The organism is Kitasatospora sp. NPDC051914 (genome assembly GCF_040680995.1).
GTDB lineage: Bacteria > Actinomycetota > Actinomycetes > Streptomycetales > Streptomycetaceae > Kitasatospora.
Genome location: NZ_JBFAXX010000052.1, coordinates 1 through 56,717 on the forward strand (window position 1 = coordinate 1; position 56,717 = coordinate 56,717).

At 72.8% G+C, this 56,717-nt stretch carries 50 protein-coding genes; 19 read left to right on the forward strand and 31 right to left on the reverse strand.

Features of this window, described 5'->3' with window-relative positions; all coding sequences use genetic code 11:
• The 10 genes from AB0M03_RS28870 to AB0M03_RS28915 form a co-directional block, all read right to left on the reverse strand.
• Positions 1-657 (reverse strand): ABC transporter ATP-binding protein (locus tag AB0M03_RS28870; RefSeq protein WP_363496281.1); only part of this gene is annotated, 657 nt, incomplete at its 3' end.
• 19 nt (positions 658-676) lie between these two features.
• Entirely contained in the window at positions 677-1,621 is a 945-nt protein-coding gene (locus tag AB0M03_RS28875) for an ABC transporter permease (RefSeq protein ID WP_363496284.1), read from the reverse strand.
• Positions 1,614-2,558 carry an ABC transporter permease gene (locus AB0M03_RS28880; protein WP_363496287.1) on the reverse strand — a complete coding sequence of 315 codons (945 nt, stop codon included), beginning with the start codon at positions 2,556-2,558 and terminating at the stop codon, positions 1,614-1,616. Before AB0M03_RS28880 ends, AB0M03_RS28875 begins: the two co-directional genes overlap by 8 nt.
• Positions 2,559-2,644: 86 nt before the next feature.
• The gene (locus AB0M03_RS28885) at positions 2,645-4,282 is read right to left on the reverse strand and encodes an ABC transporter substrate-binding protein (RefSeq protein ID WP_363496290.1); all 1,638 of its coding nucleotides are present in this window, start codon (positions 4,280-4,282) and stop codon (positions 2,645-2,647) included.
• A gap of 450 nt (positions 4,283-4,732) precedes the next feature.
• Complete coding sequence (typA, locus tag AB0M03_RS28890; RefSeq protein WP_363496293.1) at positions 4,733-6,637, reverse strand: translational GTPase TypA; 1,905 nt, start codon at positions 6,635-6,637, stop codon at positions 4,733-4,735.
• Between the two features lie 243 nt (positions 6,638-6,880).
• Positions 6,881-8,629, reverse strand: a complete 1,749-nt coding sequence (locus AB0M03_RS28895) for an ABC transporter family substrate-binding protein (RefSeq protein WP_363496296.1) — start codon at positions 8,627-8,629, stop codon at positions 6,881-6,883.
• A gap of 196 nt (positions 8,630-8,825) precedes the next feature.
• Positions 8,826-11,204, reverse strand: a complete 2,379-nt coding sequence (locus AB0M03_RS28900) for a SpoIIE family protein phosphatase (RefSeq protein WP_363496445.1) — start codon at positions 11,202-11,204, stop codon at positions 8,826-8,828.
• 651 nt (positions 11,205-11,855) lie between these two features.
• Complete coding sequence (locus AB0M03_RS28905; protein ID WP_363496299.1) at positions 11,856-14,525, reverse strand: SpoIIE family protein phosphatase; 2,670 nt, start codon at positions 14,523-14,525, stop codon at positions 11,856-11,858.
• A 356-nt stretch (positions 14,526-14,881) separates the two neighbouring features.
• On the reverse strand, positions 14,882-15,448 hold the full coding sequence (locus AB0M03_RS28910; RefSeq protein ID WP_363496302.1) for a (deoxy)nucleoside triphosphate pyrophosphohydrolase: 567 nt from the start codon (positions 15,446-15,448) through the stop codon (positions 14,882-14,884).
• Between the two features lie 143 nt (positions 15,449-15,591).
• Positions 15,592-16,404 carry a methyltransferase domain-containing protein gene (locus AB0M03_RS28915; RefSeq protein WP_363496305.1) on the reverse strand — a complete coding sequence of 271 codons (813 nt, stop codon included), beginning with the start codon at positions 16,402-16,404 and terminating at the stop codon, positions 15,592-15,594.
• A 126-nt stretch (positions 16,405-16,530) separates the two neighbouring features.
• On the opposite strand from AB0M03_RS28915, the gene AB0M03_RS28920 reads away from it, so the two are divergent.
• The 4 genes from AB0M03_RS28920 (at position 16,531) to AB0M03_RS28935 (ending at position 19,153) form a co-directional block, all read left to right on the forward strand.
• Entirely contained in the window at positions 16,531-17,115 is a 585-nt protein-coding gene (locus AB0M03_RS28920; RefSeq protein ID WP_363496308.1) for a pyridoxamine 5'-phosphate oxidase family protein, read from the forward strand.
• A 102-nt stretch (positions 17,116-17,217) separates the two neighbouring features.
• Positions 17,218-17,901 (forward strand): dihydrofolate reductase family protein, encoded by a 684-nt coding sequence (locus AB0M03_RS28925; RefSeq protein ID WP_363496311.1) that lies wholly within the window; start codon positions 17,218-17,220, stop codon positions 17,899-17,901.
• Positions 17,898-18,386: a deaminase gene (locus tag AB0M03_RS28930; protein WP_363496314.1), complete on the forward strand. Its 489-nt coding sequence runs from the start codon at positions 17,898-17,900 to the stop codon at positions 18,384-18,386. Before AB0M03_RS28925 ends, AB0M03_RS28930 begins: the two co-directional genes overlap by 4 nt.
• A 110-nt stretch (positions 18,387-18,496) precedes the next feature.
• Entirely contained in the window at positions 18,497-19,153 is a 657-nt protein-coding gene (locus tag AB0M03_RS28935; protein WP_363496317.1) for an HAD-IA family hydrolase, read from the forward strand.
• A 43-nt stretch (positions 19,154-19,196) separates the two neighbouring features.
• Here the strand turns inward: AB0M03_RS28935 and AB0M03_RS28940 are convergent, their stop codons facing one another.
• The gene (locus tag AB0M03_RS28940) at positions 19,197-19,556 is read right to left on the reverse strand and encodes a VOC family protein (protein ID WP_363496320.1); all 360 of its coding nucleotides are present in this window, start codon (positions 19,554-19,556) and stop codon (positions 19,197-19,199) included.
• Positions 19,557-19,745: 189 nt separating this feature from the next.
• On the opposite strand from AB0M03_RS28940, the gene AB0M03_RS28945 reads away from it, so the two are divergent.
• A complete protein-coding gene (locus tag AB0M03_RS28945; protein WP_363496323.1) occupies positions 19,746-21,116 on the forward strand; it encodes an FAD-binding oxidoreductase in 1,371 nt (456 codons plus the stop codon).
• Positions 21,117-21,125: 9 nt separating this feature from the next.
• Here AB0M03_RS28945 and AB0M03_RS28950 read toward each other — a convergent pair whose 3' ends face one another.
• The 3 genes from AB0M03_RS28950 to AB0M03_RS28960 form a co-directional block, all read right to left on the reverse strand.
• Positions 21,126-22,355 (reverse strand): serine hydrolase domain-containing protein, encoded by a 1,230-nt coding sequence (locus AB0M03_RS28950; RefSeq protein ID WP_363496326.1) that lies wholly within the window; start codon positions 22,353-22,355, stop codon positions 21,126-21,128.
• 276 nt (positions 22,356-22,631) lie between these two features.
• On the reverse strand, positions 22,632-23,705 hold the full coding sequence (gene ychF, locus AB0M03_RS28955) for a redox-regulated ATPase YchF (protein ID WP_363496329.1): 1,074 nt from the start codon (positions 23,703-23,705) through the stop codon (positions 22,632-22,634).
• A 73-nt stretch (positions 23,706-23,778) separates the two neighbouring features.
• Positions 23,779-24,159 carry a glyoxalase gene (locus AB0M03_RS28960; protein WP_363496332.1) on the reverse strand — a complete coding sequence of 127 codons (381 nt, stop codon included), beginning with the start codon at positions 24,157-24,159 and terminating at the stop codon, positions 23,779-23,781.
• Positions 24,160-24,318: 159 nt separating this feature from the next.
• Between AB0M03_RS28960 and AB0M03_RS28965 the strand changes: the two genes are divergently transcribed.
• Complete coding sequence (locus AB0M03_RS28965; RefSeq protein ID WP_363496335.1) at positions 24,319-24,909, forward strand: DUF6542 domain-containing protein; 591 nt, start codon at positions 24,319-24,321, stop codon at positions 24,907-24,909.
• A 36-nt stretch (positions 24,910-24,945) separates the two neighbouring features.
• Here the strand turns inward: AB0M03_RS28965 and ppgK are convergent, their stop codons facing one another.
• Entirely contained in the window at positions 24,946-25,689 is a 744-nt protein-coding gene (gene ppgK / locus AB0M03_RS28970; RefSeq protein ID WP_363496338.1) for a polyphosphate--glucose phosphotransferase, read from the reverse strand.
• Between the two features lie 175 nt (positions 25,690-25,864).
• A complete protein-coding gene (locus AB0M03_RS28975; RefSeq protein WP_363496341.1) occupies positions 25,865-26,839 on the reverse strand; it encodes a 4-hydroxy-3-methylbut-2-enyl diphosphate reductase in 975 nt (324 codons plus the stop codon).
• A gap of 94 nt (positions 26,840-26,933) precedes the next feature.
• Here AB0M03_RS28975 and xseA point away from each other — a divergent pair, with 94 nt between their 5' ends.
• Positions 26,934-28,145 carry an exodeoxyribonuclease VII large subunit gene (xseA, locus tag AB0M03_RS28980; protein WP_363496344.1) on the forward strand — a complete coding sequence of 404 codons (1,212 nt, stop codon included), beginning with the start codon at positions 26,934-26,936 and terminating at the stop codon, positions 28,143-28,145.
• A 28-nt stretch (positions 28,146-28,173) separates the two neighbouring features.
• Here the strand turns inward: xseA and AB0M03_RS28985 are convergent, their stop codons facing one another.
• Together AB0M03_RS28985 and AB0M03_RS28990 are read right to left on the reverse strand one after the other, a co-directional pair.
• Positions 28,174-28,752 carry a hypothetical protein gene (locus tag AB0M03_RS28985; protein ID WP_363496347.1) on the reverse strand — a complete coding sequence of 193 codons (579 nt, stop codon included), beginning with the start codon at positions 28,750-28,752 and terminating at the stop codon, positions 28,174-28,176.
• A gap of 8 nt (positions 28,753-28,760) precedes the next feature.
• Entirely contained in the window at positions 28,761-29,240 is a 480-nt protein-coding gene (locus tag AB0M03_RS28990; RefSeq protein ID WP_363496350.1) for a helix-turn-helix domain-containing protein, read from the reverse strand.
• Positions 29,241-29,426: 186 nt separating this feature from the next.
• On the opposite strand from AB0M03_RS28990, the gene AB0M03_RS28995 reads away from it, so the two are divergent.
• Positions 29,427-29,990, forward strand: coding sequence for a sigma-70 family RNA polymerase sigma factor (locus AB0M03_RS28995; protein WP_363496353.1), 564 nt, complete (start codon positions 29,427-29,429; stop codon positions 29,988-29,990).
• A 23-nt stretch (positions 29,991-30,013) separates the two neighbouring features.
• Here the strand turns inward: AB0M03_RS28995 and AB0M03_RS29000 are convergent, their stop codons facing one another.
• Positions 30,014-30,520, reverse strand: coding sequence for a GNAT family N-acetyltransferase (locus tag AB0M03_RS29000; protein ID WP_363496356.1), 507 nt, complete (start codon positions 30,518-30,520; stop codon positions 30,014-30,016).
• 70 nt (positions 30,521-30,590) lie between these two features.
• Here AB0M03_RS29000 and AB0M03_RS29005 point away from each other — a divergent pair, with 70 nt between their 5' ends.
• Entirely contained in the window at positions 30,591-30,869 is a 279-nt protein-coding gene (locus tag AB0M03_RS29005; RefSeq protein WP_363496359.1) for an exodeoxyribonuclease VII small subunit, read from the forward strand.
• 139 nt (positions 30,870-31,008) lie between these two features.
• Entirely contained in the window at positions 31,009-31,602 is a 594-nt protein-coding gene (locus tag AB0M03_RS29010; protein ID WP_363496362.1) for a malonic semialdehyde reductase, read from the forward strand.
• A 98-nt stretch (positions 31,603-31,700) separates the two neighbouring features.
• On the opposite strand, the gene AB0M03_RS29015 is transcribed toward AB0M03_RS29010, so the two are convergent.
• On the reverse strand, positions 31,701-32,222 hold the full coding sequence (locus AB0M03_RS29015) for a DUF4245 domain-containing protein (protein ID WP_363496365.1): 522 nt from the start codon (positions 32,220-32,222) through the stop codon (positions 31,701-31,703).
• Between the two features lie 214 nt (positions 32,223-32,436).
• On the opposite strand from AB0M03_RS29015, the gene glpX reads away from it, so the two are divergent.
• Positions 32,437-33,477 carry a class II fructose-bisphosphatase gene (gene glpX / locus AB0M03_RS29020; protein ID WP_363496368.1) on the forward strand — a complete coding sequence of 347 codons (1,041 nt, stop codon included), beginning with the start codon at positions 32,437-32,439 and terminating at the stop codon, positions 33,475-33,477.
• 51 nt (positions 33,478-33,528) lie between these two features.
• On the opposite strand, the gene AB0M03_RS29025 is transcribed toward glpX, so the two are convergent.
• Both AB0M03_RS29025 and AB0M03_RS29030 read right to left on the reverse strand, forming a co-directional pair.
• Positions 33,529-33,858 carry a WhiB family transcriptional regulator gene (locus AB0M03_RS29025; RefSeq protein WP_363496448.1) on the reverse strand — a complete coding sequence of 110 codons (330 nt, stop codon included), beginning with the start codon at positions 33,856-33,858 and terminating at the stop codon, positions 33,529-33,531.
• 315 nt (positions 33,859-34,173) lie between these two features.
• Complete coding sequence (locus AB0M03_RS29030) at positions 34,174-34,860, reverse strand: DUF1707 domain-containing protein (protein WP_363496451.1); 687 nt, start codon at positions 34,858-34,860, stop codon at positions 34,174-34,176.
• A gap of 220 nt (positions 34,861-35,080) precedes the next feature.
• On the opposite strand from AB0M03_RS29030, the gene AB0M03_RS29035 reads away from it, so the two are divergent.
• Positions 35,081-36,745 (forward strand): fumarate hydratase, encoded by a 1,665-nt coding sequence (locus tag AB0M03_RS29035; protein ID WP_363496371.1) that lies wholly within the window; start codon positions 35,081-35,083, stop codon positions 36,743-36,745.
• Positions 36,746-36,803: 58 nt separating this feature from the next.
• Here AB0M03_RS29035 and AB0M03_RS29040 read toward each other — a convergent pair whose 3' ends face one another.
• Complete coding sequence (locus AB0M03_RS29040; protein WP_363496374.1) at positions 36,804-37,004, reverse strand: hypothetical protein; 201 nt, start codon at positions 37,002-37,004, stop codon at positions 36,804-36,806.
• Between the two features lie 213 nt (positions 37,005-37,217).
• Between AB0M03_RS29040 and AB0M03_RS29045 the strand changes: the two genes are divergently transcribed.
• The 3 genes from AB0M03_RS29045 to AB0M03_RS29055 all read left to right on the forward strand — a co-directional run bounded on the left by AB0M03_RS29045 (position 37,218) and on the right by AB0M03_RS29055 (position 43,168).
• Positions 37,218-40,199 carry a BTAD domain-containing putative transcriptional regulator gene (locus AB0M03_RS29045; RefSeq protein WP_363496377.1) on the forward strand — a complete coding sequence of 994 codons (2,982 nt, stop codon included), beginning with the start codon at positions 37,218-37,220 and terminating at the stop codon, positions 40,197-40,199.
• A gap of 416 nt (positions 40,200-40,615) precedes the next feature.
• Positions 40,616-41,338, forward strand: a complete 723-nt coding sequence (locus tag AB0M03_RS29050) for a methyltransferase domain-containing protein (RefSeq protein WP_363496380.1) — start codon at positions 40,616-40,618, stop codon at positions 41,336-41,338.
• A 45-nt stretch (positions 41,339-41,383) separates the two neighbouring features.
• Positions 41,384-43,168 (forward strand): ATP-binding SpoIIE family protein phosphatase, encoded by a 1,785-nt coding sequence (locus AB0M03_RS29055; protein WP_363496383.1) that lies wholly within the window; start codon positions 41,384-41,386, stop codon positions 43,166-43,168.
• Between the two features lie 22 nt (positions 43,169-43,190).
• Here the strand turns inward: AB0M03_RS29055 and AB0M03_RS29060 are convergent, their stop codons facing one another.
• From AB0M03_RS29060 to AB0M03_RS29070, 3 genes are all read right to left on the reverse strand, one after another.
• Positions 43,191-43,931, reverse strand: coding sequence for an HNH endonuclease (locus AB0M03_RS29060; protein ID WP_363496386.1), 741 nt, complete (start codon positions 43,929-43,931; stop codon positions 43,191-43,193).
• Positions 43,928-44,926: an AAA family ATPase gene (locus AB0M03_RS29065; RefSeq protein ID WP_363496389.1), complete on the reverse strand. Its 999-nt coding sequence runs from the start codon at positions 44,924-44,926 to the stop codon at positions 43,928-43,930. The genes AB0M03_RS29060 and AB0M03_RS29065 overlap by 4 nt, the downstream gene beginning before the upstream one ends.
• A gap of 84 nt (positions 44,927-45,010) precedes the next feature.
• On the reverse strand, positions 45,011-45,964 hold the full coding sequence (locus AB0M03_RS29070) for a LysR substrate-binding domain-containing protein (RefSeq protein WP_363496453.1): 954 nt from the start codon (positions 45,962-45,964) through the stop codon (positions 45,011-45,013).
• Positions 45,965-46,104: 140 nt separating this feature from the next.
• Between AB0M03_RS29070 and AB0M03_RS29075 the strand changes: the two genes are divergently transcribed.
• Together AB0M03_RS29075 and AB0M03_RS29080 are read left to right on the forward strand one after the other, a co-directional pair.
• Positions 46,105-46,656, forward strand: a complete 552-nt coding sequence (locus tag AB0M03_RS29075; RefSeq protein WP_263103847.1) for a peroxiredoxin — start codon at positions 46,105-46,107, stop codon at positions 46,654-46,656.
• A gap of 3 nt (positions 46,657-46,659) precedes the next feature.
• Positions 46,660-47,196: an alkyl hydroperoxide reductase gene (locus AB0M03_RS29080; protein WP_363496392.1), complete on the forward strand. Its 537-nt coding sequence runs from the start codon at positions 46,660-46,662 to the stop codon at positions 47,194-47,196.
• Positions 47,197-47,297: 101 nt separating this feature from the next.
• Here the strand turns inward: AB0M03_RS29080 and AB0M03_RS29085 are convergent, their stop codons facing one another.
• From AB0M03_RS29085 to AB0M03_RS29100, 4 genes are all read right to left on the reverse strand, one after another.
• Positions 47,298-48,638, reverse strand: coding sequence for an AI-2E family transporter (locus tag AB0M03_RS29085; protein WP_363496395.1), 1,341 nt, complete (start codon positions 48,636-48,638; stop codon positions 47,298-47,300).
• Positions 48,639-49,035: 397 nt separating this feature from the next.
• The gene (locus AB0M03_RS29090) at positions 49,036-49,719 is read right to left on the reverse strand and encodes a transglycosylase SLT domain-containing protein (RefSeq protein WP_363496398.1); all 684 of its coding nucleotides are present in this window, start codon (positions 49,717-49,719) and stop codon (positions 49,036-49,038) included.
• A gap of 426 nt (positions 49,720-50,145) precedes the next feature.
• Positions 50,146-51,480: a PhoH family protein gene (locus AB0M03_RS29095; RefSeq protein ID WP_363496401.1), complete on the reverse strand. Its 1,335-nt coding sequence runs from the start codon at positions 51,478-51,480 to the stop codon at positions 50,146-50,148.
• Positions 51,481-51,694: 214 nt separating this feature from the next.
• Positions 51,695-52,489 (reverse strand): isoprenyl transferase, encoded by a 795-nt coding sequence (locus AB0M03_RS29100; RefSeq protein WP_363496403.1) that lies wholly within the window; start codon positions 52,487-52,489, stop codon positions 51,695-51,697.
• Positions 52,490-52,861: 372 nt separating this feature from the next.
• Here AB0M03_RS29100 and AB0M03_RS29105 point away from each other — a divergent pair, with 372 nt between their 5' ends.
• Entirely contained in the window at positions 52,862-54,451 is a 1,590-nt protein-coding gene (locus AB0M03_RS29105; RefSeq protein ID WP_363496406.1) for a glycosyl hydrolase family 18 protein, read from the forward strand.
• A 132-nt stretch (positions 54,452-54,583) separates the two neighbouring features.
• Here AB0M03_RS29105 and AB0M03_RS29110 read toward each other — a convergent pair whose 3' ends face one another.
• A complete protein-coding gene (locus tag AB0M03_RS29110; RefSeq protein ID WP_363496456.1) occupies positions 54,584-55,270 on the reverse strand; it encodes a prepilin peptidase in 687 nt (228 codons plus the stop codon).
• A 107-nt stretch (positions 55,271-55,377) separates the two neighbouring features.
• Here AB0M03_RS29110 and AB0M03_RS29115 point away from each other — a divergent pair, with 107 nt between their 5' ends.
• Complete coding sequence (locus AB0M03_RS29115) at positions 55,378-56,592, forward strand: pyridoxal phosphate-dependent aminotransferase (RefSeq protein ID WP_363496409.1); 1,215 nt, start codon at positions 55,378-55,380, stop codon at positions 56,590-56,592.
• Positions 56,593-56,717 lie beyond the last annotated feature (125 nt).

Below are 56,717 nucleotides of genomic sequence, written 5' to 3' on the forward strand. Positions count from 1 at the left end.
CTCGGCCTGCAGTTCCGCGAGGAGGTCCATCACCTGGGCCTGGACGGTGACGTCCAGGGCGGTGGTGGGCTCGTCCGCGATGATCAGGTCGGGCTGCAGGGCGAGCGCCATGGCGATCATGATGCGCTGGCGCATGCCGCCGGAGAACTGGTGCGGGTAGTCGTCGACGCGCTGGGCGGCGGCCGGGATGCGGACGCGGTCCATCAGCTCGATCGCCTTGGCCCGGGCCTCCTTGCGGGAGGCGCCCTCGTGCACCCGGAACATCTCGCCGAGCTGGTAGCCGACGGACAGCACCGGGTTCAGCGAGGAGAGCGCGTCCTGGAAGATCATCGCGATCTTCCGCCCGCGGATCCTCCGGCGCTGCTCCTCCTTCATGGCGAGCATGTCCTCGCCGCGGAAGAGGATCTGGCCCTGGGTGATCCGGCCGGGCGGCATGTCGAGGATGCCCATGATGGTCTGGGCGGTCACCGACTTGCCGGAGCCCGACTCGCCGAGCACGGCGAGGGTCTCGCCGGCGGCCACGGAGTAGTTCACGCCGTTGACGGCCTTGGCGACGCCGTCGCGGGTGCGGAACTCCACGTGGAGGTCGCGGACCTCCAGCAGCGGCGTGCCCACGGCGAGCCGCTCGGTCTTCTTGGTCTCGATGGCGGTGGTCATCCGATCGTCACCTCTTCTCTCAGCGCAGCTTCGGGTCGAGGGCGTCGCGGACCGCGTCGCCGACCATGATGAAGGCCAGCACGGTGACGCTCAGGGCCGCGGCCGGGAAGAGCAGCACGTGCGGCGCCTCCAGGAAGCGGTTGGACGCGTCGCTGATCATCAGGCCCCAGGAGATCTGCGGGGGCTGGACACCGATGCCGAGGTAGGAGAGCGCGGCCTCGGCGCCGATGTAGACGCCCAGGCTGATCGCGGAGACCACGATCACCGGCGCGATGGCGTTCGGCATGATGTGCCGGAAGGTGATCCGCAGGTTGCCCGCGCCGAGCGCCCGGGCGGCCACCACGTAGTCGTTGTGCTTGTTGGCGATCACCGAGGCGCGCATGATCCGGAAGATCTGCGGCCAGCCGAGCGCGGCCAGCACCAGCGACACCGACATGACGTTGCCGGAGCCCCAGAACGACATGATCAGCATGCCGCCGAGCAGCGACGGGACGGCGAAGAAGATCTCGGTGAAGCGGGACAGCACGCTGTCCAGCACACCGCCGACCCAGCCGGCCAGCAGGCCGAGCAGGCAGCCGACCACGGTCACCAGGGTGGTGGTCAGCACGCCGACGACGATGGAGTTGCGGGCCGACCACACCGTGCGGGTGTAGACGTCGCAGCCCTGGATGTCGAAGCCGAACCAGTGGTCGGCGCCGGGCCGCTTCAGCGAGTCGGCGAGGTCGCAGGCGTCGTTGGCGAACGGGCTGCCGCTGGTGAACAGCTGCGGCACCGCGGAGACGACCAGCAGCAGGAGCACCAGGGTCGCACCGATCACGAAGACCGGGTTGCGGCGCAGGTCGCGCAGGGCGTCGCTCCACAGGCTCGCGACGCGCTCGGGCTTCTGCTTCTTCTCCGGCTCGCCCTCGGGGCCGGTGCCCCCGGCGGCCGGGACCGCGGGGTCGACGACGATCGTGTCACTCATAGCGGATCCTCGGGTCGAGCACGGCGTACAGCATGTCCACGAGCAGGTTGGCGATCAGGTAGACCAGCACCAGCAGGGTCACCACGCCGACGATGACCACGCCCTGCTTGTTGTAGATGGACTGCGCGAGCAGACCGCCCACACCGTGGATGTTGAAGAGCTTCTCGGTGATGACCGCACCGCCCATGAGCGCGCCGAGGTCGGCGCCGAGGAAGGTGACGATCGGGATCAGGGCGTTGCGCAGCGCGTGGCGGCCGATCACCCGGCGGCGGCTGAGGCCCTTGGCGACGGCGGTGCGCACGTAGTCGGCGCGCATGGTCTCCATCAGGCTGGTGCGGGTCAGCCGGGCGACGTACGCCAGCGAGGTGGAGGCCAGCACGAACGCCGGCAGCAGGTAGGCCCGCAGGCCGTCCTCGTCCTTGAAGGAGACCGGGAAGAAGTCGATGCCGTAGTCGTTGCGCAGCTTCACGCCGAGCACCAGCTGGAGGGCGGAGCCGAGCACGAACACCGGGATGGAGATGACCAGCAGCGTGGTGATGAGCACCAGCTGGTCGAGGAACTTGCCCCGGCGCAGGGCCGCCAGCACACCCGCCGACACGCCGATCAGGGCCTCGATCGCGAAAGCGACCAGGGCCAGGTTGACGGTGTACGGGAGCGCCTCGCTGATCATGTCGATGACCGCGCGACCCCTCATGTCCTCACCGAGGTCGCCGGTGAAGACCCCGCTGATGTAGTGCCAGTACTGCACCAGGAACGGGTCGTTGAGGTGGTACTTCTCGCGGATCAGCGCGGCGACCAGCGGGTCGGGGCGCTTCTCGCCGGAGAGCGCCTGCACCGGGTCGCCGGGCAGTGCGTTCACCAGGTAGTAGATCAGAAGCGTCGCGCCGAGCAGTACAGGGATCGCCTGTATCAGTCGGCGGATGACATAGCGGCCCATCAGACCTCCACACTTTCGGGCAAGGAAGGAGGCGGGCGGCCGGGTCCAGGAGCCCGGCCGACCGCCCCCGATCGTCTGCTACCGGGTCAGCCGGCGAGCTCGACGTTGGCCAGGTCCATGCGGCCGAAGGCGTCGGTGTCGACGTTCTTCACGGACTTGGTGTAAGCGGCGGAGGACATGTTGGTGTACACCGGGATGTACGGCAGGTCCTGGACGAGGATGTCGTCGGCCTGCTGGTACAGCTTCAGGCCCTCCTCCTGGGTCTTCGCCTGGTCGGCCTGCGAGAGCAGCGCCTCGAACTTGTCGTTGACGTAACCGCCGTAGTTCGAGCCCTGGTCGATGGCGACCTTGGAGAAGATCGGGCGCAGGTAGTTCTCGGCCGACGGGTAGTCCATCGACCAGCCCATGCGGAAGGCGCCCGAGTACTGCTTCTCGCCGAGCGCGTCCAGCATCTTGCCGAACTTCTCGAACGGCTTGGCGGTGACCTCGACGCCCAGGTTCTTCTTGAGCTGGTTGGCGACGGCCTCGATCCACTCCTTGTGGCCGCCGTCGGCGTTGTAGCCGAGCTCGATGGTGTTGCCCGGGACGCCGCCGGCCTGGGTGAAGAGCTCCTTGGCCTTGGCCGGGTCGTACTTGGCGGCCTCGCCGAGGGCGCCCTTGCGGTAGCCGGCCACCAGCGGGCTGATGAAGTCGTCGGCCGGGACGCGGCTGCCGTTGAAGATGGTCTTGCTGATGGCCTCGCGGTCGATGGCCATCGAGATCGCCTTGCGGATCTCGGGCTTGCCGTAGGTGGCCGGGTTGGTGGCGATCGGGAAGCCGATGTAGCCGACGCCGGACTCCGGCTTGTAGATGTAGCGGTCGCCGAACTCCGCCTTCACCGAGGACATCGCCGAGGTGGGCAGCTTGTCGGTGATCTGGATCGCGTCGGTGCGCAGGTCGTTGTAGGCGGTGTCCAGGCTGTCGTAGATCTTGAAGGTGACGTCCTGGAGCTTGGCCTTGCCGTCCGCAGCGGGGAAGGCGTCGTAACGCTTCACCTTGATCTGCTTGTTGTGCTCCCAGGCGCCGTCCATCTGGAACGGGCCGTTGCCGATCGGCTTGTCGCCGAAGGTCTTCGGGTCGGTGAAGAACGCCTTGGGCAGCGGGTAGAAGGCCGTGTAGCCCAGCATGGTCTTGAACTGGGAGAACGGGGCGGTGAGGGAGACGGTGAAGGTCTTCTCGTCGACGACCTTCAGGCCCTTGAGCTCCTTGGCGGTGGGCTTCTTGTCCTTGCCCGGAGCGAGCTCCTCGGAGCCCTCGATCTTGGCGAAGAAGGGCAGGGCCTCCTGCGCGTTGTCCTGGTTGGCGCCGTAGTTCCAGGCGTCGACGAAGGACTGGGCGGTGACCTTCTCGCCGTTGTGGAAGGTGTAGCCGTCCTTCAGCTTGATCGTCCAGACCTTGCTGTCGGCGGACTCGATCGACTCGGCGACGCGGAGCTTGGGCTCGCTGGTCTTGACGTCGTAGTCGACCAGACCGGCGAAGAGGGCGTTGAGGACCTCGGCGCCCTCGGACTCGGCCGTGTTGGTCGGGACCAGACCGTGCTGCGGCTCGCCGAGCTGAACGGCGATGGAGCCGCCGCCCGTGGCGGCCGCCTTGTCGCTGCTCTTGCTGCCCGTGCTGCAGGCCGTCGCAGCGAGAGCGACAGCAGTGGCGGCCACGATCCACTTGGCCGGGGTTGCACCGCGCATGGGGGATGCCTCCTGATGTGGTTTCAACGTGAAGGCACCACATGGGGGATGGCCGGCGGGGTCGCCTTGGCCTGTGGTGCCTCCTCGCCCGAGGTTCGGCGCGCACCCCTGCGCGTGACCCGTGACCCGAGCTCGACTGTCCCACTATCGGACACTCCGAGATGCGGAACCGACCATTACGGATCTCAATTTGGTCACATGCGCGACCAATTGGTTTCGCAAAATGGACATTGGGGGCATACCCAACCGGCACCAAACGGACAGTCGTGGCTGACAACCGTCAGTCATGTCCGGTTACCGACTCTCCGGCATCCCGAGGAAGGTGGCGCACCTCACCCCCGGCGGGCGGGCCTTCCTCCGGATATCGAACACCAGGCCCGCGGGCACGCAAAAGCCGGCCGGCCCGCACCCCGAGGGGTGCGGGCCGGCCGGCGTGCGGTACTGCCCGTGTCAGGACTTCTTGGCGCGCGAGGCGGTGCGGCCGCGCTCCTTCTGGTCCAGGACGACCTTGCGGATGCGCACGGTCTCCGGGGTCACCTCGATGCACTCGTCCTCGCGGCAGAACTCCAGCGACTGCTCCAGCGAGAGCTTGCGGGGCGGGACGATCGACTCGGTCACATCGGCGGTCGAGGACCGCATGTTGGTGAGCTTCTTCTCCTTGGTGATGTTCACGTCCATGTCGTCGGAGCGGGAGTTCTCGCCGACGATCATGCCCTCGTACACCTCGGTGCCGGGGTCGGTGAAGAGCACGCCGCGCTCCTGCAGGTTGGTCATCGCGAAGGCGGTGACCACACCGGCCCGGTCGGCGACCAGGGAGCCGTTGTTGCGGGTCGTCAGAGCGCCGAACCACGGCTCGTAGCCCTCGTGGATCGAGTGCGCGATGCCGGTGCCGCGGGTGTTGGTGAGGAACTCCGTCCGGAAGCCGATCAGGCCGCGGGACGGGACGACGAACTCCATGCGGACCCAGCCGGAGCCGTGGTTGGACATGTTGTCCATCCGGCCCTTGCGGATACCCATGAGCTGGGTGACGGCACCCATGTGCTCCTCGGGGACGTCCACGGTGAGGCGCTCGACCGGCTCGTGGGTCTTGCCGTTGACCTCGCGGGTGACCACCTGCGGCTTGCCGACGGTCAGCTCGAAGCCCTCGCGGCGCATGGTCTCGATGAGGATGGCCAGCGCCAGCTCACCGCGGCCCTGCACCTCCCAGGCGTCCGGACGCTCGGTGTCCAGCACGCGCAGCGAGACGTTGCCGATCAGCTCGCGGTCCAGGCGGTCCTTCACCTGGCGGGCGGTGACCTTGCGGTCGACCTTGGCGCCGGACTTGGCGTCCGCGCCCTTGCCGGAGCCGCCCTTGCCGACCAGCGGCGAGGTGTTGGTGCCGATGGTCATCGAGATGGCCGGCTCGTCCACCGTGATCAGCGGCAGGGCGATCGGGTTCTCGGTGTCGGCCAGGGTCTCGCCGATCATGATGTCGGAGATGCCGGCGACCGCGCAGATGTCGCCCGGGCCCGCCACCTCGGCCGGCTTGCGGGTGAGCGCCTCGGTCATCAGCAGCTCGGAGATGCGGACGTTCTGGATCGAGCCGTCGCGCTTGATCCAGGCCACCGTCTGGCCCTTGCGCAGCTCGCCCTGCTCGACGCGGAGCAGCGCGATGCGGCCGAGGAAGTTGTCGGCGTCCAGGTTGGTGACGTGCGCCTGCAGCGGGGCGGCGTCGTCGTAGGTCGGGGCCGGGACGTGCTCCAGGATGGTGGAGAAGAACGGCTCCAGGCTGGTGGAGTCCGCCGGGACGGTGCCGTTCTCCGGCTTGGTCAGCGAGGCGACGCCGTCACGGGCGCAGGCGTAGACGATCGGGAACTCGATCTGGTCCTCGTCCGCGTCCAGGTCCAGGAACAGGTCGTAGGTCTCGTTGATGACCTCGTCGATCCGGGCGTCCGGACGGTCGGTCTTGTTGATGCAGAGGATGACGGGCAGCCGCGCGGTGAGCGCCTTGCGGAGCACGAAGCGGGTCTGCGGCAGCGGGCCCTCGGAGGCGTCGACCAGCAGGACGACCGCGTCCACCATCGACAGACCGCGCTCGACCTCGCCGCCGAAGTCGGCGTGGCCCGGGGTGTCGATGATGTTGATGGTGATCGGCGCGCCGCCGTCCTTGGGGTGGTACTTGACCGCGGTGTTCTTGGCGAGAATGGTGATGCCCTTCTCGCGCTCCAGGTCGTTGGAGTCCATCATGCGGTCGTCGAGCTGCTGGTGGGCGGCGAAGGCGCCGGCCTGCTTCAGCATGGCGTCGACCAGGGTGGTCTTGCCGTGGTCGACGTGGGCGACGATGGCGACGTTACGGATGTCGTTGCGCGTGGGCATGCGGAGCGGAATCTCCCGGTTTCGTGGGTTTCGGCGCCCGGCTGCGTGACGCCGACTTGCGATCCCTGTCGATCGCGGCCGCCCGTTCCGCCTGCTACTACCGGTCCACCCGCCGGGCACACCATGCCACGGCTCCTCCTATGGTACGGGGATTCGTGTCAAGGGCCGAAACGGCCGGTGGCACCGGGTGCAAGATCACATCGCCCGCCGGACGGGCCGTACCCGTCCGAATCACGGCTCCGGTCAGTCCTGCCGGAAGCCGACGTCCTGGTAGCGCGGGGTGGTGAAGCCGTACGCGCCGGCGGCGGCGACCCCGTTGCGGACGGCGACCAGGTCGGGCCGGCGGTAGAGCGGGACGACGTCGGCGAGCTGCCAGAGCCGGGCGTCGGCCTGCTGCAGCAGGCGCTGCCGGGCCGCGGGGTCGAGCTCGGCGTCGGCACGGTCGAGCAGCCCGTCGATCTCCGCGGTGCCGGCCCGGGCGTAGTTGCGGCCGACGACCGGGACGCCGTCCGGGCCGGGCTGCGGCTTGGCGTACAGCGGCCGGGCGTCGGAGGGGAAGGCGCTGGCCGGCCAGGAGAACAGGGCGAGCTCGAAGTCGCCCTTGTCCAGGTGTTCGGCGACGAAGGTGTCCGGGGCGGCGGCCTTCACGGTGAGCGCGATGCCGGCGGCGGCCAGGTCGGCGAGGAGCGCGTCGGCGGTGCGGCGCGCGGTGGTGGAGCCGTCCGGGACGAGCAGGGTGAGCGCGAGCTTCTTGCCGTCCTTGCTGCGGGTGCCGTCGGAGGACGTCCAGCCGGCCTTGTCGAGCAGGGCGCCGGCCGCGGCGGAACCCAGGGCGCCGCTGTTGTCGCGGTAACCGTCCTGGCCGGCCACCAGCAGGTGGTTGCCGAGCGGGACGGCGCCCAGGCCGAGCGGACCGAGGGCGGCCGCCGCGGTCTTCTGCCGGTCGACGGCCCGGGCGACGGCCTGGCGGACGGCCGGGTCGGTGAGCGGGCCCTTCTCCGCGTTCAGGGTGAGCTGGGTGTAGGCGGCGGCGGGCGCCCGGTGCAGGGTGAGCCCGGGCAGCGTCTCGGCCCGGCGCAGCGCCTGCGCGGACGCCTCGACCATGGCTGCCGCGTCCGGCGGTGCGGCGGCGGTCGACCCGTCGGGCACGGCCCGGTCGACGGAGGCGGTCACGGCGGCGATGTCGAGTTCGCCCTTGGCCAGGGCGTCCAGCCGGTCGGGCGCCGGGACGGCCAGGAAGTCGATCTCCTGGGCCTTGGACGGATCGCCCCACCAGCGCGGGTTGCGGGTCAGCGCGGCACGGCCGGCGTCCTTGTCCCAGGCGCTCAGCACGAACGGCCCGGCCGAGGTGCGGAAGCCGCCGTCGAGCGGCTGGTTGAAGGCCTCCGCGGTGGTGGTGCGGGCGGCCGGGTAGAGCGGCGAGAACAGCGAGCGCCAGTCCGCGTACGGGTGCTTGAAGACGACCTTGACCTCGTGCGGGTCGTTGCCCTGGGCGACCGAGGCGATGTCGTCGTAGCCGGCCGGGCGGTCGCTGCGGAAGGCCGGGTCCGCGCCGGACAGGGCCTTCCACTGGGCGGTGAAGTCGGCGGCGGAGAGCGGTGAGCCGTCGCTCCACACCGCGGCGGGGTTGAGCCGGTAGGTGACGGTCTGCGGGGTGCGGCCTGCCGGGGTGGAGTCGGCACCGGCGAGGTAGTCCGGGTCGGCGGCGGCGCGGCCGCGGTCGTCCAGCCGGAACAGGCTCGGCAGCAGGGCGCGGGCGATCAGCTCGGAGTCGGCGGTGGCCTCGGGCTGGTAGACGTTCAGGGTCGCCGGGACGGCGTCGACCGCCCAGCGCACGGTGCCGCCGTCGCGGGTGCGGGCGCGGTCGGCGGCGGTGACGTCGGAGCCGGACGGCCCCTCGGAGGAACCCCCGGTGCAGCCGGCGAGGCCGGCGGCCAGGCAGAGGGCGGTGGCCGCGGCGGCGGCCCGGGCGGCGGCTCGGCTGGCGCGCATGCGCTCCTCCGTCGGGGTGTGGGCCGGCCCGAGGAATCCGGGACTCTCCCCCACTGAAGGGCATCGGCGCGCCACCCCGCCCGCTGACACGGCGCCCGGGCGGACAGATCCACCCGGGCGGCGTAGGGCGTGCCTTCCCGGGCGCTCGCGCCCCCGAGCGGCTCCGGCACCGGACGGCTCCGGCACCGGGCCGGTGTCAGAGTGCCAGTTCGAACCAGACGATCTTGCCGTTGGGGGTGCGGCGGCTGCCCCAGCGCTCCGCGAGGAGGCTGACCAGCTGCAGGCCGCGGCCGCCCTCGTCGGTCTCCTGGGCGCGCCGCTGCCGCGGCTGGGCGTAGCCGTCGTCCCAGACCTCGCAGACCACCGTGCGGTCGCGCATCAGCCGCAGCCGGATCTCGCCGCGGCCGTGCCGCAGCGCATTGGTCACCAGCTCGCTGACCAGGAGCTCGGTGGTGTCGACCAGCTCGTCGAGACCGCGGTTGATCAGCCAGTCGCAGGACCGCTCGCGGGCCCGGCCGACCGACGTGGGCTCCGAGGGCAGCTTCCAGTCGCCCACCGAGTCGGCGGGCAGCGCCTGGACCTTGGCCATCAGCAAGGCGATGTCGTCCTCGCCGTGGTGCGGGATGAGCTCGTCCAGCACCTCGTCGCAGAGCTGCTCCAGTTGCTTGGAGCCGTGCGTGAGGGCGGCGCGGAAGGCGCGCAGGCCCTCGTCCAGCTGGTGCTTGCGGGATTCCACCAGGCCGTCGGTGTAGAGGCCGAGCACCGCGCCGTCGGGCAGGGTGAGGGTGACCTCCTCGAAGGGCTCGCCGCCGACGCCGAGCGGCAGGCCGGGCGGTACGTCGAGCATCCGGGCCGGCTCGCCGGGGCTGAGCAGCGCGGGCGGCAGGTGGCCGGCGCTGGCGAAGGTGCAGCGCTGGGTGACGGCGTCGTACACGGCGTAGACGCAGGTCGCCAGGTACACCTCGGCGGCGCCCCCGCCGGACGGGTCGCCGTCGCCGAGGCCGCGGGCGATCTCGTCCAGGGCGCCGAGCACCTCGGCCGGGTCGAGGTCGAGCATGGCGAGGGTGCGGACGGCGGTGCGCAGCTGTCCCATGGCGACGGCGGCGCGCAGGCCGCGGCCCATGACGTCGCCGATGACCAGGGCGGTGCGGCTGCCGGGCAGCGGGATCACGTCGAACCAGTCGCCGCCGACCTCGGTGTTGTTGTTGCTCGGCAGGTAGCGGCGGGCGATCTCCAGGCCGGTGGCGGCCGGGTTGCCGGGGGGCAGCAGGCTGCGCTGCAGGATCAGGGCGCGCTCGTGCTCGCGGCGGTAGAGGCGGGCGTTGTCGACGCAGACGGCGGCGCGGGCCACCAGTTCCTCGGCGATGGCGACGTCCCTGGCGTCGAAGGGCTCGGAGCCGATCGCGCGGGAGAGCTGGACGAGGCCGAGCACCTGGTCGCGGGCGACCAGCGGGACGACCAGGGTGGAGCGCAGCAGCGGGTCGGGGCCCGGCTGCGGGACGACGCTGCGGCCGGTGCGCAGGGCGCGGGCGTGCGGGGAGCGCGGCGGGTAACAGAGGATGCCGCCGGCCTCGGCGACCGGGACGGCGGCCAGGCCCTCGCCGCCGAGCACGGAGGCCGCGCCGCCGACGACGCTGGAGACGGCGACCCGGCGGAGTTCGCCGGAGCCGTCGAGCAGGCCGGGACCGCCGGAGATCGGGCCGGAGTCGCCGGAGAGCAGGGCGGTGTACAGGTCGACGGTGGCGACGTCGCAGAACTGCGGGACGATCACGTCCAGCAGCTCCTTGGCGGTGGTCTCCAGGTCGAGGGTGGAGCCGATGTGGGTGCTGGCCTCGTTGAGCAGGGCGAGGCTGCGGCGGACGCCGGCGGCCTCGCGCTCGGCGACGTGCCGACTGGTGACGTCCTGCACCTGGCCGGCCACGCCCATGGGGGCGCCGCCGGGGCCGTTCAGCCGGAAGAGCGCGATGGACCACCGGCGGCGGCCGTCGCGGGCGCCGGCGGCGGGGGTGCCGCTGCTGAACCGCAGGTCGAGGATCGGGTCGCCGCCGGTCAGCACCTTGCGCAGGGCGACGAGCAGCCGGTCCGCCTCGCCGGGCGGGAAGAGCTCGGCGGGCTGCAGGCCGGGGAGCTCCTCGGCGGGCCGGTCGACGCAGGCGGCGAAGGCCTCGTTGACGCGTTGCAGGCGCAGGTCGAGGTCGAAGAGGAAGAAGCCGGTGGGCGTCTGCCCGAAGACCGCCTCGGAGGCGGCCAGCTCGGTCTCCAGGGTGCGCAGCCGGCCGACGTCCACGGCGAGACAGGTGGCGCCGGTGGCGGGCGGGGCGTCGGCGGGCATCAGGTAGAGCTCGGCGAGGCCCTCGCCACCGTCGGCGTCGCGGTACGGGGTGGTGCCGATCCACTCCTCGCCGGCCAGCACGCGCTCGAGCTTGGCGCGGCCGCGCTGCCAGAGTCCGCGCGGGACGAGGGTGGTGATCGGGTCGGCGCCCAGGGCGTCGCCGGCGGGCATGCCGAAGAACTCGGCGGCCCGCGCGCTCCACTGGCTGATCCGGCCGTCGGGGCCGATCGCGAAGGTGGCCACCCGCAGGTGGTCGTAGATCGACCCGGGCCTGAGCCGGCCGCGGCCGCCCGCGCCGTCACGCGGGACGACGCCGTCGTCGTCTGGTGCGCCCGGCTGTCCGGGCACGGCGGCATGACCGCTGCTCGGCGCCTGCGGCGCCGGAATGCTGTTCAACGGACCGACCCCTCCAACCAGTGCCCATCCGGATGTCGAGAAGACCGAGTATTCATCATCCGGGTGCGAGCGCACACGCCCCCGAGCATCACAACATCGAATCGGGGGAGGCCCGCCCGGTGCTCCTTACCCGGCCGCCACTGTTCGAACCGGCTCGGCCTGCACGGATCGGGAGGATCAGTCAAGAGTCGTGAAGGACACGGCTCCGCTGTGCCCGGATTCGGCAGGATCGGTGCACTGCCTGTCTCGAAACCGCCTGCGGATTCGGGCATTTCATCACATGACACATTATCAACGCCAGCCCCTCCCGGAGCCGCCGCGGCCGTCGTCACGGCCTCCCGCCCGGCGGCCGCCGCGGTCGGCCCGGGCGCCCCGAGGGCTGGCGCCTGCGCCCGCCAAATCGCAAAAGTCGCACTTTTTCGGTCCGGCTGCCGGACGCCTCCGCCACCGTCCGCGCCCGCCCGCGTGCGTTCCGCTCGGCCACCGCGGGCGACGCCGTTACTGCTCCGAATAGTCGCCCTCGGGGTCGTCCGGGGAGAGCTCGAACCAGACGACCTTGCCCATGCCCTCGGCCCGGGCGCCCCACCGCAGGGCGAGGCGGCGGACGAGCTCCAGGCCGCGGCCGCCCTCGTCGGCCTCGGCGGCGTGGCGCTCGCGCGGCGGGTCGGGCAGCGGGTCGCTGATCTCCACCAGCAGGGTCTCGCCCAGGGTCAGCCGGACCCCGATCGGGGCGCTGGCGTACCGGACGGAATTGGTGACCAGCTCGCTCACCAGCAGCTCGGCGGTGTCGGTGAGGTGCTCGACGGCCCATTCGGCGAGGGTGCCGCGGACCAGCCGGCGGGCCCGGGAAACGGCGGTCGGCTCGGCCGGCAGCGTCCAGCCCGCGGTGGGGGTGCCCGCCTCGCCGTGGCTGAGCCGGGCCAGCAGCAGGGCGACGTCGTCCGGCTCGCGGCCCTGCTCCATGGTGTCGAGCACCGCCTCGCAGGCCTGCTCGATGGAGGCGTAGGGCTGCTCCAGCACGCTGATCAGTCGGCCGAGGCCGACGTCGAGGTCCTTGTCCCGGGACTCCACCAGCCCGTCGGTGCACAGGGCGAGCAGGGTGCCCTCGGCGACGTCCAGCTCGACGGACTCGAAGGGGACGCCGCCGACGCCGAGCGGGGCACCCGAGGGCAGGTCCAGCACCTGGCCGACACCTCCCGGCAGCGGGCCGCCCGCCGCGGGGGCGGGCCCGTCGCCGTCCTTGGGCGCCACCAGCACCGGCGGGATGTGGCCGGCCTTGGTCACCGTCAACCGCCGCCGGACGGGGTCGAAGACCGCGTACACGCAGGTCGCCAGCAGCGCCTCGTCGGGGCCCTGGGCGAGGTCGTCGGCCAGCTCGTGGACGTGCCGCAGCAGGATCTCCGGCCGCAGGTCGAGGGCGGCGAGCACCCGGACGGCGGTGCGCAGCCGGCCCATGGTGGCGGCGGCCCGCAGGCCGTGGCCCATGACGTCGCCGACCACCAGGGCGGTGCGGTCGCCGGGCAGCGGGATCACGTCGAACCAGTCGCCGCCGACCTCGGTGCCGCTGCTGCCGGGGACGTAGCGGTAGGCGACCTCGACGCCGGTGGGCTGCGGCACCTGCTGCGGCAGCAGGGTGCGCTGCAGGGTGAGGGCGGCGGTGCGCTCGCGGGCGTAGAGGCGGGCGTTGTCCAGCGAGCTGCCGGCCCGGTCGGCGAGCTCCACGGCGAAGGCCAGGTCGTCGCGGTCGAAGCCCTCCCGGTAGCCGGCCCGGCTGACCACCAGCAGGCCGATGACGATGCCGCGGGCCCGCAGCGGGACGACCAGCCGGGAGTGCACACCGAGCTCGTGGGCGGCCTGCGCCTTGGGGTCGCCGGGGTAGCTGAGGTCCTCGGACTCCTCCTTGCCGGTGAGGAGCTCGGGGATGCCGGTGCGCAGCACCCGGCCGAAGGCGGACTCCTCGGTGAAGGTGATCCGGGCACCGCGGCGGAGCATCACCTCGACCTCGGGGCCGTCCTGGACGGAGGCGGTGCCGAGCTGCAGCAGCGAGGTGCGGCGGTCGTGGCCGTGCCGGGGCAGGTCGTCGCCGTGCGCGACGGCCTGCAGCAGGATCACCGCGGAGTAGTCGGCGAGCCGCGGCACCACGGCCCCGGCGAGCTCCTGGGCGATCCGCGAGGCGTCCAGCAGGTCGCCGATCCGGGAGCCGAACTCGTTGAGCAGGGAGAGCCTGCGGCGGGCGTGCTCGACCTTGGAGACGGCCCGGTAGCGCTCGGTCACGTCCATGACGGTGCCGGAGATGCCGAGGACGCGGCCGGCCCGGTCGGTCATCCGGCTGTAGGAGATCGAGCGGAAGCCCGTGCGGGCGGTGACCGGCGCGGCGAGGGTGACGTCGATGACCGGCTCGCCGGTGGCGAGGACCTGCCGCTGGATGGCGGTGATCTCGTCGGCGGCCCTTTCCGGGAGGGTCTCGCCGGTGGTGCGGCCGACGTGCTCCTCGGCCGGGACGCCGTTCATGTCGGCGAGGGTGCGGTTGACGGCGGTGTAGCGCAGTTCGGTGTCGAGGACGGCGATGCCGAGGGGGGACTGCTCGAAGAGGGCGTCGCGGACGGCGAGGTCGCGCTCGACGGCGGCGACCGTCCGGGCGTCGGCGAGCGCGACCTGAAGGAAGGGCGTGCCGTCGCCGTCGACGAGCAGTGAGATCCGGACCTCCACGGGGACGATGGCCCCCTCCCGGTCGCTGAGCCGGGTGATGCCGTGCCAGCTGCCGACCCGCAGGGTCTCCTGGATGGCGATCCGGGCCTGGCCGACGAGCTCCTCGTCGGCGATCAGCTGGTCGATCCGGCGGCCCACCAGCAGTTCGCTGGGCCAGCCGAGCATGTCCTCGGCGGCCGGGCTCCAGAGCACCACCCGGCCGGAGGTGTCGAGGATGGCGATGGCGACCTTGACGATGTCGAACAGGCTGCCGCGGGTCGGCTCGGCGACCTTGACGCCGGCCGCCGGGGTACCGGGGAAGGGGAGGATCGGGCGGCCGCGCGGCGAGGCGGCGGGCGGGATGTCCCGCGCCTGCGGCCGCTGCCCGGGCTGCTCGGCCGGACGGGAGCGCCCGCCGCGGCGGAGCCGGGCACGGGCGGCCGCGCTGCCCGCCGCGGCGCCCGCGGGGCGGCCGGGCACGCCGGGAGCGGCCGCGCGCTGCGATCCGCGCCGGGGGAGGCGCCGGGCCCGCCGCTCTCCTCCGCCGTTTCCCGTGCTCGACACCGACGGCGCCTCCGGCTCGTGGGCTGGTCACCACGGCCCGGGGCCGGGGTGCGAGTGGGGTCGGCGGGGCGCCGGTGCGCCCCGCCGATCCTGAAGAATTCTGCCGAACTGTGACATACCCCACGCAATGGGTTGATATCCCGGTAAGCGGGTCGTCTTTTGCGATTCGGCTGCGTGGAGCAATCGGCCGCACACGGGATGCGTACCCGCCGCGGGGGCGGCTCAGCCGCGCTCGGGCCCGGGGGCGCGGCTGCGGTCGGCCGGCGGCCGGCTCAGCCCTCGGCGAGCAGGGCGGCGACGTGCGGGAGGACCTCGCGGTCGTGCGCCAGCCACTCGACGTCGCCGAGTTCGGCGGGGCCGAGCCAGCGCAGCTCGGAGTGGTCCTCCAGTGCCCGGGGCTCGCCGGAGAGCAGCTCGGCGGCCCAGATCCGCAGCTCGAGACCGGCCCGGACGGTCCAGCTGCCGGGCAGCGGGCGCAGCGCGCGGGCCCGGACGCCGAGCTCCTCGGCGAGCTCGCGCTCCAGGGCCTGCTCCTGGGTCTCACCGGGTTCGGCCTTGCCGCCGGGGAACTCCCAGAAGCCGGCCACCTCGGCGGGGGCGCTGCGGCGGGCGGCGAGCACCCGCCCGCGGTGGACGAGCGCGGCACCGACGACGTACCGGACCTGCTCGGCGGCGGGCTCCTCGGCGCGGGGCTCGACGGCCTCGACCCAGTACAGCTGCTTGTGCCCGCGGGCCTCGAACTCGGCGGCCAGTGCCTCGGCCTCGGCACGGCCCAGCCCGGTGGCGACGAGGAACCGGTTGCCGTTGTCGTCCTGCCGCATCACCCGGTGATCGTCCATGCGGCCACCGTAACGGGCCCGGCCCGGTGGGGGACAGGCCGGGCCCGTGCCGTCGAGGATAGGGGCAGCTTGTTACCGACTGGTACGCCGTCCGTTTACGCGAGGTAAGAGGGTGGACGCACCAGTGCGCCGGCGCCGGGCCGTCAGCGCCGGGCCAGCAGCTCGCCGTGCAGCACCGCGAACCAGCCGTCCGGGTCGGCCGCCCAGCGGCGCCAGCCGTCCGCGATCCGCGCCAGGTCCTCTGCGGTGGCGAGGCCCTCGGCGAGGGCGGTGGCGGCGGTGGCCGACTTCTCGGTGCGCTCGGCCCAGCTCTCGCCCCACCACCCGCGCCGCTCGGGGTCGGCGAAGGTCCAGCTGCTGGAGGTCGCGGTGAGGTCGGTGAAGCCGGCGGCGCGGGCCCAGGCGGCCAGCCTGCGGCCGGCGTCGGGCTCGCCGCCGTTGGCCCGGGCGATCCGGCGGTAGAGCGACGACCACTCGGCCAGCTCGGGGAATTCCGGGTACCAGGCCATCGCCGCGTAGTCGGCGTCGCGGACGGCGACCAGACCGCCGGGCGCGGTGACCCGGCGCATCTCGCGCAGGGCGGCCACCGGGTCGGCGACGTGCTGGAGCACCTGGTGGGCGTGCACCACGTCGAACGCGCCGTCGGCGTACGGCAGCCGGTGGACGTCGGCCACCTCGAAGGCCACCGTGCCGATCCCCCGTTCCGCGGCGTGCGCGGCGGCCCGGGCCAGCACCTCCGCGGAGGTGTCGACGGCGACCGTGCGACCCTCGGGGCCGAGCCGTTCGGCGAGGTCGGCGGTGATCGTGCCGGGCCCGCAGCCGACGTCCAGGAGCCGCTGCCCCGGTCGGAGTTCGGGGAGCAGGTAGGCGGCGGAGTCGGCCGCGGTGCGGCTGCGGTGCGAACGCAGCACCGACTCCTGGTGCCCGTGGGTGTAGACCGTCCGACGGTTCGTCATGCTCGGCTCCTCTCGGTGCCGCCGAGCGTAGATCCTGTCTCGCTTTCCGAGAAACATCGTCCCATTTTTCAAGATGATGGTCCGTCGGCATGGCCACCGGAAGGACCGCGCGACGACAATCGGAGCATGGGAAAGACGTACGAACGCATCGACGGCAGACTGCGCGCGTTCATCGAGCGCCAGCCGGTCTTCTTCACCGCCACGGCGCCGCTGGCCGGCGACGGGCACGTCAACCTGTCCCCCAAGGGCCGCGCCGGCACGCTCGTGGTGCTGGACGAACTGACCCTGGCCTACCTGGACTTCGGCGGCAGCACCGCCGAGACCATCGCCCACCTGCGGGAGAACGGCCGGATCACGCTGATGTGGTGCGCCTTCGACGGGCCGCCGACCGTGGTGCGGGTGCACGGGCAGGGCGAGGCGGTGTTCCGCGACGACCCGCGGTTCGCCGGGCTGATCGGGCGCTTCCCCCCGGAGGCGGACGGCTCCGGTCTGCGCGCCGTCGTCGTGGTGCGCGCCGAACGGGTCAGCGACTCCTGCGGCTACGCCGTGCCCTTCATGGACTACCAGGGCGACCGCGACCTGCACACCCGGTACTTCGACCGCAAGACCGACGAGGAGTTCGCGGCCTACTGCAAGGGCAAGGACCACGTCGGCCGGAGCATCGACGGCCTGCCCGCCCTGCCGCTGCCGCTGCCGCCGCGGACGGGCTGAGGTCCCGCGGCGGCGGCGGAGGCGAGCACGAGCACCGCCGCGGCGAGCGCGACCCGGCGGTGACCGTACGGTGGAGCGGTAGCCGACAGATCGGAGACCCCGTTGCCCCGCCGCCCGTACGTCCTGCTGAGTGCCGCCGTCTCCGTCGACGGCTACCTCGACGACGCCTCACCGGAGCGGCTGCTGCTCTCCAACCCGGCCGACTTCGACCGGGTGGACGAGGCCAGGGCCGGCTGCGACGCGCTGCTCGTCGGCGGCAACACCCTGCGCCGCGACAACCCCCGGCTGCTCGTCAACTCGCCCGAGCGGAGGGCGCAGCGGGTCGCGGACGGCCGCCCGGCCTTCCCGCTCAAGGTCACCCTCACCGCGGGCGGAGACCTCTCCCCCGGCTTGAACTTCTGGCACACCGGCGGTGCCAAGGTCGCCTACACCACCGACGCCGCGGCCCCCGCGCTGCGCGCCTCGCTGGACGGCCTGGCCGAGGTCGTCGGCCTCGGCGAGGCGGTCGGTCTCGGCGCCGTCCTGGACGACCTCGGCGCGCGCGGCGTCGAGCGGCTGATGGTGGAGGGCGGCGGCAGCGTCCACACCCAGTTCCTCGCCGAGGGCCTGGCCGACGAACTCCAGCTCGCCCTGGCACCGCTGCTCGTCGGCCAGCCCGCGGCGCCCCGCTTCCTCGGCCCCGCCGCGTACCCGGGCGGACCCGCCCGGCGGATGCGGCTGCTGGAGGCACGTACGGTGGGCGACGTCGTCCTGCTCCGTTACGCCCCGAAGGAGTCCGCCCCGTGACCAGCCACGACCTGCCCGGCCAGGAGCCGGAGCGCGGCAGCGACCTGTACTGGCTGGCGCGCGCCGTCGAGCTCTCCCGGCGCTGCCCGCCCTCGGAGACCGCCTTCTCGGTCGGCGCGGTGATCGTCGGCGCGGACGGGGAGGTACTCGCCGAGGGCTTCAGCCGCGAGGTGGACGCGCACGACCACGCCGAGGAGGCCGCACTCGCCAAGCTGCCGGCCGGCGACCCGCGGCTGCGCACGGCGACCGTCTACAGCTCGCTGGAGCCCTGCGGGCAGCGCGCTTCGCGGCCGCGGACCTGCGCCCAGCTGATCATTGCGGCGGGGGTGCCGCGAGTGGTGGTCGCCTGGCGCGAGCCGGACCTCTTCGTGCAGGCCTGCCAGGGGACGGCGCTGCTGGAGGCGGCCGGCGTCGAGGTCGTCGAACTTCCCGAGCTCGCCGGGCCCGCGCGCGCGGTCAACGCCCATCTGCTCGGGGCGGGTTGAGCATTCCCCCCGGCCCCGGCGGGGCACCCGGGGCGTCCGGTGCGGCTCCCCTTTCCGCGGCACTTTTGTATCCTGGAGAGACAAACGCACCCGTCCGAGGAGCCCGACGCATGACCGCCACCACGATCACCGCCCGTGCCCTGCTCCTCGACATGGACGGCACCCTGGTCAACTCCGACGCCGTCGTCGAACGCTGCTGGCGCCGCTGGGCGGCCCGGCACGGGCTCGACGGCGACGGCGTGATGCAGGTCGTGCACGGCCGCCAGGGCCACCTGACCATGGCCCTGCTGCTCCCCGAGCGCCCGGTCGAGATCAACCTCGCCGAGAACCGGCAGCTGCTCGCCGAGGAGACCGCCGACACCTACGGCGTCGCGCCCGTCGCCGGTGCGCCCGCCTTCATGGCCGCCCTGCGCGGGCTGCCGCACGCCCTGGTCACCTCCGCCGACGAGCCGCTCGCCCGCGCCCGGATGGGCGCCGCGGGCCTGCCGCTGCCGGAGACCCTGATCACCGCCGGCTCGGTCGGCGCCAGCAAGCCCGACCCCGAGGGCTTCCTCAAGGGCGCCGCGGCGCTGGGCTTCGCCCCGTCCGACTGCCTCGCCTTCGAGGACTCCGAGGCCGGCATCACCGCCGCCCTGGACGCCGGCATGCCGGTGGTCGGCATCGGCCCGCGGGCGCTGCGCCACCCGGCCACCGTGCACGCCGAGAACCTGGAGCAGGTCGCCGTCGAGGCGTCGCCGGACGGCGCGCTGCGGATCACCGTCGGCTGACGGCCCGCAGCCGGAAGGCGGCCGGCCCCGGGGCGCGGTGCGCTCAGTCCTCACCGGCCAGGCAGAACGGGTGGCCCGCCGGGTCGATCATCACCAGCCACGCGCCGCCGCCCGGCTGCTCCTCCGCCCGCACCGCGCCCAGCGCGACCACCTCGGCGGCCGCCTTCTCCGGGTCGTCCACGGTGAAGTCCAGGTGCGCCTGCGCCCCGCCGGACGGCCAGCCCGGCGCCCGGTACCCGGCCACCCGCTGGAAGCCCAGCCGCACCGGCCCGCTGCCGATGAACACGAAGGTGTCGTCCCGGCACGTCACCTCCCACCCCGTCACCGCGCCGTAGAAGGCGGCCAGTTCCTCGGGATCGGTGCAGTCCAGCACCGTGGCACTCGGCCGGGCGATCGGCGGCACGGCAACTCCTCCCGGCGGACGACGATGTCGCCCGGCACCCTACCCGGCCGGCCCCGCGTGCGGCGCCTCCCCGCCGGGTGGGGTGCTCCGGCGCGGCGTACCGTGGATAAAGGCCGATCACGGATCGTCGGCTCCCTGCCCCATGACCCGGGCCGGCCGAGGGGGTCGGAACGGTCAGGAGCGGCTGTCATGGGCATACAGACGATCGAGGAGCTGGCGGGCACCGTCCACGGGAGCGTGGTCAAGCCCGGCGACGAGGACTACGACGAGGCTCGCAGGGTCTACAACGCGATGATCGACCGCAGGCCGGCGGTGGTGGTGCGGTGCGCCAACGCCGGCGATGTCATGGCGGCGGTCGACTTCGCCCGGCAGGGCGGGATGCCGCTCGCCGTCCGCGGCGGCTCGCACAGCGTCCCCGGCTACGGGACCTGCGACGGCGGCGTGGTCGCGGACCTCACCGGGATGCGCAGCGTCCGGGTCGACCCGGTGCGGCGGACGGCCCGGGTCGAGGGCGGCGCCACCCTCGGCGACCTCAACGCGGCCACCTACCCCTTCGGGCTCGCCGTCACCGGCGGCATCATCTCCACCACCGGCGTCGGCGGCCTCACCCTCGGCGGCGGAATCGGCTACCTGGCCCGCAAGTTGGGGCTCACCTGCGACAACCTGCTGTCGGCGGACGTGGTGACGGCCGACGGCCGGATGCGGATCGTCAACGAGAAGGAGGAACCGGACCTCTTCTGGGCGCTGCGCGGCGGCAGCGGGAACTTCGGTGTGGTCACCTCCTTCGAGTTCGGGCTCAGCCCGGTGAAGGACATCTACGGCGGCCCGATGCTCTTCGAACTGGAGCACGCCGAGGCCGTCCTGAAGCGCTACCGCGAGTACATCGTGGAGGCCCCGGAGGAGCTCGGCACCTTCCCCGGCTTCCAGATCGCCCCGCCGCTGCCGTTCATCCCGGAGAACCGGCACGGCGACACCTTCGCCATCGTCGTCGCCTGCTGGGCCGGGCCGATGGACGAGGCGGAGGCCGCGCTCCGGCCGCTGCGCGAGGTCGCACCGCGGGTCGCCGAGATGGTCGGCCCGATGCCGTACCCGGCTCTCAACAGCGCCTTCGACCCGCTGGTGCCGCCGGGCCTGCAGCACTACTGGAAGGGCGTCTTCTCCACCGAGCTCACCGACGACGCGATCGCCGCCCACCTGGAGCACGGGCCGAAGGTGCCGGCCATGAGCTCCACCATGCACATCTACTCGATCAACGGGGCCTGCCACCGGATGCCGCCGGGATCGACCGCCTTCGCCCACCGCGAGGCCACCTTCGCCACCGTGATCGCGGGCATGTGGCCGGACCCGGCCGAGAACGAGGCCAACACCGCCTGGGTGCGCAATTACTACGACGCCGTCGCCCCGCACTCCGAGGCCGGCGGCTACGTCAACTTCATGGCCGACGACGACCAGCACCGCGCCGCCGACAACTACGGCGACAACTACGCCCGCCTGGTCGAGGTCAAGCGCGCCTACGACCCCGGCAACCTCTTCCGCGTCAACCACAACATCAAGCCGTAGCCGCGGCCGTCAGCCGAAGACGGCGCCGGCCAGCTGCATGATGACCTGGGTCTCGGCACCGTCCAGGCCGGTCGGGTTGAGCGAGTAGACCACCGTCCGGGAGAGGTCCCGGGTGGCGAACACGCCGTTCGTCCAGCCCGGCCGGGAGCCGGTCTTGCCCCAGATCTCCACGCCGCCGACCTTCGTCCGCTCCAGGCCCATGCTCATGCAGGCCCGACCGGCGGCCGGCCCGGTCTCGCAGTGGCTGCTGTGGTGGGTCGGCACGTCGGGGACGGTGAACAGCGCCTCCTGCTGGGCGGGCGGCAACAGGCGGCCGCGGAACAGCGCGGTGATGAAGCGGTCCAGGTCGGCGGCGCTGGAGATCAGCCCGCCCTCCGCCCACGGCCAGGGGCTCTGCTCGGTCACGTCCACCTGCCGCGGGGTGCCGTCCGGGCCGGGCACGGTCAGCCGCGGGCGGGCGGCCGGGTGGCGGAGCGCCGGGTCGTCCGCGTCCGGCACCGAGGTGTCGCGCAGCCCGAGCGGGCGGATGATCCGCTGCTGCACCTCGTGGGCGTAGCCGTGCCCGGTGACCTCCTCGACCAGCAGGCCGGCCACGAAGGTGTTCATGCCGTTGTACTGCTGCGCGGTGCCGGGCGCGAAGGCCATCTCCCGGCCGTTCATCCTGGCCACCACGTCCTCCGGCGACCAGGACTCGAAGCGGTGGTCGACGAACCACGCGGCCGTGCCGTCGCCCCACGGGCCGCTGCCGCCGCTCGGGAGTCCACTGGTGTGGTTCAGCAGCTGGCCGACCGTGATCGGCGGGAAGGAGGCCGGCAGCAGGTCGGGCAGGTAGTGCTGGACGGGGGTGTCGAGGTCGAGGCGGTGCTCGGCGGCGAGTTGGAGCACCACGGTCGCGGTGAACACCTTGGAGATCGAGCCGATCCGGAACCGCCCGTCGGCGTCCGGGGCCCGCCCGGTGGCCGGGTCGCCGATGCCGCCCACCGCGTCCAGCCGGCCGGCCCGGCCGGAGACGTGCACCAGCGCCCCGGACACCTCGGCGGTCGGCAGTCCGGCGAGCACCCGGCGGACGGCCGCCCGGTCCAGCGGAGGTACCGGGGAGGTGCCCTGCACCTGCACCGCGGCGGCGGGCCCCGGCACGGCCGAGGCGGGCCCGGCCGCCGTCCCCACCGCCAGCGCGGCGAGCACCGCTCCGGCGGCGGCAACGGCGGTCCAACGGGTACGGCGCACAACAGCAACCACGACAAGATCTCCTGACGGTCGGTCATCACGGGCCGGTCCACCCGGCCCCGCACAGGAGTCTGGCGAAACCGGCCCGCCGATCCATCGGGGACGAACCCCCAACCACCCCCGATCCCGCACCCGGGACAACCCCGAGGCCGACCACGGCACCCGTCCGGGCCGGACAGCGCCGCAGGGCGGCCGGACCTCCGACCTTCAGGGGATCGTTCTCAGGGGCGCACGGAAGAGCGGCCCGGCCTGCGCGGTGCAGGCCGGGCCGCTCTTCGTGGAGGGGCGTCAGACGTTGAAGCGGAACTCCACGACGTCGCCGTCCTGCATGACGTACTCCTTGCCCTCGATGCGGGCCTTGCCCTTGCTGCGGGCCTCGGCGATGGAGCCGGTCTCGACCAGGTCGTCGAAGGAGATGACCTCGGCCTTGATGAAGCCCTTCTGGAAGTCGGTGTGGATGACACCGGCGGCCTCGGGGGCGGTGGCGCCCTTCTTGATCGTCCAGGCCCGGGTCTCCTTGGGGCCGGCGGTCAGGTAGGTCTGCAGGCCGAGGGTCTCGAAGCCGACCCGGGCGAGGGTGGCGAGGCCGGGCTCGTCCTGGCCCATGGACTGGAGCAGCTCCAGCGCCTCCTCGTCGTCGAGCTCGATCAGCTCGGACTCGATCTTGGCGTTGAGGAAGATCGCCTCGGCGGGGGCGACCAGCGCGCGCTGGGCGTTCTTGAAGTCCTCGTCGGCGAGCTCGTCCTCGTCCACGTTGAAGACGTAGAGGAACGGCTTGGCGGTGAGCAGGTGCAGCTCGCGGATCGGGTGGGTGTCGAAGCGGGCCTCGAAGAGGGTCTTGCCGGTCTCGAGGATCGCCTTGGCGGCCTCGGCGGCGGCCAGCACCGGCGCGGTGTCCTTCTTGAGGCGCGCCTCCTTCTGCAGGCGCGGCAGGGCCTTCTCGACGGTCTGCAGGTCGGCGAGGATCAGCTCGGTGTGGATGGTCTCGATGTCGTCCTTCGGCGAGACCTTGCCGTCGACGTGCACCACGTCGGGGTCGGTGAAGGCGCGGACGACCTGGCAGATCGCGTCCGACTCGCGGATGTTGGCGAGGAACTTGTTGCCCAGGCCCTCGCCCTCGCTGGCGCCGCGGACGATGCCCGCGATGTCGACGAAGTCGACGGTGGCCGGGAGGATGCGCTGCGAACCGAAGATCCCGGCGAGCTTCGCCAGCCGCGTGTCCGGGACGCCGACGACGCCCACGTTGGGCTCGATGGTGGCGAACGGGTAGTTGGCCGCCAGCACGTCGTTCTTGGTCAGGGCGTTGAACAGGGTCGACTTGCCGACGTTCGGCAGGCCGACGATTCCGATCGTGAGCGACATGAAGCGATGTCCCGTGGGCTTGGAGGGCGTGGAGCGGCCGGAGGCGGCCGATCCCCCAGTCTACGGGGCGCGCTCAGCCCGTCCGGTCGGGCTCCAGGAACTCCAGCCGGTTGCCGAGCGCGTCGGCGCTGTGGAAGCGGCGGCGCCCGGGAACGGAGTCGTCCCACAGGACGGGGTGGCCGTGCTCCTCGAGCCGGGCGGCAAGCGCGTCCAGGTTGTGCACCAGGATGCCGGGGTGGGCCTTGGGCGAGGGCGCGAAAACGGGGACGACGCCGAGGTGCACCTCCACTCCCCCGCCGCGGAACCAGCAGCCGCCGCGCGCGGCCAGCACCGGCGGCTTGGCCAGCTCGGTCATCCCGAGCACCCCGGCCCAGAACGCCCGGCAGGCCGGCTCCGCGCCGGCCGGAATGTCGAGCTGGACGTGGTGCACCCGCTCGAAGGAGAAGCCCGTCATCACTCCCCCTCCACTGGTGATCACATCCGGTCACGTCCGCTCGCGGTTCGGCCCCGTCCGATCCCTGCCGGTCCGGGCTGCGAGCCGCTTCGGTCGTGGACGACGCTACCCCTCTCCGGACACGCCCGGGCAGGAATTCCGGCATTACACACTGTGGCGATGATCGGACCGTACGTTGGGCGGGTGGAGCAGCAGAGCATCCGTACCCAGCCCCCCGGGCCCCGCCGGCGGCCGTCGGCCGGCGGCGCCGACCGGGCCGCCGTTCCGGGCCCCGCCGCGCCCGTCGACTCCCGGCTGCGGACGGCCTCCGGCCAGGCACCCGTCCGCCGCCCGCGCCTGCCGTGGGCAGGACGCGGCCGGGAGCGGTCCGGTCGGCCGGCCCGGCTGACCGCGGTGGGCACCGGGGTGGCCGCCGCCGCCGGGACGCTGCTGGTCGCCGGGGTCGACCGGGCGCTGTTCGGCGGGCTGGGCGTGCTCTTCGGCCTGGGCTACCTGGTGGTCTGCTTCCAGCTGGCCGTCCGGGTGCGGTATCCGGACCTGCCGGCGGCGCCGATCAGCGGGCCGATCGCGTTCGCGCTGGCGCTGGCGCTGCTCCAGCCTGTCTCCTCGCCCGGGGTGACCGGACGGGTGGTGGGGCTGGCGAGCGGGCTCGCGGTGCGGGCCGGCTGGCTGTTCACCGGTACGGGCCTGGCCACCGTGATCGTGGCGGCGCGTTTCGTGGCCCAGCGCCGGGTCCGCCGCGCACGGTGACGCGGCCGGCCCGGCGCCGGCCCGGCGGGCCGGGCGCTACCCGGCCCTGGCGGCGGCCATCGCCGCGCCCACGATGCCCGCGTCGTTGCGCAGCTCGGCCGGGACGACCTCGGCGTCGCGCTTGCGGAGCAGCGGCAGGAACTTCTCGTGCTTGCGGCTGACCCCGCCGCCGACGATCACCAGCTGCGGCGAGAAGAGCATCTCGACCAGGTCGAGGTACTCGTCGACCCGCCCGGCCCACTCGGCCCAGGACAGCCCGTGCCGCTCCCTGGCGGCCGAGGAGGCGCGCCGCTCGGCGTCCTTGCCGCGCAGCTCCAGGTGGCCGAGTTCGGTGTTGGGCACCAGGGCGCCGTCGACGAAGAGCGCGCTGCCGATGCCGGTGCCGAAGGTGAGCAGCAGGACGACGCCGCCGTGGCCGCGGCCCGCGCCGTACGCGACCTCGGCGATGCCGGCCGCGTCGGCGTCGTTGACGACGGTGGCGGGCAGGTCGAGGGCCTCGCGGAAGAGCCCCTCGGCGTCCATGCCGATCCAGTCCTTGTCGACGTTGGCGGCGGTGCGGGTGCGGCCGTCGACCACCACCCCGGGGAAGGTCAGGCCGACCGGCCCCTGGTGGCCGAAGTGCCGGACGACCTCGGCGACCGCCTCGACCACCGCGTTCGGCGAGGACGGCTGCGGGGTGAGCACCTTGAACCGCTCCTCGGCGAGCCCGCCCGCGGCCAGGTCGACCGGTGCGCCCTTGATCCCCGAGCCGCCGATGTCCACGCCGAATACCGTCGCCATTGCCGCCGTTCCTCCATCGAATCGTCGTCCACAGCCTGTGCACAGCCACGGGCTGTGCACCAACCTACGGGCGGGCGGCCGGGGCCGCCCGCCGTACCGTCCGCTGTGGTACCCGGTGGCGGACAGCGCGAAGCCCGGGCCCCCGTCGGTCGGGGCCCGGGCTTCGCGGTGCAGGTCAGAGCTTGCCGGCGGCCTCGGCGCGCAGGTCGCGGCGGAGCTCCTTGGGCAGCGAGAACTGCAGGTGCTCCTCGGCGGTCTTGACGGCCTCGACGTCGGCGTAGCCGCGCTCGGCGAGGAACTCCAGGACGCCGTCGACCAGGATCTCGGGCACCGAGGCGCCGCTGGTCAGGCCGACCGTGGTGACGCCCTCCAGCCAGGCCTCGTCGATCTCGTCGGCGAAGTCGACCAGGTGGGCGGCCTTGGCGCCGTACTCCAGGCCGACCTCGACCAGGCGGACGGAGTTGGAGGAGTTCTTGGAGCCGACCACGATCAGCAGGTCGGTCTCGGGGGCGAGCTTCTTCACCGCCACCTGGCGGTTCTGGGTCGCGTAGCAGATGTCGTCGCTGGGCGGGCTGACCAGCAGCGGGAAGCGCTTCTGCAGCTCGCCGACGGTGGCCATGGTCTCGTCCACGGAGAGGGTGGTCTGGGAGAGCCAGACGACCTTGGACTCGTCGCGGACCTGCACGTGTCCGACGTCCTCGGCGCCGTCCACCAGGTGGATGCGGTCCGGGGCCTCGCCCATCGTGCCGATGACCTCCTCGTGGCCCTCGTGGCCGACGAGCAGGATGTCGTAGTCCTCCTCGGCGAAGCGCACGGCCTCCTTGTGCACCTTGGTCACCAGGGGGCAGGTGGCGTCGATCGTGGCGAGCTTGCCGGCCTTCGCCTCGTCGTGCACGGACGGGGCGACGCCGTGCGCCGAGAAGACCACGATGGAGCCCTCGGGCACCTCCTCCGTCTCGTCGACGAAGATCGCTCCCTTCTTCTCCAGGGTCTGCACGACGTACTTGTTGTGGACGATCTGCTTGCGGACGTAGATCGGCGCCCCGTACTGCTCCAGGGCCTTCTCCACGGCGATGACGGCGCGGTCGACACCCGCGCAGTAGCCCCGGGGGGCGGCGAGCAGGACGCGGCGCTGTGCAGTGGTGGACATGGCTCCATCGTACGGGCGGCCCGCCGCCCCGCCCGACGGGCCGGGCCCCGGCGGGGCGGCCGCACCGTCGGCGGGCGGCGCTAGCCTCGTACGCATGGCGAACAGCAGCTCTCCCGAGGCGCCCGTCCCGGTCGGCAAGGTCTCGGCGATGATCGGGAGTTGGATCGACCGGCTGGGCGAGGTCTGGGTGGAGGGGCAGATCGCGCAGCTGAGCCGGCGGCCCGGCGCGGGGATGGTGTTCCTGACGCTGCGCGACTCGGAGCGGGACGTCTCGCTCACGGTGACGTGCTTCCGCTCGGTGTTCGAACAGGTGGCGGAGGCCGTCCAGGAGGGTTCCCGGATCATCGTCCGGGCGAAGCCCGAGTGGTACACCGCCCGCGGCACGCTGTCGCTGCGGGTCTCGGAGATCCGACTGGTGGGGCTGGGCGAGCTGCTGGCGCGGCTGGAGCAGCTGAAGCGCAAGCTCGGTGCGGAGGGGCTCTTCGACGCGGACCGCAAGCGGCCGCTGCCGTTCCTGCCGCGCTGCGTGGGGCTGGTGACCGGCCGGGGTTCGGCCGCGGAGCGGGACGTCCTGGAGAACGCCCGGCGGCGCTGGCCCGCGGTCCGGTTCGAGGTGCGCAACGTCCTGGTGCAGGGCCCGAGCGCGGCCGCGCAGGTCGCGGCGGCCGTCCGGGAGCTGGACGAGCACCCGGAGGTCGACGTCGTCGTGGTGGCCCGCGGCGGCGGCAGTGTGGAGGACCTGCTGCCGTTCTCCTCGGAAGACCTGGTGCGCACCGTGGCGGCGGCCCGCACCCCGGTGGTCAGTGCGATCGGGCACGAGCCGGACCAGCCGCTGCTGGACTTCGTGGCCGACTTCCGGGCGTCGACGCCGACCGACGCGGCGAAGCGGGTGGTGCCGGACGTCGGCGAGGAGCTCGCCCGGGTGCACCAGCTGCGGGACCGCGCCCGGCGGTACGTGGTCGGCCGGGTGGAGCGGGAGCTGCACGGCCTGGAGGGCGTGCGCAGCCGTCCGGTGCTGGCGGCGCCGCACCGGCTGGTGGAGGGCCGGGCCGAGGAGCTGACGGCGCTGGTGGAGCGGTCCCGGCGGGTGCTGGGGCACCGGCTGGACCACGCCCAGACGGACCTCGGGCATGCGCTGGCCCGGGTGGTGGCGCTGTCCCCGCTGGCGACGCTGCAGCGCGGGTACGCGGTGCTGCAACGGGCGGACGGCACGGTGGTGACCGATCCGGCGCAGGTCGCGGCGGGCGACGGGCTGCACGCGCGGGTCGCCGGGGGCGGCTTCGAGGTGACGGTCGACGAGGCCTGAGGCCGGTCGGTCCGAGCCCGGGCCGGCGTCACTCGGTCGGTATCCGGGCGTGCGGGGGCCGGCTCATGCTCTCCTGGACGAGGCTGTTCCACTCCCGGCTGAGGTCGGCGAGTTCGGCCTGGGCCCGGTCGGCGGCCTCGTGGGCGTGCCGCAGTTCGCGGTGGACGGCCTCCAGCAGGCGCAGCAGGGCGTCGGCGCCGAGCTGCCGGCCGTCGGCCGCGGGCGGTGCGTCGGGCGGCGGGACGACGGCGCGGCCGGTGACCGCGGGCGGCGCGGCCGCGGGTACCGCGACGGCGGAGGGCCCGGCCGCGGTCGGCACGGCGGCCGGCGGCGCGACGGCGGGCCTGGCGGCCGGGAGCGGTGGAGCGGGAAGGGCCCGGCGGGCTGCGACGAGCTCGGCCTGACGGTCCGTCCTGGCCTCGGTCTCGCGCATCCAGCGCCGCATCCGGGCGAGGGCGTACTCGGTGGTGGAGAGCGCAACCACGGCCAGGCAGCCGAGGAGCGGAATCCAGCGCGTGTTGTAGGTGCCGGCGACGATCAGTGCTACTCCGCCGACCGCGCCCACTGCTCTGAGCGCGTCGGCCGCCACCGGAGAGATTCTCGGCATTCCTGGCCTCACCTCTGCATGTGCACTGCCCCTCCCCCGCGGCCCTCGTCCGGTGGAAAAGGGGCACGCTCGCTTTCCCGCTGCAGGCCGATCGCCTGGGCAATGGAGGCGAGAAGGAATTTCCGGATCATGGGGTGGGTGACACCCCAGGCATCCAACGCTTCCTCAGGGGTGATGGGTGAGCGTACTCCCTGGGAGAGATCGTTTGCGGATTCCTCGGAAATCACTCCGCCGCGCACCAGCAGCTCGTGCAGGTCGACGTGCACGACCTGCGCGATTCTCTGGAATTGGGACGGCCTCGGAAGTGTCTCGCCGCGCAGCATGCGCCCGACGGCGGAGGCGCTCATGCCGGTGTCCCGGGCCAGGGCGAGCCTGCCGCCCGCGCCGGGGGTGAGGTCGTATCCCGCGCGCCGGGCGGCCTCGTGCACGACGGCGCCGAAACGTTGGGCGGGGGTGGTCTCCGAGGCGGTGTCCTCAGTCGGCTGCATGGCGGCCAAGGCTATCGCGTGTCATGTCCCAGATGCATCGACTTGCATGAGTGCAAGCCAGTGACGATCCGTCAGGTCCCGCAAATTCGGGCCTCCGGTCAGAATAACTGACGGAATGTCGGAATCGCTTGCACGCATGCATGCCCACTCGTATCGTTGCGGCACCTGCTCTCCGGGAGGTCCGGTATGGATGGGACGCTGCGTGGAACGCCGCGTGCAACACCGCACCTGATCGAGGCCGCCAAGGCCGGCGACCGGGACGCCTGGGCTGAGTTGTACCGCCGCTACCGGGGACCGGTGCTGGCGTTCCTCACCCGCCGAACCGGGAATCGCGCATTGGCCGAGGACCTGACACAAGACACGTTCGTCCGCGCAATGGCCTGCATTGACGGCTACCGCTGGACGGGCAAGGACATGGGCGCATGGATTTTCACCATCGCCCGGAACATCATGTTCGACCACGACAAACGCCGCGCCACCCGCAGCGAGTCCACCGTGGCGGCCGTCGCGGATTCGGACGCGGGAATCTGCGTCGAGGACGACGTCCTCGCCCACGTGGAGGCCGAGCGGGTATTCGCCGCGCTCGCGGTATTGACCGAGCACCAGCGCACCGCACTCACCCTGCGCTACTGGGACGACCTCAGCTCGCGCGAGGTCGCCGACGCCATCGGCATCCGGGTCGGCGCCGTGAAGACCCTCACCTACCGGGCGCGCACCACGCTCCGCCGCACGCTGGAGCCGGCGGGCTAGGGCCCGTCCGGCCCCTGCCGGAGTCAGTCCGCGACGAGCCGCTGCCGGGAGAGCGCCCAGGAGTGCTCGGCGAAGCCGAGGCTGCGGTACAGCTCCTCGCCGGAGTCGGTGGCGTGCAGGTCGACCCGGGTCGCCCGGCGGCCGTCGAACCAGGCGATCAGCGCCTCGGTGCAGCTGCGGGCGTAGCCGCGCCGGCGGTGGCCGGGGTCGGTGCAGATGTTGAAGACGAAGCCGAACCGGCCGTCGGGGTGGCCGGGTGCGGGCAGCCGCTCCTCCAGCGTGCCGACCGCGCAGGAGGCGAGCCGGCCGGGGCGCTCCGGGTCGTCGACCACGTACGCCTGGAGGGTGCGCCGGGCGTCGGGCTCGGCCAGGCGCTCGCGCAGCACCTGCTCGGCGGCGGCCTGCCAGGGCCCGGCACAGTCGCTGTCGGTGCCGGACATCGCCGAGAACATCAGGGCGCGCAGCCGGACCAGCTCTGGCGCGTCCCCGGCCTCGGCGGGGCGCACGCCCGCCCGCTGCACGGTGGTCATGGCCGGAGGCTAGCCGCGGCGGTGCCCCGGGCACATCCGATTTGTCGGCCGGAGCCCCTACGCTGGCCGCATGGCAGATCAGCAGCAGACCGGCGCTCGGCCGGCGGGCGGGGAGCAGACGGGCCTCGGCGGGGGCGCCGCCGACGAGTCGCTTGGGTACGAGCAGGCCAGGGACGCCCTGCTGGAGGTCGTGCGGCAGCTGGAGACCGGCGGCACCTCGCTGGAGGAGTCGCTGGCGCTGTGGGAGCGGGGCGAGCAGCTGGCCAAGGTCTGCCAGCGCTGGCTGGACGGCGCCCGGGCACGGCTGGACGCGGCGCTGGCCGCCGAGGAGTCCGCTGGCGGGCAGTGAACACGGGCGGGCACCCGGGAGAAGTGACCGGCGTCACTCTTCCTTGCGGAATAGTTTAAGTTTCACCTAACGTTGGAGCCCGTGAACGGTCCTCCCGGGCCGTCCGCTTTCCCGTCTTCCGTACGAGGTGGATTCCGCAATGACCCTGGCACTCGACGCCGCCGCACAGGACCTGCTCTTCCGCGAGGCCCGTACCGCCAACACCTTCACCGACGAGCCGGTCAGCGACGAGCAGGTCCGGGCGATCTACGAGCTCGTCAAGTTCGGCCCCACCGCCTTCAACCAGCAGCCGCTGCGCATCGTCCTGGTCCGCACCGACGAGGGCCGCGAGCGCCTGCTGCAGCACATGGCCGAGGGCAACCGCGCCAAGACCGCCACCGCGCCGCTGGTCGCCATCCTCGCCCAGGACAACGAGTTCCACGAGGAGCTGCCGTCCCAGCTGCCGCACTTCCCGCAGGCGAAGGACATGTTCTTCTCCGAGCGCCCCGTCCGCGAGGCCTCCGCCACGCTGAACGGCGCCCTGCAGGCGGCCTACTTCATCATCGGCGTGCGCGCCGCCGGCCTGGCCGCCGGCCCGATGACCGGCTTCGACGCCGCGGGTCTGAACAAGGAGTTCTTCGGCGACGGCGAGCACTCGGTGCTGGCCGTGGTCAACATCGGCAAGCCGGGCGAGGACGCCTGGTTCCCGCGCTCCCCGCGCCTGGAGTACGACCAGGTCGTCACCACCGTCTGATCCGGCACCGGGCCCTGCCCGTACGGCACGGCACGAAGACGGCGAAGGCCCCCGCGGTGAACCGCGGGGGCCTTCGCCGTGCACGGGGGGAGGTGGCGCTACTTCAGCGCGCCGGCCAGCTGCGCGAGCTCCTCGTAGGAGGCGGAGCCGGTGACCACGGTCGTCGCGGTGCCGCCCGGCTGGGCCAGGCCGCGGTACTTGGTGCCCTGGAAGCGCTGCCAGTCCTGCCCGGCCACCGGCGCGCTGCCGTCCGCCTTCGCGCCCGGCACCACGCCCGCGATCACCTCGTCGCGGCCGCCGCTGGACTGCTCCAGGGCCGCGTACTGGCCGGACGGGGTGACGAACCCGAGGTGCCACACCGCGTTGCCCTTGGCGTCCTTGCGGTACTCCACCGAGGTCGCCCGCCACTGGTCGGAGAGGCCCTGCGGGCCGAGCACCGGATAGGGGGCGGCGCGCTTCGCCGAGGCCAGCGCGACCCGGTAGTCGACCACGTGCACCCCGTCCCCGCCCGAGTGCGGGATGAAGAGGTAGCCGAAGAAGACCACGACACCGACCGCCAGCATCGACAGGATCATGTCCCGTACGGTCTGCCGGCCTCTCTTGCTGCTGCTGCCTGCCACCCGTCCATGGTGGACCATCGCCCCACGGCCCCCGACCACCGGGTACCCCCCGGCGCGTGAAGCGGGACGAACCACCGCATACCCGCTGGTCGCGCCGGGTGCGCCACAGACACCCGTCCGGTCGGCGGATACGATCGCAGCAACCCTCACCACGGCGTTCGACCTGGCAGTAGTCGGGCGCTCACTGGCCGTCGCGTACAGAGAGGTAACGACGATGACCACGCAGTACCCGCACCACCTCCCCAGCTCGCTGGAGGTCGCTCCGGAGGCCCCGGACCGCAACCTCGCCCTGGAACTCGTCCGCGTCACCGAGGCCGCCGCGCTGGCGGCCGGCCGCTGGGTCGGCCGCGGTGACAAGAACGGCGCCGACGGCGCGGCCGTGAAGGCCATGCGCACCCTCGTCTCCACCGTCTCGATGAACGGCGTCGTCGTCATCGGCGAGGGCGAGAAGGACGAGGCTCCGATGCTGTACAACGGCGAGCGGGTCGGCGACGGCACCGGCGCCGAGTGCGACGTCGCCGTGGACCCGGTCGACGGCACCACGCTGACCGCCAAGGGCATGCACAACGCGGTTGCCGTCCTCGCGGTCGCCGACCGCGGCACCATGTTCGACCCCAGCGCGGTCTTCTACATGGACAAGCTGGTGTGCGGCCCGGAGGCCGCCGACTTCGTCGACATCACCGCCCCGCCGGCCGTCAACATCCGCCGGGTCGCCAAGGCCAAGGGCAGCGCCGTCGAGGACATCACCGTCGTCGTCCTGGACCGCCCCCGCCACGAGGGTCTGGTCAAGGAGATCCGCGAGGCCGGCGCCCGGATCAAGTTCATCTCCGACGGCGACGTGGCCGGCGCCATCATGGCCGCCCGCGAGGGCACCGGCGTCGACCTGCTGATGGGCGTCGGCGGCACCCCGGAGGGCATCATCGCGGCCTGCGCCATGAAGTGCATGGGCGGCGTCATCCAGGGCCGGCTGTGGCCCAAGGACGAGGCCGAGCGCCAGAAGGCGCTGGACGCCGGGCACGACCTCGACCGGGTCCTCAGCACCGACGACCTGGTCAGCGGCGAGAACGTCTTCTTCGTCGCCACCGGCATCACCGACGGCGAACTGCTGCGCGGCGTGCACTACCGCCAGGAGACCGCCACCACCAGCTCGCTGGTGATGCGTTCCAAGAGCGGCACGATCCGGCGCATCGACTCCACCCACAAGCTGTCCAAGCTGCGGGCCTACAGCGCGATCGACTTCGACCGCGCCAACTGACGCACCGTCCGCACCGCGGCCCCGGGCGCCTGCCCGGGGCCGCGGTGCGTCTCAGCCCGCTATGCGGCCCGCCACCGTGCGGCGCGTCTCGCGCAGCTCCGCCTCCCGGCGCCGCCGCCGGGCCAGCACCACCCGCCGCTCGGCCGCGGTCAGCCCGCCCCACACCCCGTACGGCTCCGGCTGGGCCAGCGCGTGCTCGCGGCACTCCAGCAGCACCGGGCACCGGGCGCAGACCTGCTTGGCGCGCTCCTCACGGGAGAGCCTGGCCGCCGTCGGCTCCTTGGACGGCGCGAAGAACAGCCCGGCCTCGTCGCGGCGGCAGGCCGCCCCGGTGTGCCACGGATTGTCCTCCAGCGGGTCCGTGGGCGCGGCCACCGCCACCGGGCTGCGGCGGACGGCGGCAGTACCGGTGGCGCTGGACTCGATCGGATGCAGCACGGCAACTCCTGACGCGGTTCGAGACTCGGGGAAGCTCGCATCCCTGCCCGACTGCCCCGTGCCCGCCCGTCGCGGCACCGCCGCCCTCCGGGTCACAGCCGTAACAAGAACCGATGTGCGGGGGAACTACCCCCTCGCCCCGCGATTCATGCACACCGCACGCAACCGACTACTCGCTGCACTTGACGCAACGCCGAGTGCCTGCAGCCGAGTTGGCCCGCCCGCCGGTGCACACGGCACCGCGCGGGCGGGCCCTGCTCAGAGTTCCAGCTGCTTGCGCGCCCACTCCAGGAGCTTCTTGCCGCGGCGCGGCTTGGCGTCGCAGCCGCCGAAGATCGCGGCACCCTTCACCCGCACCACCGGCGCGTACGGATCGGCCGCGGTCTGCTCGCGCACCGAGAAGCCGCCGAAGATGCCCACGCCGCCGCCGTGCAGGCTGACGTTCTCCGGCACCTTGATGTCGACCCCGCCGAAGATCGCGGTGACCTCGATGACCACCTCGGGCGACTCGAACACCGCGTCCGTCAGGTCGATCTCGATCCCGCCGAACACCGCGACCGCCTTCAGGTGGGAGCCCACCCGCCAGCGCCCCTTGCGCTCCGCCCCGCCGAACACCGCCAGCATCGTCGGCGACTCCTGCCGGGCCGGCGGCATCGGCGGGCGCTCCCGGCGCAGCGGCGGCTTCTCCATCGACAGCGGCGCATCCGTGGGGGCCGGCAGGTCCCGGGTCAGCGGGACGAGGTCGCCGAAGGTCTTCGCGGCGTACGCGGCCTCGATCCGCTCCGAGTGCTCCTCCACCGTCAGCCGGCCCTCGGCGTACGCGTCTCGCAGCAGGTCGGCGACCCGCTCGCGGTCCGCGTCCGAGCAGCGCAGATCGGCCTCCGCGACCGGCGCGGAGAGCACCGGCGCCGCCTTCGGGACGGGGGCGGGCTCGGCCTTCGTCATGGGTACGGGCTGCTGCCCCTGGTCGTCGTGCGAGTCGTCGTGCGACGGCGAAGTGTCCACGGGGAAAGCCTAGCCACCGGGGCCCTGCCGAACGAGAGTTCGGCGCAGAAAGGCGTGAGCCCCGTCACGCAGGCTCACCTGCGCTCCTTCGCCGCGCCGCCTGCACCTACCCTGGAGGGTGCTTCGCAGACGCAGCCGACCCGCTTAAGGATCCCTCCCCATGGCCACCCCGGAATTCGAGTACCGCGACCTCCTCCCGATCGGTGCCGACCCCACGCCGTACCGGAAGCTCACCTCCGAGGGCGTCTCCACCTTCGAGGCGGACGGCCGCACCTTCCTCAAGGTCGAGCCCGAGGCGCTGCGGCTGCTCACCGCCGAGGCGATGCACGACATCTCCCACTACCTGCGCCCGGCCCACCTCGCCCAGCTGCGCCGCATCCTGGACGACCCGGAGGCCAGCCCCAACGACCGCTTCGTCGCGCTCGACCTGCTGAAGAACGTCAACATCTCGGCCGGCGGCATCCTCCCGATGTGCCAGGACACCGGCACGGCCATCGTCATGGGCAAGCGCGGCCAGAACGTCCTCACCTCCGGCCAGGACGAGGCCGCCATCGCGCGCGGCGTCTACGACGCGTACACCAAGCTGAACCTGCGCTACTCGCAGATGGCGCCGGTCACCATGTGGGACGAGAAGAACACCGGCAACAACCTGCCGGCCCAGATCGAGCTCTACGCCACCGACGGCGACGCCTACAAGTTCCTCTTCATGGCCAAGGGCGGCGGCTCCGCCAACAAGTCGTACCTGTACCAGGAGACCAAGGCGATCCTCAACGAGTCGTCGATGCTCTCCTTCCTGGAGCAGAAGATCCGCTCGCTGGGCACCGCCGCCTGCCCGCCGTACCACCTGGCGATCGTGGTCGGCGGCACCAGCGCCGAGTTCGCGCTCAAGACCGCCAAGTACGCCTCCGCGCACTACCTCGACAACCTGCCGACCTCCGGCGACGCGAAGACCGGCCACGGCTTCCGCGACCTGGAGCTGGAGCAGAAGGTCTTCGAGCTCACCCAGAAGATCGGCATCGGCGCGCAGTTCGGCGGCAAGTACTTCTGCCACGACGTCCGCGTGATCCGCCTGCCGCGGCACGGCGCCTCGCTGCCCGTCGCGATGGCCGTCTCCTGCTCCGCCGACCGCCAGGCGCTCGGCAAGATCACCGCCGAGGGCGTCTTCCTGGAGCAGCTGGAGACCGACCCGGCCAAGTACCTGCCGGACACCACCGACGCCCACCTGGACGACGAGGTCGTCAAGGTCGACCTGAACCAGCCGATGTCCGACATCCGGGCGCAGCTGTCCAAGTACCCGGTCAAGACCCGGCTGTCGCTCAGCGGCACCCTGGTGGTCGCCCGCGACATCGCCCACGCCAAGATCAAGGAGCGGCTGGACGCCGGCGAGGGCATGCCCCAGTACATGAAGGACCACCCGGTCTACTACGCCGGCCCGGCCAAGACCCCCGAGGGCTACGCCTCCGGCTCCTTCGGTCCCACCACCGCCGGCCGGATGGACTCCTACGTCGACCAGTTCCAGGCGGCCGGCGGCTCCATGGTCATGCTCGCCAAGGGCAACCGCTCCAAGCAGGTCACCAAGGCCTGCAACGAGCACGGCGGCTTCTACCTCGGCTCGATCGGCGGCCCCGCCGCCCGCCTCGCCCAGGACTGCATCAAGAAGGTCGAGGTGCTGGAGTACCCCGAGCTCGGCATGGAGGCCGTCTGGCGCATCGAGGTCGAGGACTTCCCGGCGTTCATCGTCGTCGACGACAAGGGCAACGACTTCTTCGCCGAGGTCACGGACGGCCCGCTGATCACCAGCCTGCGGGTCCGCTCCGCGGAGTAGTGCACGCAGCGACGCCCCGGTCCCGCCGGTGTGCGGGGCCGGGGCGTCGCTCGCCGCGTCACGGGCGGTTGATCACCGTGCCGAGCGGCTCGAAGGTCTCGTCGGACTTGTCGCCGGGGACCTCCGGCTGCGGCTCGGCCGCCGGGTCCTCGACCAGGCCGTCGAGGACGGCCTCGATCGACTGGGCGTCGGTGGTGGTCACGGTGTGCTCGGCAGCGGCCTCGGTACCGGCCGGAGTGGTGGTGTCGTTGTCGGCCATGGGGTGCCGCCTTTCAGGTCATCAGATCTCGGTGCCCGAACGGCTCGGCCGGGGCATGCGGCCAGTATCGTAGTGGCCGTTAAATGTCCTATAAACAACGCACCATCTGCCGTCTTCTCCAACGTTTGCACGCTCCGCCCTAAGCTGGCGGCCCATCGCAGAGCAGTCAGGCACGGCCGTCGAACGCACCATCAAGCCATTCGGGGGGATCGCATGGAGCAGCCAGGGGGGATACCGGCCGCGGACGCGCTGGGCTTCCGGGTGCTCGGCCCCGTCCAGGCTCGGCGCGGGGACGAGGCGCTGGCCCTGGGCTCGCCGCAGCAGCAGGCGGTGCTCGTCGCCCTGCTGCTCAACCGGGGCCGTCCGGTGAGCACCCAGGACCTGGTGGACGGCCTCTGGGGGGACCGGCCGCCGCCGCAGGCCGTGGCCGCACTGCGCACCTACATCTCCCGGCTCAGATCGGTCATCGAGCCGAACCGCGAACTGCGTGCCCCCGCCGAACTGCTGGTGTCGGTGAGCGACGGCTACGCGCTGAGGGTCGCCCGGGAGGCACTGGACCTCGCGCTCTTCGACTCCAGGGTGGCGGACGCCGCAGTGGCCAGGGCGGCGGGCGACCACGGGACGGCGCACGGGCTGCTGGTGTCCGCCCTCTCGCTGTGGAGCGGCCGGCCGCTCGCCGGCATTCCGGGCCCGTACGCCGAAGCGCACCGCACGCGGCTGACCGAGCGCCAGATCGCCGCGCAGGAGGAGCGCTGCGCCGCCGCGCTGGAGATCAACCTGCACGCGGAGATCTCCGCCGAACTCAGCTCGCTGGCGGCCGAGTACCCGCTGCGGGAGCGGCTGCGCGAGCTCCTGATGCTCGCCCTGTACCGCTGCGGACGGCAGGCCGAATCGCTGGGCGTCTACGCGGACACCCGCAAACTGCTGATCGAGGAGCTCGGCGTGGAGCCGGGCGCCGGGCTCTCCGCGATGCACGCCCGCATCCTGGCCGCCGATCCGACGCTGATGCCCGCCCCTGCCGCCTCGGCCGCCGGGCGGGACCAGGAAGAGGCGCAGGCCTTCGTTCCGCCCGCCCAGCTCCCGGCGGACGTGTCCGACTTCAGCGGCCGGACGAAGCTGGTCGGCGAGCTGCGGGACGTCCTGCGCAGCGGCACCGGGCAGGCCGTGGTGGTCACCTCGCTGGCCGGCATCGGCGGCGTCGGCAAGACCACACTGGCCGTGCACGTCGCCCACAGCATCCGGTCCGCCTTCCCGGACGGACAGTTGTACGTGGACCTGCGCGGTGCAGGCGACACGCCCGCCGATCCCGCGGTCGTCCTGGGCGACTTCCTGTACGCGCTCGGCGCGACCGAGACCCCGGACTCCCTCGAGCAGCGGGCCGCGCTCTACCGGTCGGTGCTCGCCGACCGCCGGATGCTGATCCTGCTGGACAACGCCCGGGACGCGGCGCAGCTGCTGCCGCTCGTCCCCGGGGTGTCCGGCAGCGCCGTCCTGGTGACCAGCCGGTCGCGTCTGGCCGGGATCCCCGGCGCCCACCTGGTGGACGTCGAGGAGCTGACGCCCGAAGAGGCGCTCGCGCTGTTCTCCGCCATCGTCGGCCACGACCGGGCGGCAGCCGAACCCGAGGCCGCGCTCGCCGTGGTCGCCTCCTGCGGATTCCTGCCGCTCGCCGTCCGGATCGCCGCGGCACGGCTCGCCAGCCGTCCCCGCTGGAGCGTGTCGGACCTGGCCCGTCGGTTAGCGGACCAGCGCCGGCGACTGCAGGAGCTCCAGCTGGGCAACCTGGCCGTGGAGACGACGCTCGGGCTCGGCTACGGCCAGCTGCGCCCGGCGGAGGCGCGCGCCTTCCGGCTGCTGTCGCTCGTCGACTCGCCCGACCTGCCGCTGTCCGCCGTCACGGCGCTGCTCGGCTGCGGGGAGGACGAGGCGGAGGAGCTCGCCGAGGCGCTCGTCGAGGCGAACATGCTGGAGTGCTTCACCCCCGGCCGCTACCGCTACCACGATCTGCTGCGGCTCTACGCCCAGCGGCAGAACGAGAAGCTGCAGGACCTGGCGGAGCAGCGGGAGGCCCGGCTGCGGCTGCTCGACCTGCTCGTCGCCTCCATGCGCACTGCGGCGCGCGCCATCGAGCCGGACGACCTGCTGCCGGAGCCGCTGCACCGTGCTGCCCCGCAGGGGCCGGACTTCGCCGACAGCTCCGCCGCGCAGACCTGGATACGGTCCGAGATCGGCCTGCTGCTGAGCAGTGTCGGCTCCGCCGTCGGCGAGCCGCTGGAGCTGCTGCGCCCGGCAGTCGACCTCCTGGTCGTGCTGAACGCCCTCGTGGAGGACCCCACCCACGGTCAGCGGATCACCGAGATCCTGCACGCCGCGGAGGAGAACGCCCGCACCCACGGCGACTTCGCGGTGCTGGCCAGGGTGCACTCGGCGTTGGGGTTTCTCCAGCACGTGGCCGGGGAGTTCCAGAACGCGGAGGCGTCGCTGCGCCGCAGCCTCGGCTACCAGCCGTCCGACGACCCGACCCATCTGCGGGTGTCGGTGACCAATCTGCTGGCGATCGTGCTGAGCCTGGCCGACCGGTCCGCCGAGGCGCTGGCGTTCTTCGAGGAGGCCAAGGTGATGAGCCGCAGCCTCGGTGCCTCGGTGAGCGAGGCCCGGCTGCTGGGGAACATCGCCCGTGCCCACCTCGACCTGGGCCAGCACGAGGATGCGGCGCGCACCGCGCAGGAGGCCGTGGCGGCGGCCCGGTCGTCCGGCAATGTGCCGTGCCTGGCCGACACGCTGTACCAGCTCGGCGTGGTCCTGCGGTCGACGGGCTCGCCGGGCGAGGCGGCCGGGCACCTGCGTGAGGCGCACCGGCTGTACGAGCTGCAGCAGCACCGCATCTGGGAGGGCTACTCGCTGGCCCGGCTCGCGGCGTGCCTGCTGGCGGACGGCCGGCCGGCGGAGGCCGCGGAGTCGGCGGACGAGTCACTCGCCATCGCGCAGGAACTGGACGCCGCCTACTGCCAGGGTCTGGCCAATGCCGCGCTGGGCGAGGCGCTCCTGGAGCTGGGGCAGCCCGCGCGTGGGCTGGCCTGTCTCCAGGAGGCGCACTCGGTGTTCAGCCGGCTCGGTGTGCCCGAGGCCCTCCCCGTCCGGGACCTCATCGCGGTGCAGCAGCACACCGAGCCCTTCTCTCCCCCCGCGCCGTAGGCCGTCCGTCCCCCCGACGGGCGGCCTTCCCCCTGGGGCGCCGGCGCTCCCGCAGCCCCCCGGCTGCGGGAACGCTTTGACGCTTCCCCGGCGCTGAGAAGACTCTGACAGCCGGCGATTGACGTTCGATAAACGCCCGCGTTGATGGCGTTTTCGCAGGTCACAGCAGTTGACCGGCGCACGCCGACAAGTGCACCACCCTGCTCCGCTCCGGTCTGCCCCCGGCCCGGCGGCCCGTTTCGTCCGAAACCCGGCCAACTGCGGCCGACTGCGGCGAGTTGGCCGGAAAGGTGCCCCACGGCGAAGTGATCACGCTTATCCTCGAAGGCCAGCAGACACATCGACAAACCGACGCGGGGGCGGAGACTGTGGCGGGTCGGTCCCGCCGGGGAGCCAGGTGGAGAGGTGCCCAAGGCGTGACAACCGGACAGATCTCGGACCCGTCCCACGTCGGCCGTCGGCGCCGCTCCGAACGGGCCCTGCAGGCGGTCGCCTTCGACGCGATCGGCCCGCGCTACGACGAGGTCTTCCCCGACCGTACCGGCCAGACCGCCTGCGGCGACTGGCTGCTGAACGAACTGGCCTCCGGCGCGCGGGTGCTGGACGTCGGATGCGGCACCGGTGACCCGACGACGCGCCAACTGTCCGCCGGCGGGCTGCGGGTGACCGGCATCGACCTCTCGGACGGGATGCTGGCCGCGGCCGCCCGGGCGGTGCCCGGCGCCGAGCTGCACCGGATGGACATGTACGACCTGGCGACCCTGCGGGCCGCCACCGCCTGGGGCGTGCCCGGGCTCGGGCCGGACGCGGCAGGGGAGTTCGCCGCGGCCACCGCCTTCTTCTCGCTCGTCCTGCTGCCCAGGGCGGAGATCGCCGTGGTGCTGCGGCGCATCCGCACCCTGCTCCGGCCGGGCGGGCTGCTGGCGCTCGGCATGGTCGAGGCCGACCTGGACGACGCGCCGCTGCCGTTCCTCGGCCGCGAACTGCGGATCAGCGGCTACCTCCGGGAGGAGCTCGTGCAGACGCTGGCAGCGGCCGGCTTCGAGGTGGAGGCGTGCACCGGCCACCCGTACGCGCCCGCGTCGACCGCCCTGCCGCCGGAGGAACAGCTCTTCCTGCGCTGTCGGCGCACCACCTGACCGACCAGGCCCGACCACCCTCGACAGCTCAAGAACGGGCAGCCCGTGCGCGACCACTCCACGCCCCAGGCGGGGCGGCCGACCGCCGCCGCGCCACTGGTCGGCGCCCAGCGCTCCGCGCCGGAGCAGGACGACCGGCCCGGCCTGACCGAACGGCTGGGGTACCTGGAGGCCGCCACCCGGCGGATCAACGGTTCGCTGGACCTCCGCACCACCCTGCGCGACCTCGGCCGCTCGGTCGTCCCGGCGCTCGCGGACGCCGCCGTGGTGCACCTGCGCGACCCGCTGCCGCCGGTGGAGCGCGACCCCGGGCCGCCCACCGCACTGAAGCTGCACCACGGCCACGGCACCCGGCTGGGCCGCCGCTCACGGCTGTGCCGGCCCTCCGCCGACGGCCCGCTCGCCCGGCTGCTGGCCGGCCCTGCACCGTACGGGCCCGCGGTGCTCGGCACGCCCTCCGCGGACCGGCTCCGCCCGCTGCTCACCGAGCTGTACGGCGCCCGCACCCTGGGCCGCCTCGCCGCGGGCACCGCGCTGCTGCTCCTGCCGCTGCGCGGCCGGAAGGCCGTGCTCGGGCTCCTGCTGCTGATCCGCCGCCCCGGCAAGGCGGGCCCCGCCCGGTTCGAGCCCGCCGACACCGCGATGGCCCGCCACCTGGCCACCCAGACCGGCCTCGCGGTGGACACCGCCCTGCGCTACGCCCGAGAGTTCGAGACCGCCCGCGAACTGCAGCGCCGGATGCTGCCCGCGCACCTGCCGCAGCCGCACGGGGTGCGGCTCGCCCACCGCTACCTGCCCGGCGAGCGCGGCGCCCAGGTCGGCGGCGACTGGTACGACTCGGTCGAACTCCCCGGCAACCGGGTGGCACTGATCGTCGGCGACGTGATGGGCCACTCGCTGACCTCGGCCGCCGTCATGGGCCAGCTCCGCACCAGCGCCCAGACCCTGGCCGGCCTCGACCTTCCGCCGCACGAGGTGCTCTACCACCTGGACGAACAGGCCCAGCACCTCGGCGCCGAACAGCACCTGGCGACCTGCGTGTACGCGGTGTACGACCCGATCGCCAACCGGGTCGTGCTGGCCAACGCCGGCCATGTGCCGCCCGTCCTGATCGGCCCCGACGGCACCGCCGAACTGCTCGACCTGCCGCCCGGCGCACCGATCGGCGTCGGCGGGGTCGACTTCACCTCCACCGAACTCCCCGCTCCCCCCGGCTCGGCCCTGCTGCTGTTCACCGACGGCCTGGTGGAGAGCCGTCGGCGGTCGCTGGCGACCGGCCTGGAACAGCTGCGCAGCCGCCTCGCCTCCGCGCACCGGCACTCGCCCGAGCACGTCTGCCAGGAGGCCCTGCGGGTGCTGCCGTCCGGCGAGCGGGCCGACGACATCGCCCTGCTCGCGGCCGCCTTCGACGGCATCCCGGCCGAGGACGTCTCCTACTGGTACCTCCAGCCGCGGCACGAGACCCCCGGCCGGGCGCGGCGGCTGGCCGCCCACGCACTGCGCCGCTGGGGCCTGGAGGAGCTGTCGGAGACCACCGAGCTGATGGTCTCCGAACTGGTCACCAATGCGATCCGGCACGCCACCCGGCCGGTGACGCTGCGGCTGGTGCGGACGTCGCGGCTGCGGTGCGAGGTCGGCGACGACAGCCCGGCGCTGCCGCGCGCCCGCCGGGCCGGGCCGGACGACGAGCACGGCCGCGGCCTGCAGATAGTCGCCCGCTGCGCGGACGACTGGGGGGCGACCCGGCTCGGCGCGGGCAAGGTGGTCTGGTTCGAGCAGCGCCTGCCCGCCCGCGGCCGGGCGGTACCCGCCTCCGCGGGGCGGCGGTAGCGCCCCTGTGGGACACCCACCCCTAGCGGCGGTCGAATTCGGGTTCGGTGGTGACGAGTTCCTGCACCACGGCGGCGAGGCTCCGGCCGAGGACGGCGTCGGCGAGGGGTGGGGTGCGGCGCAGGGCGAGGACGGTGCGGAGCACGTCCGCGTGGTGCAGCAGGCGCAGGGCGTCCAGGAACTCGTGCTGCTCGCGGGTGCGGCCGGCGGCCCCTGCCGTGTGCCAGGCGCCGAGGAGCGACTTGACGACGGTGAACATCATCCGGCGGCCGCGGACGAGTTCGGCGCGGGAGTTGAGGCCGAAGACGTCGATGGTGGCCTCGCCCTTGGCGGTGAGCGGGTCGTAGGCGCCGGACTCCAGGTAGAGCACCAGGTGGTCGGCCGGGTCCTCGCGGGACGGGTCGACCAGCAGGTGCTCGCCGGTGGCCGGGTCGCAGGGGAAGCGGTCGCGCTTCTGGTTGCTGTTGCAGTGGGCGCAGGCGAGCAGGTGGTTCTGCCAGTCGAAGGTGCGCAGCGGGTCGCGGGCGATCGGCTCGAAGTGGTCGATGTCGGTGCCGAGGTTGTCGCCGCAGTACATGCAGCGTTCCAGGCCGGGGGCCATCCGCCTGAGCATCAGGCGCAGTTGGGCCTTGGGCTGGCGGGCGGTGCGCCAGGCGGCCCGGCCGGCGGCGGTGCTGGGCCCGGCGGCGCGTATGGCGGCGGTGCGGCGGGCGAGGTCGGCGGTGAGCGAGGGCGTGAGCGGCGGCCTCCGGAGCGGGATCACGGCTGGTCGCCCAGCAGCCGGGCGGCGAGTTCGTCGGCGCGGGCGCCGAGGGAGCTGTTGAGCTTGGCGCCGAGGCGGCGGTAGGCGTCGCGCTCGGCGCTGGTGGCGCGGCCGGTGTAGAGCTTGCGCTCCAGCCGGACGAGCAGCCGGCGTTCGGCCTCGGCGGCGGCGGAGTAGGCGCTGGGCAGGCCGAACAGTTCGGACAGGGCGGTGTCGTCGCCGCTGCCGTACAGGACGCGCTGGTGGACGTCCTCGTCGAGGACGCGCGGCGGGGCGGCCTCGCCGGGGGCGGCGAGGCGCACCAGCGTGCCGGGGTCTGCGGCCTGGCAGACGTACGGGCTGTGCGTGGCGACCAGGAACTGCACGTTGGGGAAGCGAGTGGTCAGCCAGCCGCCGATCGACTGCTGCCGGACGGGGTGCAGGTGCAGGTCGATGTCGTCGATCAGGGCCACGGCCGCCCGCGGCACGGTGGTGGCGCCGTCGACGGGTTCGGTGCGGGCGTCCCCGGCGAGGGCGGCGGTGATCGCGGCGAGGGCGGCGGTGCCGCTGCCGAGGGCGGCGAGCGGCACGGTGCGGCCGTCGGGGCCGGCGGCGAGCACGCGGTCGGGGTCGGCGATCCGCCACCCGTCGGGCAGCAGGCCCTCCTCCAGGAGGGCGGCGGCGGCCGGGGTGAGTGCGGTGGGCGGGGTGCGGTCGGCGCCGAGGTGGCAGGTCCGGGTGCGGGTGCGGCCGGTGCGTTCGGCGCCGTCGGTGCTGCTCCAGCGGGCGAGGCCGGGCAGTTCGACCGTTCCGGCCGCGCCGCCGGCGGGCGGGCCGGCGCTGTCCGTCCCGGGTGCGCCGAGGGCGAGGGCCAGGGCGTGCAGCAGGGTGGTCTTGCCGGAGCCGTTCGGCCCGGCGAGGACCGTCCAGCCTGGGCCGGGGTCGACGGCGAGGTCGGCGGCGCGCGGGCCGTCGAAGCACCCGAGGCCGGTCACCTTGATCCGCGAGACGTACACGCGCCACCCCCTTCGATCGGATCTTCGGTGGAGGTATGCCCAGCGGGCCGGGCGGCGATGCGGGCCGCACGGGTGCGGTGGGGGCTACTCGACGATGCGGACGGGCAACTCGCGGAGCACGCCCTTGAGGGCGGCGGCGAAGCGGCCGTACTCCTCGCTGCGGGCCGAGCCGGGGCGGGTGGCGAGGCCGATCCGGCGGCCGGGGGCGGGGGCGGTGAAGCGGACGGCGGCGAGCCGGTCGGAGCGCCCGGCCTCGACGTCGAGGGCGGTGGCCGGCAGCAGGGTGGTGCCGAGACCGCCGGCGACCAGCTGGACGAGGGTGGAGAGCCCGGCGATCCGGGTGGTGCCGGCGGCCGCGTCGGCGCCGACCTCGCGGCAGATGTCGAGGGCCTGGTCGCGCAGGCAGTGGCCCTCCTCGAGGAGCAGCACGTCGAGGTCGAGCAGGACGTCCCGGGGGACGTCGGTGCGGCCGGCCAGCGGGTGGCCGGGCGGGGCGACCAGGACGAAGTCCTCGTCGAAGAGCGGGATGTCCCGGGTGGGTGCGGCGCCGCCGGCGGGCAGGGCGAGGAGCAGCACGTCGAGCCGGCCGGAGGCGAGCCCCTCCAGCAGCGAGGGGGTGCGCTCCTCGTGGACGTGCAGTTCCAGCTCGGGGTAGCTGTCGCGGACCAGCCGCAGCACGGTGGGCAGCAGGTACGGTGCGACCGTCGGGATCACGCCGAGGTGCAGCGGGCCGGTGAACGGCCGGCGGGCGGCCTCGACCGCCTCGGTGAGGGAGTGCAGCGAGCCGAGGACGCGGCGCGCGTGCTCGGCGACGCGCTCGCCCAGTGGGGTGATGATGACGCGGCGGGTCGTACGCTCGACGAGCTGGACGCCGAGGACCTCCTCCAGCGCCGCGACGGCTCCGGAGAGGGCCGGCTGACTGGTGCCGGTGGCCGCGGCGGCCTCCCGGAAGTGCCGGTGCTCGGCGACGGCGACGAAGGCGCGCAGCTGGGCGACGCTGGGTGTGCGGGGCTTGCCGTGGTGCAGGGCAGTACTGATAGCTCTCTCCGATCAGATGCGACGAGTCTAGCTATTTCCCCGATCAGTCCGTGGTGTGCGAGGGTGGATGACGTCCGAATACGTCGAACCATAGGCAATTCGGGCACTTTCCCTCATATCTCAAACCAGGAGAAGCGAACGTGCTCACGATCGGTGACAAGTTCCCCGAGTTCGAACTCAACGCCTGTGTCGACCTCGACGCCGCGAACGCCTTCGCCGAGATCAACCACAAGACCTACGAGGGCAAGTGGAAGATCGTCTTCTTCTGGCCGATGGACTTCACCTTCGTCTGCCCGACCGAGATCGCCGCGTTCGGCAAGCTGAACGAGGAGTTCGCCGACCGCGACGCCCAGATCCTCGGCGTCTCCGGTGACTCCGAGTACGTCCACCACGCCTGGCGCAAGGACCACAAGGACCTGCGCGACCTGCCGTTCCCGATGCTGGCCGACGTCAAGCACGACCTGATGCGCGCCTGCGGCGTCGAGGCCGCCGACGGCACCGCCCAGCGCGCGGTGTTCATCGTCGACCCCAACAACGAGATCCAGTTCGTCATGGTGACCGCCGGCTCCGTCGGCCGTAACCCCAAGGAGGTCCTGCGGGTGCTCGACGCCCTGCAGACCGACGAGCTGTGCCCGTGCAACTGGACCAAGGGCGAGGACACCCTCGACGCCCAGGCCCTCCTGGCGGGCTGACCCATGGCCCTCGACGACCTGAAGGCCGCCCTCCCCGGCTACGCCAAGGACCTCAAGCTCAACCTGAGCGCGGTCATCGGCAACTCCGACCTCCCGACGCAGCAGCTCTGGGGCACGGTGCTGGCCTGCGCGATGGCCACCCGTTCCCCCGCCGTGCTGCGCGAACTGGAGCCGGAGGCGAAGGCGAACCTCAAGCCCGAGGCGTACGACGCCGCCAAGGGCGCCGCCGCCGTCATGGGGATGAACAACGTCTACTACCGGACGCTGCACCTGCTCTCCGACAAGGAGTACAGCAGCATGCGGGCCGGCCTGCGGATGAACATCATCGGCACCCCGGGCGTCGAGAAGGCCGACTTCGAGCTGTGGTGCTTCGCGGTCTCCGCGATCAACGGCTGCGGCCAGTGCCTGGACTCGCACGAGGCCGTCCTGAAGAAGGCCGGCGTCGAGCGCGAGGTCATCCAGGCCTCCATCAAGATCGCCTCGGTGATCCAGGCCGTCGCCGCCACCCTCGACTCCGAGGCCGCCATCGCCTCGATCTGAGGCACCGGGCGCACCGCAAGGGGCGCGGGGAACTGCGCGAGACGGAAGACGGCTGAGCTCAGCCTCTCCCGCCGCGCGCAGTTCCCCGCGCCCCTGGCTGTTTACTTCTGGCGGGCGTTCTCCAGGGCCTCGAAGACCTCCAGGCCGGCGGCGTTGCGGCGGCGGAGGTGGGAGACGACCGTGTTGGTCACGGCGATCAGCGGGACGGCCACGATGGCGCCGCCGATGCCGCCGACGATCGAGCCCGCGGCCACGCCGAGCACCACGCCCAGCGGGTGCACCGCGACCGCGCGGCCGAGGATCAGCGGCTGCAGCAGGTGCCCCTCGATCTGCTGGACGGCGACCAGCACGACCAGCACCATCAGTGCGGTGAACGGCCCCACGGTGACCAGCGCGATCAGGACCGCGATGGTGCCGGTGACCAGTGCGCCGACCAGCGGCACGAAGGCGCCCAGGAAGATGATCACTGCGAGCGGCAGCGCCATCGGCACGCCGAGCAGCTGGATGCCGATGCCGATGCAGAGCGCGTCGATGAAGGCCACGAAGACGGTGCCGCGCACGTACGCGGTGAGGGTGGTCCAGGCCTTGGGGCCGGCGCCGGCCATCGCGTAGCGGGAGTGCCGCGGCAGGCACCGCAGCGCCCAGGACCAGATCCGGGCTCCGTCGTACAGCAGGAAGAACGTGGTGAAGGCGGCGAGCACCACGCCGGTGAGGACCTCGACGGCGATGGTGACGCCGGTGAAGCCGGCCGAGGTGATCTGCTCGGAGTTGCTGCCGATGGCGGTGGAGATCTGCTTGGCGAAGTCGTTGATCTGCTGCTGCGTCAGGTGCAGCGGGCCGGTCACCAGCCACTCGCGGAGCTGGTTGACGCCGGCCTGGACCTTGCCGGTCACCGACTCGAGGTTGGTGGTCACCTGCCACACCACGAACCAGCCGACCAGGCCGATGCCGGCGATGCCGCTCAGGAAGGTGCCGGCCGCGGCCAGCGAGCGTGGTACGCCGAGCCGCTTCAGCCAGGAGACGGTGGGCTCCAGCAGGGCGGAGATCAGCAGCGCCGCGAGGACGGCGAAGGCGACCAGCCGCAGCATGTCGACGACCTGGAAGACCACGTAGAGGGCGACGCCGAGCAGCAGCAGCCGCCAGGTCGACTCGGCGGCGACCCGCAGGCCCCACGGCACGGCCTCGGCCGGGGTGGCCGGCCGCCCGGGGTGGTGGACCTCGCGGCCGGGGTGGATCAGGCGCTCGGGCTCGGCCCGGCGGGGCTGCGGGATGTGTTCGGCCGACTCGCCGTCGGCTGCGGTGTCGGTGTCGGTGTCGGACTGGGCCGCGGCCCGGCGGCGCCGCTCGACGGCGGCCCACACCCCGGCGGCGACGGCACCGGTCTTGGCGAGCGCCTTGAGGACCTTCCGGTCCCGCGCCCCGTCGGCTCTCTCGGCTGCCACGTCCTCGCCCCTCCCCGTCGGTTCCCGTCCGTCCGGCGCCGCCCGTCGGGCCGTCCGCCGCGGACGTCAGGGCGACGCTACCCGCCCGGGGTGTCCGCGGTCCCGTGCACCCCGGGGCCCGCTGCGGAGCAAAAGGTGCGAATCAACGCGAACAGATGGTTTCGGACTCTGCCGAGAGGGGAGGACCCCCAGTACAACGGACCATCTGCCGGCGGACCGGCCGGTGCCGGAGGTCCAGGACCCGCTCCGGCGCCCCGCGTCCGCATCGAGCCGCACCGCCCGTGAGCGCCCTGGTCAGCGCCGCCCGGGCGGCGCGGCCCGCCTTTCGCCCCCGGCACGTCGAAGGCCCCCGACCTGAGCGGTCGGGGGCCTTCGGGCACGTACGGGTGCGGCAGGATCAGTACCAGTGGTGGGACTGCCAGAACGACCAGGCGCCGCAGGGGCTGCCGTAGCGGCTGTTCATGTAGTTGAGGCCCCACTTGATCTGGGTCGCCGGGTTGGTGCGCCAGTCGTCGGCGACGGATGCCATCTTCGAGCCGGGCAGGGCCTGTACCAGGCCGTACGCGCCGGAGGACGCGTTGGTGGCGGTGTAGTTCCAGCCGCTCTCGCGCTTCACGATCTCGCTGAAGCAGGAGAACTGGGTGGCGTCGCCGATGATCTGGGCGGCCATCGCCTGCACCGAGCCGGCCGGGATGGCGGCCAGGGCGCTGCGCGCGGCGGCGCGGTTGGCGGCCTCCTGGTCGGCCTTCCGCTTCGCCTCTTCGGCGGCCTTGGCAGCCTTCTCCGCATCCGCCTTGGCCTGCGCGTCGGCGGCGGCCTTCTGGCGCGCGGCCTCCTCGGCGGCCTTCTTGGCGGCCGCGTCGGCGGACACCTGCTGGGCGCTCGCCTGGCGGGCGAAGTTGTCGCTGACGGTCTGTGCCTGGGCACCCGAGGGGACGTCGGCGAGCAGCGTCGCGCTCGCGACATCGACCGTCTGAGCGGTCTTGCCCTCGCTGCCAGAGGCCGCGCCCACGACGGCACCGACAGCGGTGACGGCGGTGGCGGAGGCGACAGCAACTCCCCGGACCGAGATCCGAGTCACATGGTTTCCTTCCGGCGGCGCCCATGCGTGACCGTACAGGCGCAACATGCCCCTTGCCGCTCGCCTCCGTCGGTGCTGGTCACGGGAGACACTGGCCCGGCTGCCGGGCCGAGCTGGCTCGGAACGGCTTGGTGAACGGGCGGCGTACGGCTCATCGGTGTTCAGTTGTGTGCCCGCCGACCGGAGTTGCCGGGCGTGATTCAGCCGTACGCGGGGCCTGACAGAACCCTCACCATGCCGCACGGGGACGTGTCTACGCAATTCCCGGTTGCGTGGCGGATCTCACAATCTTTGCGAGCTGGGCTTTTGCCCGAAAGGTCGTCGACGACCCGTCCGATCCGATGACAGGACGAGGGGCCTGCCGCTATGCGACAGGCCCCTTGACGGTCATTCATACGGTTTTGTCCGCTTTTGACCGCTACGTCATCACGGCTGCACGTCCTCCAGCATCTCGGTGACGAGGGCCGCGATGGGCGACCGCTCGGAACGGGTCAGCGTGATGTGGGCGAACAGCGGGTGCCCCTTCAGCTTCTCCACCACCGCGACCACGCCGTCGTACCGGCCGACCCTCAGGTTGTCCCGCTGGGCGACGTCGTGGGTGAGCACCACCCGCGAGCCCTGGCCGATCCGGGAGAGGACGGTCAGCAGGACGTTCCGCTCCAGCGACTGGGCCTCGTCCACGATCACGAAGGCGTCGTGCAGCGACCGGCCGCGGATGTGGGTGAGCGGCAGGACCTCCAGCATCCCGCGGGAGATGACCTCCTCGATGACGTCCGGGGTGGTGACCGCCGAGAGGGTGTCGAAGACCGCCTGCGCCCAGGGGCCCATCTTCTCGGCCTCGCTGCCCGGGAGGTAGCCGAGCTCCTGGCCGCCGACCGCGTACAGCGGACGGAACACCATCACCTTGCGGTGCTGCCGGCGCTCGAGCACGGCCTCCAGGCCGGCGCACAGCGCCAGCGCTGACTTGCCCGTGCCGGCCCGGCCGCCCATGGAGACGATGCCGACCTCCTGGTCGAGCAGGAGGTCGAGCGCGACCCGCTGCTCGGCGCTGCGGCCGCGCAGGCCGAACACCTCGCGGTCGCCGCGGACCAGCTTCACCCGCCCGTCGTGGGTGACCCGGCCGAGGGCCCGGCCGCGCTCCGACTGCAGGACGAGACCGGTGTGCACCGGGAGTTCGGCGGCGCCGTCGACGTCCACCGCGGCGTCGTGCGGCGCGCCGAAGAGCGCGTCGACCTGGTCGCCGGGGACGTGCAGCTCCGTCATGCCCGTCCAGCCGGAGGTGATCGCCAGCTCGGCGCGGTACTCCTCGGCGAGCAACCCGACCGAGCTGGCCTTGATCCGCAGCGGTAGGTCCTTGGAGACGACGGTGACGTCGTACCCCTCGGCCTGCAGGTTGCGGGCGACCGCGAGGATGCGGGTGTCCGCCTCGCCACCGCCGACGCGGTAGCCGGCCGGCAGTATCGACGGGTCGGAGTGGTTCAGCTCGACCCGGATGGTGCCGCCGAGCTCGCCGACCGGGATCGGCTCGTCGAGCCGGCCGTGGCGGATGCGGTAGTCGTCGAGGAGACGGAGCGCCTGGCGGGCGAAGTAGCCCAGCTCCGGGTGGTGGCGCTTGGCCTCCAGCTCGGTGACCACGACCACCGGCAGGACGACCTCGTGCTCCTCGAAGCGGGTCATGGCGAGCGGGTCCGCCAGGAGCACGCTGGTGTCGAGAACGTACGTGCGCCGGTCTGGTGTCCGGCGGCTCTTGGAACTGACCACTAGGCCTCCAGAGCGGATGACCCAGCGTCACCCGCGGCTCACCGGTCCCCGCGACCCCGGTGGCCGGGGTACCGGTCTGACCGGTATATGCCCCGGTGACGTCCCGTGCATACCCCCGGGCGCGAACTGTCGGATCACAACAGGAGCACGTTTTGGGCTCGTGGCCTGCGGGTATGTCGTTTGACCCGGCGTCAGTGCCGCCCGGCCGGAGGGCTCAGAGCCCCATCCGCCGGTTGCGCAGCTGGTAGTCGCGCAGCGCCCGCAGGAAGTCGACCTTGCGGAAGGCCGGCCAGTACGCCTCGCAGAAGTAGAACTCGCTGTGCGCGCTCTGCCAGAGCAGGAAGCCGGAGAGCCGCTGCTCGCCCGAGGTGCGGATGACCAGGTCCGGGTCGGGCTGGCCCTTGGTGTAGAGGTGCTCGGCGATGTGCTCGACGTCGAGGATCTCGGCGAGCTGCTCGATCGGGGTGCCGCGGTCGGCGTGCTCCTGGAGCAGCGAGCGGACGGCGTCGGCGATCTCCCGGCGTCCGCCGTAGCCGATCGCGACGTTGACGGTGATGCCCTCGATGTGGGCGGTGTCGTGCGCCGCCTCCTTCAGCACCTGCGAGGTGCGCGGGGGCAGCAGGTCGAGTGCGCCGACCGGGTTGATCCGCCAGCGGCGGGCCTCGGCCAGGCCGCGGACGGCGTCCTCGATGATGCCGAGCAGCGGGACGAGCTCCTCGGCGGGCCGGGAGAGGTTGTCGGTGGAGAGCATCCACAGGGTGACGACCTTGACGTGCGTCTCGTCGCACCAGCCGAGGAATTCGCTGATCTTGTCGGCGCCGCGCTGGTGGCCCTGGGCGGTGGTGCCGCCGGTGGCCTTCGCCCAGCGGCGGTTGCCGTCGAGGATCACGCCGATGTGGCGGGGGGTGTTGTCGAGGTGGACCTCGACCCGCCGGCCGTAGAGGCGGTAGGCGTTGTCCAGCAGGGTGCGCAGACCCGGCGTGCGCTCGACCACATCGCGCAGACCCATGTTCCTCGGCCCCTCCGTGCTCGTCGCCGATCGCCGGCCTTGGTGCGAAAAATCCCTGCGCAGCCTACTCCGGCCCGGTGCGCGGAGGTAAAGCCGCAGGTACCGATGGGGTCACGGCTTCGTTCCCGAACCGTTCCGGGTCGTCCCGCGCCCGTGAGGAGGCGGTCCGGTCTCCGCTTCCTTAAATCGGCCGTAAGCCGGGCGTAAAGCGGCAGCGGGGTCCTTGACGCCCGGCATTGGTCTAGTCCAGCTTGTGAGCGAGGGCACACCGGAGCCTTCCCGGCACTTCTGCGGACCCCCTCGTCCCTCCCCCACGGAGCCGCCGCGACCCCCACCGCGGCGGCTCCCCTCCCTCCTCACAGGAGACCGCCCATGGCCCGTCCCGTCGCGCAGCCGTCCCACCGGCGGCGCCGCACCTCGCTCCCGGTCGCCGTCGCGGCCGGCACCACCGCCCTCGCCCTGGCCGGGGCCGGCCTGGCGCTGACCGCCGGCGGGGCCGGCGCAGCCGTCGGCAACCTGGTCACCAACGGCGGCTTCGAAGCCGGCAACCTGTCCGGCTGGACCTGCACCGGCACCGCGAGCGCCGCCTCTTCCCCGGTGCACGCCGGCTCGTACGCGCTGAGCGCCGCGCCGAGCAGCTCCGACACCGCCGAGTGCACCCAGACCGTCAGCGTGCTGCCGAACACCAGCTACACGCTGGCCGGCTTCGTGCAGGGCCCGTACGTCTACCTCGGCGCCCGCGGCACCGGTTCGACCGATCCGTCGACCTGGTCCAGCCAGAGCAGCTGGAACCAGCTGTCGACCACCTTCACCACCGGCGCGTCGACCAACAGCATCACCCTGTACGTGCACGGCTGGTACGGCCAGGGCGCCTACGGCGCGGACGACATCACGCTGACCGGACCGGGCGGCACCGCCACCCCGACCAGCAGCCCGACCTCGCCGAGGCCGTCCAACTCGACCTCGCCGACCGCGTCGCCGACGTCCTCGCCCACGTCCTCGCCGACGAGCAGCCCGACGCCGACCTCCAGCCCCACGCCGACCAGCACCTCGACGCCGAACGGCGGCCTGCCCAAGCACGTGCTGACCGGCTACTGGCAGAACTTCGACAACGGCGCCCCGGTGCAGCGGCTGCGCGACGTGCAGAGCGCGTACGACATCATCGCGGTCTCCTTCGCCGACGCCACCGGCACGCCCGGCGCGATCAGCTTCACCCTGGACCCGGCGCTGAGCAGCAAGCTCGGCGGCTACACCGACGCGGACTTCAAGGCGGACATCGCCGCCAAGCACGCCGCCGGCAAGCGCGTGGTGCTCTCGGTCGGCGGCCAGAACGGCGCCATCAGCGTGGCCAACTCGGCCGCGGCGACGAACTTCGCCAACACCGCCTACGCGCTGATCCAGCAGTACGGCTTCGACGGCGTGGACATCGACCTGGAGAACGGCGTCGACCCGACGTACATGTCGCAGTCGCTGCACACCCTGCAGTCCAAGGTCGGCTCGAAGTTCATCCTGACCATGGCCCCCGAGACCATCGGGATGTACAGCACCGCCGGCGCCTACTTCCAGCTGGCGCTCAACACCAAGGACATCCTGACCGTCGTCAACACCCAGTTCTACAACTCGGGCGGCATGAACGGCTGCGACGGCAAGGTCTACACCCAGGGCACGATCGACTTCATCACCGCCCAGGTCTGCACCCACATCCAGGGCGGCCTGCGGCCGGACCAGGTCGGCATCGGCGTCCCGGCCTCCAGCCAGGCGGCCGGCGGCGGCTACGTGAACTCGACCGTCGTCAACAACGCGCTGGACTGCCTGGCCACCGGCACCCACTGCGGCAGCTTCGTCCCGCCGGCGAAGTGGCCGACCATCCGCGGCGCGATGACCTGGTCCACCAACTGGGACCAGAAGAACGGCAACGACTTCTCCACCAACGTGGGCGCCCACGCCCACGCGATGCCGTAACCCGCACGGGGCGCGCCGCCTCCTGAGGGTGGGGGCCGGTGCGTCGCTCAGGAGCCCGCCGTACTGCTGGGGTACGGCGGGCTCCGCCCATGTCCGGGGCGGGTCGCCCACCCGTGCCCGGCGGACGGCGGCTCAGGCCGCGGCCAGCACCGCGAGCAGCGCGCCGAGCAGCAGCGGCGGGCCGAACGGCAGCGCATCGCCGCGCCCGGCCCGGCGGGTCACCAGCAGGACGGCGCCCCACACCCCGCCCAGCAGGAACGCCGCGAACACCCCGCCGATCACCGCGCTCCAGCCGTACAGGCCGAGGACGGCACCGAGGCTGGGCGCCAGCTTGGCGTCGCCGAGGCCGATCGGCAGCAGCAGCGCCAGCCCCCCGTAGAGCAGGCCGAGCGCGGCCGCGGCCAGCAGGCAGCGGAGCAGCACCTGCGGCCGGTGGTCGGCCAGCGGCAGCAGCACGGCGGTGCCGACGGCCAGTCGCAGGGTGAGGGCGTCGGGCAGCCGCAGCACCGCGGCGTCGACGAAGCCGAGCACCACCCCGAACAGGCCGACCCAGCAGAACAGCAGGGCGCTGCCGCCGTCGGCCGCCCACCCCAGCGCGGCACCCACCGCGGCCGCGGCGGCCTCCACCGCACCCGGACGCAGCTGCGCGGACGCGTCCCCGCAGCCCGGGCAGCGGCCGGTCGGCAGCCGCCCCCACCGCCCGGCCGGACAGCAGTGGCGCAGCGGCTCCCCGTACGGCACGGCGTGGCGCACCGCGGCGGCCCGCAGCAGCGGTGCGGCGGCCAGGCCCAGCAGTGCACCCGCCCATGGCCCGATCATCACGTCCCCCTTCCTCTCGTGATTCCCGGCGATCTTCGCGCAGTGTGCGGAGCCTGTGGTGGGGAACACGTGATGATCCGCGTTACGGCGCCGTAAAGTAGTCAGGCATGCAGGTCATCCAGTCCAGCAAGCTCGCCAATGTCTGTTACGACATCCGCGGCCCGGTGCTCGACGAGGCGATGCGGCTGGAGGACCAGGGCCACCGCATCCTCAAGCTGAACACCGGCAACCCCGCCGCCTTCGGCTTCGAGGCGCCGCCGGAGATCCTCCAGGACATCCTGAAGAACCTCTCCTCCGCGCACGGCTACGGCGACTCCAAGGGCCTCCTGTCCGCCCGCCGCGCCGTGGTGATGCACTACGAGGAGCGCGGCCTGCACGGCCTGACGGTCGAGGACGTCTTCCTCGGCAACGGCGTCTCCGAGCTCATCCAGCTGGCGATGACCGCGCTGCTCGACGACGGCGACGAGGTGCTCGTCCCCGCCCCGGACTACCCGCTGTGGACGGCCTCCGTCTCGCTGGCCGGCGGCACCGCCGTGCACTACCGCTGCGACGAGCAGTCCGAGTGGTACCCGGACCTCGCCGACATCGAGGCCAAGGTCACCGACCGCACCCGGGCCATCGTGGTGATCAACCCCAACAACCCCACCGGCGCGGTCTATCCGCGCGAGGTGCTGGAGGGCATCGTCGAGATCGCCCGCCGGCACAAGCTGGTGGTCTACGCGGACGAGATCTACGACAAGATCCTCTACGACGACGCCGAGCACGTGCCGCTGGCCACGCTCGCCCCGGACCTCTTCTGCGTCACCTTCAACGGCATGTCCAAGGCCTACCGGGTCGCGGGCTTCCGCTCCGGCTGGATGGTGCTCTCCGGCGACCGGCACCGGGCCGCCAGCTACATCGAGGGGCTCACCGTGCTGGCCTCGATGCGGCTGTGCGCCAACATGCCGGCGCAGCACGCGGTGGCGGCGGCGCTGGGCGGCCGGCAGTCGATCAAGGACCTGGTGCTGCCGGGCGGCCGGCTGCTGGAGTCCCGCGACACCGCGTACCGGCTGCTGAACGACATCCCCGGCATCACCTGCGTGAAGCCGAAGGGCGCGCTGTACGCGTTCCCGCGGCTGGACCCGCAGGTGTACAAGATCAAGGACGATGCGCAGATGGTGCTGGACCTGCTGCGGTCCCAGCGCATCCTGGTCGTCCAGGGCACCGGCTTCAACTGGCCCGACCCGGACCACTTCCGGTTGGTCACGCTGCCCCGCCCCGAGGACATCGCCGACGCCGTCACCCGCATCGGCGAGTTCCTCAGCGGCTACGCGCAGCCCTAACGGCGGACGAACCCCCGGGGCGAGCCGAGAGGGGCGCGGGGAACCGCGCGATTCGGAAGGCTGCGATCCGCACCTTCCGCCGCGCACGGTTCCCCGCGCCCCTTCTTGCACCTCGCGTCAGCGTT

Bases quoted from the DNA above. Each gene is read 5' to 3' on its own strand.
- AB0M03_RS28875 (WP_363496284.1), bottom strand. From the start codon at position 1,621: ATGAGTGACACGATCGTCGTCGACCCCGCGGTCCCGGCCGCCGGGGGC.
- AB0M03_RS28880 (WP_363496287.1), bottom strand. From the start codon at position 2,558: ATGGGCCGCTATGTCATCCGCCGACTGATACAGGCGATCCCTGTACTG.
- AB0M03_RS28885 (WP_363496290.1), bottom strand. From the start codon at position 4,282: ATGCGCGGTGCAACCCCGGCCAAGTGGATCGTGGCCGCCACTGCTGTC.
- typA (WP_363496293.1), bottom strand. From the start codon at position 6,637: ATGCCCACGCGCAACGACATCCGTAACGTCGCCATCGTCGCCCACGTC.
- AB0M03_RS28895 (WP_363496296.1), bottom strand. From the start codon at position 8,629: ATGCGCGCCAGCCGAGCCGCCGCCCGGGCCGCCGCCGCGGCCACCGCC.
- AB0M03_RS28910 (WP_363496302.1), bottom strand. From the start codon at position 15,448: ATGGACGATCACCGGGTGATGCGGCAGGACGACAACGGCAACCGGTTC.
- AB0M03_RS28915 (WP_363496305.1), bottom strand. From the start codon at position 16,404: ATGACGAACCGTCGGACGGTCTACACCCACGGGCACCAGGAGTCGGTG.
- AB0M03_RS28920 (WP_363496308.1), top strand. From the start codon at position 16,531: ATGGGAAAGACGTACGAACGCATCGACGGCAGACTGCGCGCGTTCATC.
- AB0M03_RS28935 (WP_363496317.1), top strand. From the start codon at position 18,497: ATGACCGCCACCACGATCACCGCCCGTGCCCTGCTCCTCGACATGGAC.
- AB0M03_RS28945 (WP_363496323.1), top strand. From the start codon at position 19,746: ATGGGCATACAGACGATCGAGGAGCTGGCGGGCACCGTCCACGGGAGC.
- ychF (WP_363496329.1), bottom strand. From the start codon at position 23,705: ATGTCGCTCACGATCGGAATCGTCGGCCTGCCGAACGTCGGCAAGTCG.
- AB0M03_RS28960 (WP_363496332.1), bottom strand. From the start codon at position 24,159: ATGACGGGCTTCTCCTTCGAGCGGGTGCACCACGTCCAGCTCGACATT.
- AB0M03_RS28965 (WP_363496335.1), top strand. From the start codon at position 24,319: ATGATCGGACCGTACGTTGGGCGGGTGGAGCAGCAGAGCATCCGTACC.
- ppgK (WP_363496338.1), bottom strand. From the start codon at position 25,689: ATGGCGACGGTATTCGGCGTGGACATCGGCGGCTCGGGGATCAAGGGC.
- AB0M03_RS28975 (WP_363496341.1), bottom strand. From the start codon at position 26,839: ATGTCCACCACTGCACAGCGCCGCGTCCTGCTCGCCGCCCCCCGGGGC.
- xseA (WP_363496344.1), top strand. From the start codon at position 26,934: ATGGCGAACAGCAGCTCTCCCGAGGCGCCCGTCCCGGTCGGCAAGGTC.
- AB0M03_RS28985 (WP_363496347.1), bottom strand. From the start codon at position 28,752: ATGCCGAGAATCTCTCCGGTGGCGGCCGACGCGCTCAGAGCAGTGGGC.
- AB0M03_RS28990 (WP_363496350.1), bottom strand. From the start codon at position 29,240: ATGCAGCCGACTGAGGACACCGCCTCGGAGACCACCCCCGCCCAACGT.
- AB0M03_RS28995 (WP_363496353.1), top strand. From the start codon at position 29,427: ATGGATGGGACGCTGCGTGGAACGCCGCGTGCAACACCGCACCTGATC.
- AB0M03_RS29000 (WP_363496356.1), bottom strand. From the start codon at position 30,520: ATGACCACCGTGCAGCGGGCGGGCGTGCGCCCCGCCGAGGCCGGGGAC.
- AB0M03_RS29005 (WP_363496359.1), top strand. From the start codon at position 30,591: ATGGCAGATCAGCAGCAGACCGGCGCTCGGCCGGCGGGCGGGGAGCAG.
- AB0M03_RS29010 (WP_363496362.1), top strand. From the start codon at position 31,009: ATGACCCTGGCACTCGACGCCGCCGCACAGGACCTGCTCTTCCGCGAG.
- glpX (WP_363496368.1), top strand. From the start codon at position 32,437: ATGACCACGCAGTACCCGCACCACCTCCCCAGCTCGCTGGAGGTCGCT.
- AB0M03_RS29030 (WP_363496451.1), bottom strand. From the start codon at position 34,860: ATGACGAAGGCCGAGCCCGCCCCCGTCCCGAAGGCGGCGCCGGTGCTC.
- AB0M03_RS29035 (WP_363496371.1), top strand. From the start codon at position 35,081: ATGGCCACCCCGGAATTCGAGTACCGCGACCTCCTCCCGATCGGTGCC.
- AB0M03_RS29040 (WP_363496374.1), bottom strand. From the start codon at position 37,004: ATGGCCGACAACGACACCACCACTCCGGCCGGTACCGAGGCCGCTGCC.
- AB0M03_RS29045 (WP_363496377.1), top strand. From the start codon at position 37,218: ATGGAGCAGCCAGGGGGGATACCGGCCGCGGACGCGCTGGGCTTCCGG.
- AB0M03_RS29080 (WP_363496392.1), top strand. From the start codon at position 46,660: ATGGCCCTCGACGACCTGAAGGCCGCCCTCCCCGGCTACGCCAAGGAC.
- AB0M03_RS29100 (WP_363496403.1), bottom strand. From the start codon at position 52,489: ATGGGTCTGCGCGATGTGGTCGAGCGCACGCCGGGTCTGCGCACCCTG.
- AB0M03_RS29105 (WP_363496406.1), top strand. From the start codon at position 52,862: ATGGCCCGTCCCGTCGCGCAGCCGTCCCACCGGCGGCGCCGCACCTCG.
- AB0M03_RS29110 (WP_363496456.1), bottom strand. From the start codon at position 55,270: ATGATCGGGCCATGGGCGGGTGCACTGCTGGGCCTGGCCGCCGCACCG.
- AB0M03_RS29115 (WP_363496409.1), top strand. From the start codon at position 55,378: ATGCAGGTCATCCAGTCCAGCAAGCTCGCCAATGTCTGTTACGACATC.